This is a genomic window from Actinoplanes auranticolor, from assembly GCF_018332655.1.
Lineage (GTDB): Bacteria > Actinomycetota > Actinomycetes > Mycobacteriales > Micromonosporaceae > Actinoplanes > Actinoplanes auranticolor.
In genome coordinates this window covers 110,061-165,314 of record NZ_BOQL01000014.1, presented here as the reverse complement: position 1 = coordinate 165,314, position 55,254 = coordinate 110,061, and the positions used below count along the sequence as shown (strand labels likewise).

Below are 55,254 nucleotides of genomic sequence, written 5' to 3'. Positions count from 1 at the left end.
CACCCCGCCGGGCAGGCGGTGCTCGCCCTGCACAAAGCCGTCGCGGTCGACGCCGGCAAGGCGCACACCTGCGCGATCGACGTCCGCGGCGCCGCGCACTGCTGGGGCGACGACTCCGCCGGACAGCTCGGCGACGGCGCGCGGACCGACCGGGACGCCCCCGTGGCGGTGACCGGACCGGCCGGGCGGAACCTGGTGGAGATCACCACAGGCGCGCAGCACACCTGTGCCGTGGACGACGAGGGCGGCGCCTGGTGCTGGGGCGACGGCTCGCACGGCCAGCTCGGCGTACCGGGGCTGCGCGGGTCGGCGGTGCCGGTGCGGGTCGGCGCGGGCAGCGGTATGCGGGGCCCGGTCGTCGACATCGCCGCGGGCAGCGACACCACCTGTGCCGTGACTGCCGCCGGTGCCGCGTACTGCTGGGGCTCGGACGCCTACGGCCAGCTCGGGACCGACGGTCGCGGTGACCGCGACGAGCCGGTGGCCGTCGGGGCGGACGGGCCGATGCGGGGCCGGATCCGTGAGGTCACGGTCGGCGGGACGCAGGCCTGCGCGCTCACGGTCGAGGGGCGGGCCTCCTGCTGGGGCACCCGGGCCCTCGGGTCCGGGACCCGCAAGGCGAAGCCCGAGCCGGTCGACGTCGACCTGGCCGCCGCGCTCGGCGAGATCAGCGCGGGCGGCGAATACACCTGCGGGCTGGACCGGGCCGGCCGGGCCTTCTGCTGGGGCGCCGCGGCCGACGGGCGGCTGGGCAGCGGCCGCTCGGTGGCCCGGGCGGTGCCGGTCGGCACCGCCGGGCCCGCGCTGCGCGATCTGGACGCCGGCGCGGACCACAGCTGCGCTTTCGACACCCGGGGGTACGCGTACTGCTGGGGCGCCGGTGCCGACGGGCAGCTGGGTACGGGCCGGACGGTCGCGAGTGCTGTGCCCGTACCGGTGGCGGGTCTGCCCCGGCCGCCCGGGACCGCGACCGGCATCCGGGTGCGCGCCCTCGACGGTGGTCTGCGGGTCGACTGGCAGCCGCCGGCCGACCTGGGCTCCGGGGAGTTCGCCTACTTCTGGGCGACGACCGCCGGCTACGAGTCCGGTTGCACGCTGACCGTCGCCACCGCCGACGGCTGTGAGCTGACCGGCCTGCGCAACGACCGGGAGTACGACGTCGCCGTGGTCGTCCGCACCGGGGACGGCCTCACCGTCAGCGAGTTCGTCACGGCCACGCCCACGGCCGCGGCGCCGCTGCCCGCGGACACCCGGCAACCGCGCCGGATGAGCGTGTCGGTCCTGCCCGGGTCGGGCGCCGGCCTGCCGGTCGCCGGGCTCAGCCCGATCGCCCTCATCGCCCTCGGCACCCTGCTGCTGGGCGGGGGACTGGCCGCCAGGCTCGTCCGCCGGTCCTGACCCGCGTCAGGGGCCCGCGGTCTCCAGCGCGGCGTCGCGGAACTGCTCGGCGCCCTGCTTGAGCCGCTCGGTGTAGTACGGCCGGCTCCAGTTCACCCAGGTCGCGTGCCCGGTCGTCTGGTCGGTGCCGGTCGCCGACACGGTGACACCCACGCCCGGCGCGGCCTGCAGGGTCAGCTTGCGCCCGGCCGGTACGCCGACCATGTGCCGGGACGGGTCCGCGAAACCCAGCATCGCCCAGGGCACCCGCACCACGAGATCGTCGCCGTCGCGCTCCCACAGGGCCCGGCTGTCCGTGTCCGGGCTGCCGTACCGCAGCACGCCCGCGTTCTGCAGCTCGGCCGGCAGCTTCTGCCCGGTGCCCGGGACGGTCCGCGCCCGGTTCACGATCAGCTCGAAACGCTGCCAGCCGATGGCCGCCGGTCCGCGGGCCGCGACCGGGATCTTGATGTCCAGCGGCAGCGGGTCCAGCTGCCGGCGCAGGTACGCCTGGCCCGTCCGGGCCACCAGGTCCAGGAAGAACGCGGCGTCGGCGCTGCGGTTCGCGGTGCCGGGAGCGGGCTCGCCGGTCAGCCCGGGCAGCACGTCGAACCCGAGCGTCAGCGTGCTCGGTACGGGGTTGCCGAGCCCGACCCGCAACCGCAGGTACGCCTCGTCGACCCGCGCCGTGACCCGCCGCGCCGGCCAGCCGTTCTCGTCGTCCAGCAGATAATCGGTGCCCGCCTCCGGAGAGCCGGTCGCGTCCATCGCGATCAGGCCGAAGTGCTGCTCGTTGGTGAGCGGGTCGTGCCAGAGCTGGCGGCGCTCGGGGTCCTGATGCAGCCGGGTGTTCCAGGAGATCTTGAACCACTCGTCCACCCAGGCGAAGAGGAAACCGCCCGCCAGGCCCTCGTCGCGGATCAGCCGCAGCAGCTCCGCGTCGATCCGCAGGGCCTCGCGCTCGCTGTGGTCGCCCTGGCTGCGCCCGAGCGGGCCGTTGTGCGCCGACCCGAGAGACGACGGCACCCCGAACTCGGTGATTAGCGTCGGCAGGTCACCGTGGTGCCGCTTCAGGGCGGCGACATAACCCGCGTACGGGTCGGCGCGGCCCGCGTACCGGTGGGCCAGCAGCGCGGGCTCGTGCCGCTGGAAGTCGGGGTAGTACGGGTAGGCGTGGTAGCCGGCGAAGGTCCCGGCCGGCCAGTTCGCGGTCGCCACCACGTGGTTCGCGTCCAGCTGGGCCAGATCCTCCTCCGGTAGCGGCTCCTGGGGATGGCGTAGCGGGTCGGTGGTCGGCCAGTTGACGAAGGCGAGCGGCTGGCTCAGCCCGGCCGCCGCCTGCAGGGTCGCCAGCTCGTTGAGCCGGGCGGCCAGCCAGCGCTCGGTCGGCGTCGCCCGCGGTGCGCTCCGGATGTAGCGGCCACGCACCGGGGGAGCGGCGGCGTTGCGGGCGTCGGAACGGGCGGTCGCGACGGGGTCCAGCTCGGCGCCGATGATCCAGCCGGCCAGCCACGGGGTCACGTCGGCGGTCCAGGTGCCGTCGGCCCGGCCCGGCTGCGGCGTACGCGTGAGCCGGCCCCGTACCGCACGGTCGGCGTCCCTGATCTCCCGCTGGAACGCGGTCGTGACGGCCCGGTCGAAGAGGTTGTTCTTCTCGGCGTACGACTCGTCGGGCGGATAGACGCCCTGCATGAGATAGAGCGGCTGGTCCGGGTTCGCCCGGTTGTGGGCGGCCAGCTCGGTGTAGAAGGACGGCGGGTGGATCGTGTAGATCCGCACCACGCGCAGGCCCAGCCACGTCATCGCCGCGAACCAGGTCCGGTACTGCCCGGTGCTCACCGACAGCTCACCGGGCTGATGCCCCGGCGTGGTGCTGCCCAGGTTCACCCCGGGCAGGAAGGTGACGTCCCCGGCCGCCGTGTGCAGGGCGAACTCACCCCGGCCGGCAGTGGCCAGACTGCGCAGACCGCCGGTGTCCCGGGGTGCCGGGGCCCAGGAGCGACCGGTGGGCGGGGAGCCTATCGCGGTCATGCCGGGGATCGCGAAGGCCGCCGAGCGCAGTTCGGGCCGTGCTGTCGCGCCGGCCAGCAACAGGCACATGGCCAGCGTGAGGAGCCCGATCAGCAGCGCTTTGGCGCGCGCGTACCGGTGACGTCGCGGCGCCTGGACGAGATGGAGCGGGAAGTCCCCCACCCCGGCATTCTGTGCCGCGAGGGTTGCTGAATGGGGGGAAATGTCGGGAAGCTTGGGCCACTGGAACACTCGCCGTTCGGCAGTTGTTGTGCCAGCGTTGTCTCAGGTGCGGTTTTGCCTGGGTTTTCCGCCGCGGGAAAAATCAGTCGCTGGTGCGCGAGCGTGGGGAGCGGGGTCGTGGATCTTCTCGAGGAGTACCGCAGGGCCACATTCTTCTTCGAGTCCGGCGACCCTCTCGGGGCAGCCCGGCTGCTGGAACCGATCGTCGAGGCCGAGCCGCACAACACCGCGGTCCGCCAGCTGCTGGCCCGCGCCTACTTCAACTCGGCGCAGCTGGGCGGAGCGGAGGCGCAGCTGAGAACGCTGATCGAACATGATCCTTCCGATCACTACGCACACCACGTCCTCGGCCGGACCCTCGAAAGGGCCGGCCGCTTCCGTGAGGCCCTGCCGCACCTGCGGCTGGCCGCGGCGATGAAGAATCACGGTGACTACACCGAGGCGCTGCGGCGGGTCGAGACCTGGCTGGGCAAGAACGACGAGGGACGGGGAACGCAGACGTGAAGATCAAGCTGGACCTGCACGACATCTTCAACAAGGGCACCCAGATCGACAAGGCGCTGCGCGACGTCATCGACGAGGCCATCCAGAAGAAGGCCACGCTCGTCGAGATCATCCCGGGCAAGGGCTCGGGCGCCCTCAAGAAGAAGGTGATCCGATTCCTGGACCAGAAGGAGATCAAGCAGCTCTACCACCGGGTCGAGAAGGACGGCGACAACTGGGGACGGCTCTTCGTGCACTTCAAGTTCGAGTCGGCCCAGGGCAAGGGCCGGCGCGGACGCTAGCCGTCACAGCGTGAAGGTGTGCGCCACCGCGAGCATCTCCGAGCTGTGTGACCCCACGATGCCGACATCCGCCGGCCGGGGCCGGAAGCCGGGCAGGGCGGACAGCCCGTCGCTGGCGTCCATCACGCGCAGGCGCAGCGGGGTCCCCGCGGGGACGGTGAGCCTCACCTCGATGCCCTCCGGCGGGGGCGCATGGAAGACGAAGCCGAAGCCCCACGGTCCGCCGGCCTTCTTGTCCGTGGGCACCGGACGGCCGGAGACCGTGGCCGCGCTGACCGTCGCCTCGGCGTTGACGTGCACGGTGATCAGGCGTACCGCTCGTTGCGGGGTCAGCCGGAAGGCCACGGTGCGCAGGCCCCCGGTCGTCGTGTTGGCCGACGGGGTCAGGGTCGGGGCCGGCAGTTGCGCGGGCTGGGCGGGTCCGCTCAACACCTCCTCCGGGCCGAACGCCGGCAAGGTCTCGATGACCGGCGCCGGCTCGTCCGTGACGTACTGACCTGTCCACTCCTGCGGCCTGCTCTCCTGGCTCAGCCAGCGCGCCTGGCCGGTGTCCGTGTCCAGGGCGTACATCAGGTGGGTGGGGGAGGGGTGGGCCCGGTCGAAGCGGTCCACGGCCGACGCAGGCGACGGCGGTGAGCGCCGCCACCAGCGTCGGCAGGCCCCCGAGCCGCCGGGCCCGCAGCGCCACCATCCCGCGCTGGCCCCCGGCCTCCGGATGCAGCAGATCGACGATCGGCAGCGTGGCCAGGGCCAGCAGCGTCGCGAAGAATGCGCTGGCAGCGCCGAGCGCCAGGCCCAGGGCCGGGAAGAACATGACCACCGTGGGCAGCAGCACCACGACTGCGACGGCCGCGCCCACCGTCACCGCCAGCACCGACCACCAGCCGCGCAGCAGCACCGCGACGATGCCCGCGAGCGCACCGGCCAGGGCGGGAAGGGCCGCGAGGTAGGAGCCGCCGGGAGCGAAGGCGGCCAGCGCGAGGCCGAGCACCGCCAGCCAGCCCAGGCCACCGACGGCCAGCGCCGCCGGGCTCATCCGGCGGCGTAGCAGGGCGTACCAGGCGAACACGATCGTCGCGGTCAGCGCCAGGATCGCCAGCCTGTACCAGAACGGCCGGTACGGGTCGATGAGCTGAGCGGCGTACCCCGGCCGGATGACTTTCAACATTGCCCACAGGAGCTGGGCCGCCACCGGGGCCGCGACGAGCGGCACCAGGGCCAGCCCGAAGCCGCCCGCCAGCCGGGCCCCGGTGGCCAGCCCGCGACGCCGGGCCAGCCAGGCCAGCGCCAGCACGGCCAGCAACGCCAGCGCGGCCAGCGGCCAGGTCAGCGAACCGGGGTAGACCGCCAGCCCGCCGGGCACCGGGAAATACACCGCGTCGCCGTCGGAACGCAGCGCGGGCAGCTCGCGGCCACCGAGCTCGCGGGTCAGCGCCAGGGTGTTCGCGCCGAGGTGCTGCAGGCTGTCCCGGTCCATCGTCGCCGGGGTGTCGGTCGGCGCGTGATAGACCGCCGAGCCGTCGATGTACGCGCTGTTGAAGCCGGTGAAGCCCGCATCGAGGAACGGGGTGAAGTCGGTGTCGTTGGGCAGCAGCCGATAGACCTCGACCGCGAACGAGGTGCCCACCGGCCGCGGCGCCTCGGCGTACACCCCGGTCAGGCCCGCGTTGTCCGTCGCGGTCTCGAACATGATCGCCGGTCCGGTGCTGCCGCGGGCCTCCAGGTTGAGCACGACGCCACCGTCACGGGCCAGCGGATGCTGATCCACGAACGCCTTCGCCCCGCACAGGCAGGCCTCCTCGGCGTCCGTGAGCACGAGCACGACGTCGTTGCGCAGCCGCGGTCCGGCCGCCAGCGCCCGGGCAATCTCGAGGATCGCGGCGGTGCCCGCCCCGTCGTCGTTGCCGCCGGGTGAGACCTGGGCCGAGTCGTAGTGCGCGACCAGGAAGATCCGGCCGGTCGACGCTGTGCCGGGCAGCAGGGTCACCACGTTGCGGACCCGGGCCAGGCCGCTGCCGCCGGCGCTCGCCGACAACTCGCCGCCCTGCACCGACACCGTGTCCTGCACCTCGGGGCTCAGGCCCAGGCCGCGCAGGGTGGTCAGGAGACGCTCGCGGACCGCGTCGGCGGGCGCGCTGCCCGCCACGTGCGGCTGCGTGCCGATCGCCTGGACCTGCTGGAACGCGCGTCCGGCGCTGAACTCGGCGGCCGGGGCATCGACGGCCCGCGCCCCGGGCGGCTGCACGGACTGCTGCGCCGCCACCGCGACGAACAGCAGCAACACGACCGCGAGCAGTGCCGCGCCCACCCGGTGGGTGGGCCGGGCCAGGGCCCGGGACGCGGCCTCGATCCGCGGTACGCCCACGTGAGCCTCCTTCACGACGCCTCGGATGACATCTAAGCCGCTGTGACCCCGCCCGGGTACCCCGTGGATCTCTCGAAGCGGTGACATAACTTTGTGCGGTGACCGCCCCGCTCGACCCCCCTGCCGTGTTCGCCGAGTTCATCGACCGGGTCGCCTGCTACGACCCGGCGCCCGAGGGCGGTCCCGTCGCCGTGCTCGGCCTGCGTACCGCGCTCGGGGAGGCGACGTTCCAGGTCAGCGACCATGTCGTGCGGGCGATGTGCCGGGCGCTGGAGGCGTACCGGGACCCCGCCGACCGGGGCACGTGCACCGGCTGCGGCAGCCGGCGCCTGGACGAGAACCTGCACTGCGGCGACTGCGGCCGGCTGCACGGCATCCTCGGTCAGGTGATCGCCGAGCACGCCCGCCGGGTGGCCGAGGACCAGTCGTACGGGCCGCCGGCGTGACCCGCGCCGCTGCCGCGGGTGTCCGGTGTTGTGCGTCCGCAGCCGGTGGTGGACTATCAGCGGGTCACGCCCGAAGGAGTCGAGCCATCAAGCGTTCCCACCGCGCCGGAGCCGCCGTTGCGCGCACCCCGTCGTGCGGGGTGGCGTGGTGAGCGAACGCGCTCTCACGGTGCCGCCGGCGGGGTTGAAAGCCCCCGAACGGCTGCGCATCCTGCTGGTCGAGGACGACGAGGGCGACGCGTTCCTCGTCAAGGAGCTGCTCGCCGAGGCGGGTGCGCTGTTCGACCTGCGGGTGGCGACCAGCCTGCGCGAGGCCCGGCCGATGATGCGCGGCGTGCAGTGCGTCCTGCTGGATCTGGGGCTGCCCGACGCCGAGGGCATCGACGGCCTGCGCAAGCTGCTCGCGGTGGCCGGCAGCGCCGCGGTCTGTGTGCTGACCGGCCGCTCCGACGAGCACCTCGGGGTGGCGGCGGTCGCCGAGGGCGCCCAGGACTACCTGGTCAAGGGGCAGGTCGACGGCGTCCTGCTGGTCCGCGCCCTGCGGTACGCGGTCGAGCGCAAGCGCGCCGACGAGAACACCCAGCGGCTGCGCGAGGTGGAGCTGCGCCAGGCCGAGTCGGCCCGGCTCGAACGCGGCCTGCTGCCCCAGCCGCTGATGCAGACCACCGAGGTCGCGGTGCACACGTTCTACCGCTCCGGGCGGGCGATGGGCCTGCTCGGCGGCGACTTCTTCGACGTGGTGCAGGTCGGCCCCGACCGGCTGCACGTCATCGTCGGTGACGTCTGCGGGCACAGCGTGGACGAGGCCGCCCTCGGCGTCGAGCTCCGGGTGGCCTGGCGGGCGCTGGTGCTCGGCGGCGTGCCCGAGGACCAGATCCTGGGCGCGCTGGAGCAGGTCCTGATGAGCGAGCGGCGCGCCCGCGAGGTCTTCGCCACGGTCGCGTCGGTGGTCCTCGACCTGAGCGCCGGCCGGGCCACCGTGCGGCTGGCCGGCCATCCGCCGCCGGTGCTGCTCAGAGACGGGCGGGCCGAGCCGGTCGCCGCCCGCCGCGGCATCGTGCTGGGCGTCAAACCCACCCCCACCCCCGCGACCGACGTGGAGCTCTCCGGCGATGACTGGTCCCTGCTGATGTACACCGACGGACTGATCGAGGGGCACACCGGCGTGGGCAACGAACGGCTCGACGTGGACGGTCTGTGCGGCGTGCTCGCCGAGCCGGCCGCCAAGGACGTGCCGCTGGCCGCGCTCCCGGCGTGGCTGGTGGGCCGGGCCGAGCAGGGCAACGGCGGCCCGCTCGCCGACGACGTGGCGATGCTGCTGATCTCCCGGGGCGGCGGCCGATGAAGCTGCTCGACCTGCGCACCTGGACGTTGCGCCGCCGGGTGGTCGCCCTGTCGCTGACCGTCGCGCTGTTGCTGGCGATCCTCGGTGCCTTCGCCGCGATCACCGCCGCGGACAGCAACGAGCACATCGACAACATCCTGAACAAGACCGGCCCGATGCGGGCCTCCGGCGAGAGCCTCAACACCGCGGTGGTCAATCAGGAGACCGGCATCCGCGGGTACGCGATCAGCGGCGACCAGAACAACCTGAAGCCCTACAACGACGGCCTGGCCGCCCAGCAGCGACTGCTCGACGAGATCAACCGGCTCAACGGCCCCGACGGGGACCCGGCGGTGCGCGCCTCGCTCCAGCAGGTGCAGCTCCGTGCGGATCAGTGGCGTGCCACGGTCGCGGAGCCGGTGATCAACGCCGTTCGCGACGAGGGCCCGGCGGCCGGGCAGGCGCTGATCGACCGCGCGGACACCCGGCAGTTCGACGCGCTGCGGGCGGCGATCACCGACCTGCAGCAGGACATTCTGGTGGTCCGCAACGCCTCCGCGGCGTCGGCCAAGCGCACCGGCACCGTGCTCGTCGCCCTGGAGATCTTCGCCGCGGTGGTGGTCATCCTGGCCGGCGCGATCCTGCTCCTGCTGCTCGACCGCCTGGTCAGCCGGCCGGTGACCGAGCTGGCCGAGCAGGTCCGGGAGGTGGCCCGCGGCGACTACGACAAGCAGATCACCAGCGGCGGTTCCCCCGAGCTGCGCGTGCTGGCCGCCGACGTGGACGGGATGCGCAGACAGATCGCCAGCGAGCTGAGCGAGGTGCGCGAGGCCCGCGGGCAGATCGAGTGGGTCAACGACCAGCTCAAACAGCAGGCGGAGGAACTGACCCGGTCCAACCGCGACCTCGAGCAGTTCGCCTACGTGGCCTCGCACGACCTGCAGGAGCCGCTGCGCAAGGTGGCCAGCTTCTGCCAGCTGCTGCAGCGCCGTTACGCGGGTCAGATGGACGAGCGCGCCGACCAGTACATCGCCTTCGCGGTCGACGGCGCCCAGCGGATGCAGCGCCTGATCAACGACCTGCTGGCGTTCTCCCGGATCGGCCGGCTCACCGCGGGCTTCACCGACGTGGACCTGGACCGGGTGCTGACCGAGGTGAAGTCGCAGCTGGAGGCCCGGGCCGGCGACGACGCCGAGATCAACTGGTCCGACCTGCCCACCGTGGAGGGCGAGGAGCCGCTGCTCACCACCCTGTTCGTCAACCTGATCGGCAACTCGCTGAAGTTCCGCCGCCCGGACGTCGCCCCGGTCATCCGGGTGTCGGCCGAGCGCCTCGAGGACGAGTGGCAGATCAACGTCCGGGACAACGGCATCGGCATCGAGCCCGAGTTCGCCGACAAGGTCTTCGTGATCTTCCAGCGGCTGCACGCGCGGGACGCGTACGAGGGCACGGGCATCGGGCTGGCGATCGTCAAGAAGATCGTCGAATACCATGGCGGACGGATCTGGCTCGACCTCGAGGTGGCCGAGGGCACGTCGATCTACTTCACGTTGCCTCTGCTCGCCGGCGTGCCGGTGGCGGAGCCCCGGAAACAGGATGAGGTCGCGGCATGAGTCCGGAACGTGCTGAAGGAGGCCCAGCATGACGGGTGCGGTGCGGCAGGACGGCACACCCATCGAGGTGCTGCTCGTCGAGGACGACCCGGGCGACGTGCTCATGACGCAGGAGGCGTTCGAGGAGCACAAGGTCCGTAACCGGCTGACCGTGGTGTCAGACGGTGCCGAAGCGCTGGCCTACCTGCGCCGCGAGGGCCCGTACGAGAATGCGCTGCGGCCCGACCTGATCCTGCTCGATCTGAACCTGCCCCGCCGCGACGGCCGGGAGGTGCTCGAGGAGGTCAAGAAGGACGACGACCTCTGCCGCATCCCGGTGGTGGTGCTGACCACCTCGGCCGCCGACGAGGACATCCTGCGCAGCTACCAGCTGCACGCCAACGCCTACGTCACCAAGCCGGTCGACTTCGACCGGTTCATCTCGGTGATCCGGCAGATCGACGAGTTCTTCGTCAGCGTCGTGAAGTTGCCGCCGCGTGCGTGACGACCTGATCGACGAGGTCACCACCCTGGTCCGGGAGGTGGCGCAGACCATCGTGCTGCCCCGGTGGCGGCACCTGAGCGACGCCGAGATCCACCAGAAGTCGCCCGGCGACCTGGTCACCATCGCCGACCAGGAGTCCGAGCGGGCGCTGACCACCGGCCTGACCGCGCTGCTGCCCGGCTCGCAGGTCGTCGGCGAGGAGGCCGTGGCGGCCGATCCGGGCGTGCTGGCCCGGGTCGGTGACTCCGGCGCGGTCTGGATCGTCGACCCGGTCGACGGGACCAACAACTTCGCCGCCGGCAAGACCCCGTTCGCGGTGATGGTCGCGCTGCTGCGCGACGGGGAGCCGGCCGCGTCCTGGATCCTCGACGTGGTCGCCGACCGGATGACGGTCGCGGAGGCGGGCAGCGGCACGTTCATCGACGGGCTGCGCATCAAGACCCGCACCGACGACCCGGGTGCGTCCGGGCTGACCGGTTCGCTGTCGCGCAACTACTTCCCCGACGACCTGCGCCGGCGGATCGAGTCGCGGATCGCCACGCTGGGCACGGTGACCGGCGGCCACCACTGCGCGGGCTACGAGTATCCGGCGGTCGTCTCCGACGAGCAGCAGTTCGCCACCTTCTGGCGGATCCTGCCCTGGGATCACGTGCCGGGCTCACTGATCGTGCGCGAGGCCGGCGGCACGGTGCTGCACCTGGACGGCTCGCCGTACCGGGCGACCGACTCGGAGCGGGGTCTGCTGGTCGCGGCCAACGAGGACATCTGGCGTACGGCGCACGCCGCCCTGTTCGCCTAGGGCAGGCCCGACAGCTTCGACAGGATCATCAGCTTGTGGCCGCCGGGGTCGACGGCCCGGGCCAGCCGTTCGCCCCAGGGCTGGTCGGCCGGCTCGGCCAGGATCTCGGCGCCGGCTGAGCGCAGCCGGGCGACGGCCTCGTCGCAGTCGTCGGCGTAGACGCACAGCTCGTAGCCGGCTGTCGTGTCGGCGCCGATGCCCAGCTCGCTGGTGCCCAGCCGCAGGGTCACGAAGACCGGCTCGCCCTCGGCGGGGAACCGGTACTGCTCGGCGAAGCCCAGCCCGTCGCGGTAGAAGGCGACGGCGGCCGGCAGGTCAGTGACGGTGATGACAGGAAACGCCTCGGTGAACGCCATACTTCGGATATTAGGGTGCCCCCATGTCTGCGTACCTGTCTGAGCTTTTCGGTCTGGCCGGCCGGACCGCGGTCGTGACCGGCGGCAGTTCCGGGATCGGCCGGGCCATGGCCGGCGCGCTGGGCCGCGCCGGCGCCCGCATCGTGCTGGTCGCCCGGCGCCCGGAGCCGCTGGCCGAGACGATCGGCGAACTGACCGCCGACGGCGTCGAGGCCGGCGCGGTCCCGGCGGATCTCGCCGACCGGGCGGCGCTCGCGGCCGCGATCGACACGATCGTCACCCGGTACGGGGAACCGGACATCCTCGTCAACGCGGCGGCGGTGAACCGGCGGCCGCCGATGGACGCGCTGACCGACGACGACTGGGACGTCACGCTGGCCGCCAACCTGACCGCGCCCTTCCAGCTCGGGCAGCGTTTCGGGTCGGCGATGGCCGCCCGTGGCTGGGGCCGGATCATCAACGTCGTGTCGCAGCAGGCCTTCCGCGCGTACGGCAACAGCGGCGCCTACGGCGTCTCGAAGGCCGGTCTGGTGGCCCTGACCCGGTCGCAGGCGGAGGCGTGGTCGGCCCGTGGCGTCTGCTGCAACGCGGTAGCCCCCGGAGTGGTGCACACGCCGCTGACCGAGCCGGTCTTCGCCGATCCGGAGAAGGTCGCCGCGCATGCCCGGCGCACGATGATCGGCCGCAACGGGGTGCCGAGCGATTTCGCCGGATGCGCGGTATATCTGGCGAGTGCCGCTAGCGCTGCGGTGACCGGCCAGACACTCTTCGTCGACGGTGGATATTCGTCGACGTGAGCGCGCTGCCGTTTCGACGTGCGGCGCGGTAGAGTCACCGCGCTCACGACTTGGGAGGTAGACCGTGGCGGCGACTCTCCTGCGCCGGCTTCAGCCTGTCCTGGCCATCCTCGCTGCCCTCGCGGTGCTGCTCGTCGCCGCCCCGGCTGCGCGCGCGGAACCGGACGAGGAGGGCGGCACGAAGACCCTGCGGTCGGCGCTCGAGTCCGCGGCCAAGGGCCACATCGAAGCCAAGAACAAGCTCGAGAACTCCAAGAAGCGGCAGAAGCAGCTCACTGTCACGCTGGCCCAGTCCAAGCAGAAGACCAGCGAGCTGCAGGGCCGGGTCAGCGAGGTCGCCAACCGCGCGTACCGGCAGGGCCGCTTCAACACGATGACCCTGCTGCTCAACGCCACCTCGCCGGACACGTTCATGGAACGCGCGCTGCGCCTGGACCAGATGGCCCAGATCGACGGCAAGGTCCTGACCGGCTACCGCGAGGCGCTGGAGACCACCGAGCGGGCCAAACAGGCCATCGACCTGGAGGTCAAGGAGCAACAGAAGCAGGTCACGGTCATGGCCAAGAAGAAGCAGCAGGCCGAGCAGGCGCTGGCCATCGCCGGCGGCGGCGCGGCGCGCAGCGGCTTCATCAACGCCAACTCGCCGCTGGCCAAGCCGGCCCCGCGCAACTCCGACGGCTCCTGGCCCAGGGAGTCCTGCTCGGTCAGCGACCCCTCCCCAGGCGGCAGCGGGTGCATCACGCCGCGGACGCTGAACGCGTACCAGCAGGCCCGGGCGGCGGGCTTCAAGCGGTACACGGGTTGCTTCAGCCAGCGTTCCTCCGGTGAGCACCCCAAGGGCCGGGCCTGTGACTTCTCCGCGGCCTCCGGCGGCTTCGAGAACGTCAACGCGTCCGGCGGCGACCGTATCTACGGCGACAACCTGGCGGCGTACCTGGTGAAGAACGCCTCGCGCCTGGGCGTGCTGTACGTCATCTGGTACCGGCAGATCTGGCACCCGGGCACCGGCTGGCGCGGCTACAGCGGCTCGGGCGGACCGAACGCCACTCACACCAACCACGTGCACCTATCAGTCATCTGACAGGAGCGCGCCGGTAGCATCCGCGCGATGGAGACCTCCGCCCCTCGCGCCCTGCCCTCCGGACTGGCCACCGCACTGGTGTTCTTCGCCAGCGGCGCCGTGCTGGTCCTGGAGATCGTGGCGCTGCGGCTCGTCGGCCCCTACGTCGGGGTGACCCTGCAGGTCAGCAGCTCCGTGATCGGGATCGCGCTGGCGGCCATCGCGTACGGCACCTGGCTCGGCGGCCGGCTCGCCGACAGGTTCGACCCCCGGCTGCTGCTGGCCCCCGCTCTGCTGCTCGCCGCGATCGGCACGGCGATCACCCTGCCGCTGGTCCGCTGGGGTGGTGAGCTGCTGCGCGGCGGGTCGGCACCGGCTGTGCTGCTGCTGGCCGTGCTGGCCGTCTTCCTGCCCGCCTTCCTGCTCGCCGCGATCACCCCGCTGACGGTGAAGCTCCAGCTCGGTGACCTGCGCCGGACCGGCGAGGTGGTGGGCCGGCTGTCCAGCTTCGGCACGCTCGGCGCGATCACCGCGACGCTGGGCACCGGCTTCGTCCTCGTCGCCGCGATGCCCAGCAGCTGGATCGTGCTGACCCTGGCCGGTGTGCTCGCCGTGGCGGGCTTCGGGCTGGGCTGGTGGCTGCACCGCAACAACCCCGAGCTGAAGCTGCCGGGCAAGCCGCGGACCCGGGCCGTCGTGGTCATCATCGGACTGTTCGGCGCCGGGCTGGGCGCCACCGCACCGACCCCCTGCGACATCGAGACCGCGTACCACTGCGCGCGGGTGGACGCCGACCCCAGCACGCCCGGCGGGCGGACGCTGATCCTGAACTCGGCGCGGCACTCGTACGTCGACCTGAACGACCCCACCAACCTCGAGTTCGCGTACGTGCAGTGGATCGGTGCCGTCGTCGACGTCGTCAAGGCCGGCGGGGCCCCGATCAGTGCGCTGCACCTGGGGGGTGGCGGGTTCACCGTGCCGGCGTACGTGGCGCACGCGCGGCCCGGCAGCGACCAGCTCGTCCTGGAGCTCGACGGCGGCCTGGTCGACCTCGACCGGCGCGAGCTGGGCCTGCGGACCGGGCCGAACCTGCGGGTCCGCGTCGGCGACGCGCGGGTCGGCCTGGCCGAGCAGCGGAGCGAGGGGTACGACGTGGTGGTCGGCGACGCGTTCGGCCACCTCGTGGTCCCGTGGCACCTGGCCACCCGGGAGATGGCTGCCGACATCGCCCGCGTGCTGCGCGCCGACGGCGTGTACGCGCAGAACGTCATCGACTACCCGCCGAACCGTTTCATCCGGGCCGAGCTGGCCACCGTGGCCGACGTCTTCCCGCACGTGGCCCTGGTCGCGCCGGAGGCCGCGCTGGACGGGAAGACCGGCTCCAACTTCGTGATCGTGGCGTCGAAGTCGCCGCTGGCCCTGGACGAACTGCGCAATCATCTCGACCTGGTGAACGAGCCGGTGCAGTTGGTCTCGGGTCAGCGGCTCACCGACTTCATCGACGGCGCCCGGGTGCTGACCGACGACTTCGCACCGGTGGATCAGCTCCTGGCCGGGTGATCCCGGCGTTATTCCGGACAAAGAGCGATGTGCTGGTCAGAGCACGCCGGAGGCGTCCGTGATTTCCGCCGACCCCCGGTGAGCGGGGTGTCCCTCGGGCCACAATCGGCACATGGGTTGGCTGGCGGCCGGGGGACAGGGCAGCCTTGTCGGCGACCGGTACCGCCTGGTCGAACGGCTCGGCACCGGCGGCATGTCCGTCGTGTGGCGGGGCCACGATCAGGTGCTGGGCCGGGCCGTCGCCGTCAAGGTGCTGTCGCCGCAGCTCGCCGGTGACTCGACGTTCCGCGACCGGCTGCGGCTGGAGGCGCTGGCCGCGGCCCGGCTGTGCCACCCGCACATCACCGGCGTGTTCGACTTCGGGGAATCCCCGCTCGACGAGCACCGCACGGTCCCGTACGTGGTGATGGAACTCAACGACGGCGAGTCGGTCGCCGCCCGCCTCCGGCGGCAGGGCCCGCTGCCCTGGCGCGAAGCGGTGATCATCGCGACCGAGGTGGCCTCCGCCCTGGCCACGGCGCACGCCCGGGGCGTGGTGCACCGCGACGTCACCCCGGCGAACGTGATGCTCACCGGCGCGGGAGCGAAAGTCGTCGACTTCGGCATCTCGGCGCTGATCGGGCAGCGGGACGCGGCGCCGGACGGCAGCCTGCTGGGCACCCCGGCGTACCTGGCTCCGGAGCGACTGGGCGGCGGCCCGGTCGCGCCCGCGGCCGACGTGTACGCCCTGGGCCTGCTGCTCTACCGGACGCTCACCGGGCGGCTGCCGTGGCCGGCCGGCAACACCACGCAGGCGTTGCGGGCTCACCTGTTCGCCGATCCGGAGCCCGTACCCACGCTGCCCGGAATGCCGGAGCAGGTGGCCGACCTGTGCCTGCGCTGCCTGGCCAAGCAGCCCGGGGACCGGCCGGGCGCGGCCGACGTCGCCACGCAGCTGGCGGCCCTGGTCGGACTCCAGCCGATCATCCCGCCGGTCGGCGCGACCGCTCCCGGCCCGCGCCCGTCACCCCACCCGGTGCCGCGCCCCGCCCGCGCCCCCGGCCTGCGCGTCCGCGCCGGCCTGCGGGTGGCCCGGGCGTTGCGGCTCGGCGGCCCGCAACCGCTGGGCGGCGGACTGTTCCGCGCCGGCGGTCTGCTGCGCGACCTGGTCCCGGTCGGGCGGCTCACCGAGGCGGTGCTGACCGGACGGCACCGCCTGCAGGCCGGCGTCGCGACGATCATCCTGGCGGCGACGGTGGGTCTGGTCTGGTCCTCGACCCGCGAGCCGGTCGACGTGGGCACGGCCCAGGCCGCGGCGGCGGGCGCCGGACCGGGCGCGGTGGTCCCGCACGGTACGGGCTGCAAGGTCCGCTACCGCGTGCAGCGCGACTCCGGCTCGGACTTCGGCGCCCAGGTCACCGTGGTCAACACCGGCGAGCACGTGCTGTCGGCCTGGTCCCTGGAGTTCACCTTCGCGGGCGGCCAGCGCCTCACCGACGCGCCGAAACGGCTCACCCAGCGCGGCCGCAAGCTGGTGCTCCGGGCCAAGAACGGGGTGAAACTGCGGCCGGGCCGGTCAGCCAGCGTGACGCTGAGCGGTAGTTACCGGGTCAGCAATCCGCTGCCGGTGGCCTTCACGCTGAACGGGAAGGCGTGCAAGGCCGAGGTGCTGGGAGCGGTGGGGGCGGCCCCGGCGGCGGACGTCTCCGGGGGGACGCCGGCGTCGGACCTGCGGAAGAAGCCTTCTCCTTCTCCGCGGAAGAAAGAGAAGGCACGCACGCCGGCACCGGCGAAGAGCAGCCGGCCACCGGCCAAGGCGCCGGAGAAGAAATCCGGCTTCTCAGTCACGGTGTGACGTCAGGTCACCGCAGCGAACCGTTCCACCTTGGTGGTGTCGCCGGCGACGATCAGGATGCAGCCCCCGGGGACGATTGTTTCCGGGCGCGCGTAGGTGAAGTCCTCCCCGGGCAATTTCGTGCCGACCACCGTCACGCCCCACTTGCTGCGTAGCCCGATATCGGCCAGGGAACGGCCGATCGCGTCCTTCGGTGCCCGCACCTTCGCGATGGCGAAGCCGTCGTCGAACTCGATGTAGTCCAGCATCCGGCCGGTGATCAGATGAGCCACCCGCTCGCCCATCTCCGCTTCCGGGTAGACGACGTGCCGGGCGCCGACCGCGGAGAGGATCTTGCCGTGCTTGACGTTGATCGCCTTGGCCCAGATCTCCGGCACACCCACCTCGACGAGCGTCAGCACGGTCAGCACGCTGGCCTCGAGCTTGGTGCCGATGCCGACGACCGCACGGGAGAAGTCCTGCACCCCGAGCTGGCGCAGGGCCTCGGTGTCGGTGGCATCCGTCTCCACGACCTGGGTGAGCCGGTCGGACCAGTCCTGCACGATGTGCGGGTCGGAGTCGATGCCCAGAACCTCGTGACCGAGGTTGACCAGGGACTCGGCGACCAGCCCGCCGAAGCGGCCCAGGCCGATGACAACGACGTTGTCCGGGCTCGCGATGAACTTCTTGTCAGCCAACGAGGGGTCGCTCCTCCGGATAGCGGTAGAGCCGGCGGCGGGTGTTCAGCGCGATCGCCGTACCCACGGCGATCGTACCGATGCGGCCGACATACATCAGGACCACAAGCATGACCTGCGCGGACGGCGGGAGGTCGGCGGTGATGCCGGTACTGAGCCCGACCGTGGCGAAAGCCGAGATCACCTCGAACAGGGCGCGGTCGAACGGCACGTCGTCGGTGAGCCCGACCAGCCCGAGCGTGCCGGCGGAGACGAGGGCGACCCCGAGGAGGGCGACCGTGACCGCCTGTCGCTGGGTCTCCTCGGCGATCCGGCGCTTGCGGATCACCACGTCCGGCTCACCCCGGATCTCCGCCCAGATCACGTACGCCAGCAGCAGGAAGGTGGTGACCTTGATGCCGCCGGCGGTGCTCGCGCTGCCGCCGCCGATGAACATGAGCCCGCTCGTGACGGCGATCGTCTCGTTGCTCATGTCGCCCAGGCTGATGCTGTTCAACCCGCCTGAGCGGGTCATCATGCTCTGCATGAAAGCCGCGAGCACCTTGGTGGGTGTGCTGAGCGATCCCAGAGTCTGCGGGTTGCCCCATTCGAAAATGAGGAAGACGAGGAAACCGACGGAGCCCAGCAGCAGCGTGCCCCAGACCGTCAGACGCGTGTGGGTGGACCAGAATCCGGGGGTACGCCACTCGCGTGCCAGCTCGAAGAGCACCGGGAATCCGATGGAACCGGCCAGCACGCCGAGTGAGATCGGCATGCAGATCCACCAGTCGTCGACGAAGCGCACCAGACTGTCGGGGTAGAGCGCGAAGCCCGCGTTGTTGAAGGCCTGCACCGCATGGAAGACGGCCTCCCACACGGCGCGGCCGAACGAATAGTCGTACGCCAACCAGAACCGCAGGGTCAGCACGACGCTGATCACCGCCTCGGTCGCGAACATGACGATCGCAACCCGGATCAGCACCCCGCCGACGTTGCCGCCGAGCAGTCCCGAACTCTCGGCCTGCGCCATGAGCCGGCTACGCAGACCGAGCCGGCGCGACACCAGCAGGCTGAGCAGCGTCGCGAGCGTCATGATGCCGAAGCCGCCGATCTGCGAGAGCACCGTGATCAGGACCTCGCCGAAACCGGACCAGTAAGTGGGCGTGTCCACCACGGTCAGCCCGGTGACACAGACAGTGCTGGTGGCAGTGAACAACGCGGTCACGAAGGGCGCGTGCCCGGGCTCAGCCCGCGCGGCGGGGAGCATCATGAGCGCGGTCCCCAGGGCGATGGCGCCGAGAAACGCCAGGGGCACGATACGAGCGGGATACCGCCACGGCGAACGACCCCGCACCCGTACCTCCCCGTCTGGATCCAGATTGCCTTACCGGCCGACAGAAAGGGTGCGTGATCGAGAGCGACATGGCAACGGCTTCGCCCCGAATTGAGGACGCGCCGCCCAGTCTCTCCTGCCTGGTGGCCCCGCACCCGGGCGGGCGTCGATCATCCGGCGTGCTCGCTCCTCTAGAGTCGGGGCATGGCGAGGCTTGCGGTGGTCAGCGGGGGCGGCACGGGAATCGGCCGGGCGACAGCGGGGATGCTGGCGGGCGAGGGCTACGACGTCATCATCATCGGGCGGCGTCCCGACGTGCTGGCCGACGCGGTGAAGTGGATCGGCCCGCAGGCGTCCGCGGTCACCGCCGACCTTTCGGTTCCCGGCCAGACCGCCGCGGTGGTCGAGGCCGTCGGCGGCCGCCCGGTGGACGTGCTGGTCAACAACGCGGGCGCGTACGTGTCAGGCGACGACTCCACCCCCGAAGGACTCGCGGCTCGCTGGCGGGCGAACCTCGACTCCAACGTCCTGACCGCGGTGCTGCTCACCGACGCTCTGCTGCCGTTGCTGCGCCGGCCGGGCGGACGGATCATCCTGACCAGTTCGATCGCCGCCCAGCGTGGTGGCGGTGGCCCGTACTCGGCGGCCAAGGCAGCCCTGCACGGCTACGCCTTGGACCTGGCCACCCAGCTCGGCCCCGAGGGCATCACCGCGAATGTGATCGCCCCCGGCTACGTCACGGACAGCGAGTTCTTCACGGGCCGGATGACCGAGGAAGGCCACGCCCAGCGAGTAGCCGCGACGCTGGTCAAGCGAGCCGGCGTGCCCGACGACATCGCTGAGGCGGTGCGCTGGCTGGCCGGCCCGGGCGGCAGCTTCGTCACCGGCCAGATCATCAACGTCAACGGCGGCACGGTCCTCGGCCGCTGAATCTGCGCCCGCGCAGCTCGTTCAGACGATCTGGCCGAGCACGTCCTTGGCGACGATCAACCCGTCCCGCACGGTGTAGACGTCGACAACCCGCAGCACGGTCCCGTCGGCCGCAGCGGGATACGAGAAGTACCCGAAGCCCCTCCCCCGTACCGCGAGGGGCTCGATCGTGAGGTCCGGATCGCCGTCGAGCTGTTCCGGCGCTGTCGGACATGGCCGCGACCGTAGCCTCCGATCGCTCCCGGCAGCGATCGCATCTCGGCTCCGCGCCACCCCTACTTCGCGGCTCCACCGGTGAACCGGCCCTCACCGGGCCTGTTCGGCCGGAACCGCAGCGCCGACCAGCGTTCGTCGATCGCCACCTGGCCGTTCGGTCGCAGGTCGAAGTCCGCCACGATCGGCCAGAGCGTGTCGCGGTTGATGTCCGCCTTGTTGCCCTTCGGGTAGGCGATCCACAGCACCGCGGGCTTGGCGAGATCGTCGGCGTGCTCCTCGAGCAGCTTGCGCGCGCTCGCCGCATCGTCCGCGAACAACACTGCGGTGCTGGCCGCCGCGAGTGCGTCGCTCTCCCGTACGCCCTCGGGCATCGGCGTCAGCAGAGGCAGGTGCGCCGCATGCGAAAGCCACACCGTGGTGTGCGGCTTGATCTGCAACTTCTCGGCGATCGTCTTCGTCATGCGGCTCACGCTGCCACCGACAAATTAAGTTGTCAAGGAACGCGGGGTCAGGGCAGGTCGACCAGGCCCAGCCCGGGCAGGGACGGGCCGGCAGTGGAGCTCACCCGGAAAGCTCCGCCCACCTTGTCGGGCGTCCAGCCGGCCTCCAGCCCCCAGGAGACCAGCAGGCGCACGATGGCCGCGCTGGGGTAGGCGTACGTCGTCTCCTCCGACGTCGCCGGAACGGGCAACTCCGTCATGTCGGCTTGCAGGACGCAGCTGTTCTTGCCCGCGCCCCACACGCGGACCCGGATGTACCGGTGCCGTCGGCCGTCTGTGCCCGGCGCCGACCGGATCTCCGCCTTCCAGGCGAACTCCCGGCCGTCGACGTGCAGCTTTCGGAGCCTCTCTCGCATGCGGTCCATGGTGTCAGCGCACGAGGCCCGAGCGCTCGGGCAATCGCCGGCCTGTGGACAACGAGGCTGCGAGGCCGAGCCTGTGGATAACCCGGGTCTTGTCGGTGCCGGCTGGTAGACATGCTGGCGTGGTGGAGATGACGCGGTCAGCAGTGAGCGAAGTCGAGCGGGTGGCAGTGCGCGAGTGCGCCGAGGAGGTGTTGCGCCGGCTCGCCGGTGAGCACGCGGTGCTGCGAGAGGATCAGTGGCGGGCCATCGAGGCGCTCGTGGTCGATCGCCGGCGCGTGCTCTGTGTGCAGCGCACCGGATGGGGCAAATCGGCTGTGTACTTCGTGGCCACCGCCCTGCTGCGCGACGGCATCACCGCCGAGCCCGGCGATCCGCCGGCTGGGCCGACGGTCATCGTCTCGCCCCTGCTCGCCCTCATGCGCAACCAGGTCGAGGCGGCCGCCAGGGCCGGCATCCGCGCCCGCACGATCAACTCGGCCAATCTCGACGAGTGGAGTGAGATCACCGCCGAGATCCGCGCCGGCGAGGTCGACGTCCTGCTGATCAGCCCCGAGCGGCTCAACAACCCCGACTTCCGCGACAACGTGCTGCCCGGCCTGGCCGCGAGCACCGGCCTGCTGGTGGTGGACGAGGCGCACTGTGTCTCCGACTGGGGTCACGACTTCCGCCCCGACTACCGGCGGCTGCGCACGTTCCTGGCCGGCCTGCCCGGCCTCACCCCCGTTCTCGCGACCACCGCCACCGCGAATTCACGGGTGACCGCCGACGTCGCTGAGCAGCTCGGGGACGCGCTCGTGCTGCGCGGCTCGCTGGAGCGGGATTCGCTGCGGCTGGCCGCGCTGGAGCTGCCGAACCCGGCGCACCGGCTGGCCTGGCTCGCGGATCACCTGGACCGGCTGCCCGGCTCCGGCATCGTCTACACGCTGACGGTCGCCGCGGCCACGGAGACCGCCGAGTTCCTGCGCTCCCGGGGCTTCGCTGTCGCGTCGTACACGGGCCAGGTCGAGGACTCCGCCCGTCGCGCCGCCGAGCAGGATCTGCTGGACAACAAGATCAAGGCTCTGGTGGCCACGTCCGCGCTGGGCATGGGCTTCGACAAGCCTGACCTGGGATTCGTCGTGCACCTCGGCGCGCCGCCGTCACCGATCGCGTACTACCAGCAGGTCGGTCGCGCGGGCCGGGCGGTGGAGCACGCTGAGGTCATCCTGCTCCCGGGGCCGGAGGACGTCGCGATCTGGCGGTACTTCGCCTCTCTCGCGTTCCCGCCGGAGGAGCAGGTGCGCACAGTGCTCGACGCGCTGTCGCCCGACCGCCCACTGTCGACGCCCGCACTGGAGCCGATCGTCGACCTCCGCCGCACCCGCCTGGAGCTCATGCTCAAGGTCCTCGACGTGGACGGCGCGGTCCGCCGCACGCGCGGCGGCTGGCTCGCCACCGGCGAACCCTGGACCTACGACACGGCGCGCCTGCGCCGGGTCGCGGAGGCGAGGACCGCCGAGCAGAAAACCATGATCGAGTACGCCGGTACGACGGCTTGCCGGATGGAGTTCCTGCGCCGCTGTCTCGACGATCCCGAAGCCACGCCGTGCGGCCGCTGCGACAACTGCGCCGATCCTCTCTTCGACGCCGAGGTGTCGGCCGAGGCGCTGGCCGCGGCACAGACCTTCCTCGGCCACGCGGGTGTGGAGATCTCGCCGAAGAAGATGTGGCCCACCGGCCTCGCCACCGTCGGTGTCCCGCTGAAGGGCAAGATCGGCCCGAGCGAGCAGATCCTGCCGGGCCGTGCCGTGGGACGCCTGTCCGACCTCGGGTGGGGTGACCGGCTACGCGCCCTGGTGGGGCCGGAAGCGGCGGACAGCGCGATCCCGGAGGAGATGGTGGCTGCCGTGGTCGAGGTCTTGAAGGGCTGGGCCCACGGCCAGGACGCTTGGGCGCAGCGCCCGGCGGCGGTGGTCTCGGTGGGCTCCCACCGCCGGCCGAAGCTGGTGGACAGCCTCGCCGAGCGGATCGCGGCAGTGGGGAGGCTGCCCCTGCTCGGGACGCTGACTTCCACCCACGCGGGCGACAGCGGACCGCGGGGAAACAGCGCTCAGCGAGTTCTCGCCCTGCACGATGCTTTTGCGGTGCCGCCGGAGATGGCGGAGGCGCTCCGGGATCTGCACGGCCCGGTGCTGCTGGTGGACGACATGTCGGACTCCGGTTGGACGATGGTCCTGGCGGGCCGAGCTCTTCGCCAGGCCGGCGCGCCGGGTGTCCTTCCTCTTGCGCTGGCGGTGGCTGGCTGACCCAAGCTTGGCGGTGTGGCTGCCTCACTCTGCTGCTGGCAGTGGCCGGCTGAACTCGAGTTACTCCGGCGGTGGTCGGCTGAACCTTGCTTGGGGCCGCTGCGCCGCTGCGCCGCTGCGCCGCCGGGCGGCCTGCTTGGAGGCGCCATGCTGTGGCCGCTCTGCGTCCAAGAGGCGCGCCGCCCGTGCCGCCGCGCGCTGCCCCCGGTACCTGCGCCGCCCGTGCCGCCGCGCGCCGCCCGCGATACCTGCGCGCCGACGCCGCCGCGCCGCAGTAGCCGGCACGCCTCGCCCGCTGGTGTCCTTGTGACCCGCCCGCGTCCAGGCAGGCCGGGACGCCTGATCTGTCACCGAGGGCTTCGACCAAGCGGTCCGCCGCTGGGAGGCCGCAGGAAGGCGAGGCCGCCGCAGCCCGTGCTGAGCCGAGCGGGACAATGATCGTCAGGACGACGGAGATCTCGGTCGTCGTGCCGAAAAGAGACAAAAGCCACGCCCGGCAGCGCACCCTTGGAGATACGGGTGGGGGGTATTGTGGGTGGCATGACCACCGACCACGAGGAACATCCCGGACCGCACGGGTACTCCGGCGACAAGGCTGCCCTGCTCGGCCGCCTTCGCCGCATCGAGGGCCAGATCCGCGGCCTGCAGCGGATGGTCGACGAGGACACGTACTGCATCGATGTCCTGACCCAGATCTCCGCGGCGAAGAGTGCGCTGCACGCCGTCGCGGTCGGTCTGCTCGAGGATCACCTCGCCCACTGCGTTGTCGACGCTGCCCGCGCCGGTGACCCGAGTGCCAAGGTCAAAGAGGCGTCGGACGCCATCGCCCGGCTGGTTCGCTCCTGACCTGAGTTTGATGGCACCGGAGCGGCTCAGGGCACCGCACGGGTGACCGCGGAAGAGAGTTGGGCCGAGGTGGCCCGAGGAAGGAAGACCATGTCTGTCACCAGCACCTACACCGTGACCGGGATGACCTGTGCCCACTGCGTGCAGGCCGTGACCAGCGAGATCTCCGAGCTCCCCGGCGTCGACGCCGTGCAGGTCGACCTCGCCTCCGGCGCCGTCACTGTGACCAGTGCGGCTCCGCTCGCCGCCGACGAGGTCCGCGCTGCCGTCGATGAGGCCGGCTACGAGCTTGCCGATGCCTGACGAGCAGGCCGACAGGCAGGCTCCTGACCGCTCCGGACACTCCGGCCGGGAGCGGGAGGGTGTGCAAACCGACGGGCGGGCCGGAGACCCGGGCTCGAAGCTGGCGGACGGGCAGGCCGGAGGAACGGTCCCTGAGCAGGACGGCGAGCTGGCGGACGCGCAGGCCGGAGGAACGGTCCGTGAGCAGGACGGCGAGCTGGCGGACGGGCAGGCCGGCGAGCCGAAGCCCGATCAGGCCAGTTTCCGGCTCGCTGCCTCTGCTGCGGTCCTCATCCTTGTCCTCTTCGCGGGCTACGGCATCGGCCGCCTGAACACCTCCGCCGAGCGCGTGCAAGCAACGCCGGCCGCGACCTCCGACGCCAAGGCCCAGAGCGCGGCCGAGGCAGCCGCGCCGCACGACGACACCGGGACCGTGCCGCACCAGCACAGCACTGACGGCACGGTCGCCCAGGTGGCCGCGCCCGGAGCGGCAGCAGCAGGAGGCGTCGGCGGACTGGCAGTCACAAGCGCCGGGCTCACCCTCGTGCCCGAGGGCACCTCGCTCAAGGCCGGCCCGTCGCAGCCGTACCGGTTCCGGATCACCGGGCCCGGTGGCGCGCCGATCACCACCTACGCCGTCGTGCACGACAAGCCGTTGCACTTCGTTCTCGTCCGGCGGGACCTCACCGGCTTCCAGCACCTGCACCCCACGATGGCGCCGGACGGCACCTGGAGTGTCGATCTCGCCCTCGCCGCCCCCGGCAGTTACCGGGCGATCGCCGACTTCACCGCGGTCGTCGGCGGCCGACCGACGCCCGTCACGCTCGGCGTCGACCTGACGGTCGCCGGCGACTACCGGCCGGTTGCTCTTCCCGCGCCGGTCACCCGGGCCGCTGCGGACGGCTTCGTCGTCTCGTACGCCGGTACGCCCCAGACGACCGCAACCCAGCCGCTGCTGATGACAGTCACCGGCCCGGACGGCAAGCCGGCGACGCTGGAGCCGTACCTGGGCGCCTTCGGTCATCTGGTCGTGCTGCGCGAGGGTGATGTCGGCTACGTGCACGTCCACCCGGAGCCGCAGCCTGTCGACGGGGCCGTCAAGTTCTGGCTCGCCGCGCCCGGCCCCGGCCGCTACCGGATGTTCTTCGACTTCCAGGTCGCCGGCAAGGTGCACACCGTCGCCTACACCACGATCGTCAGGTGAGCAGCTTCTCCAACGCCGGCGTCACGCCCCACTGGCTGGTCAGCGCGTCGTACTCGGCCCGCTGATCGTCGGTCGGGGCAGCGCCGGTCAGCCGGGCCCGCAGCAGCAGGTTGCGGGGCGTATGGGCCGAGTCCACGAACTCGACGACCTCCACCTTGTACCCGTGCAGCCGCAGCAGGGCCGAACGCAGCGAGTCGGTCAGCACGTCCGCGAAGCGCTCCCGCAGGATCGCGTGCCGGGTCACCTCCCCGTACGGGGCCGGGGCGGGGTGGCCCTTGAGCTGGGCCGCGATGTCGTGGTGGCAGCACGGCGCGGCCAGCACCCACTTCGCGTCCCAGCGCACCGCCCGGGCCAGCGCCTGATCCGTCGCCGTGTCGCACGCGTGCAGGGCCAGCACCAGGTCGGGCGCCTCGGCCACGACCGCGTCCTCGATCGTGCCGGCCACGAAGGTCACCGCGTCGGCGCAGCCCAGCTGCTCGGCGACGGCGCTGTTGCGTACCCTCTGGTCCTCGCGGACGTCGACCCCCACGACCCGGACCTTGACGCCGCGGTCGGCCAGGAATCGGTAGGCCGCGAAGGTCAGATACGCGTTGCCGCAGCCCAGGTCGACCACACGCAGCTCGGTGGGCAACTCGTCGGGCAGGGTCGCGGCCAGGGCGCGCAGGAACGCGTCGACCTGCCGGCGCTTCGCGGCCGTGCCGCCGACCACCCGGAACAGCGGGTCGCCCGGATCGAGCAGCCATTGCTTCGCCCGGTCATGACCGTGCGTGACGGCCGGCTCGATCGCCGCGGCCCGGTGGACCTGGGCGTCGCCCTTCTTCGTCACGCGGACCTGCACGGTGGTCGCTGCCGTCTCCACGTGCCAGTTTCCGAAGGGCTCGGCCAGCAGGGCGTCGACCGCCGCCGCGGCCTCCGGGCCGGGTTCGACATTACGGGTGTACGGCCGGGAGCCGTCATCGGTCACGATCTGCAACCGGGGTCCACCCTTGAGGGCGACCGGCCGGAACTCGGCGCGGGTAACCGAAGGGGTGGCACCGCGGCGCTTGCCGGCTGCGACCGCACGCGTGAGCGCGGGGTCGAGCAGCAGGTCACGCACCTCGGCGAGGACGGCGTCCAGTGGTTGGGGCATCAGACCATTCTGCCCCGCCGATTTTGCTGATCTTCGGAGCCTATCTGTTTGTTAGGCTCACCTAACCAATCATGGAGGTGCTGCGATGACCCTGGCCGACCCTCCCACCGAAAGGCTGTCCGTCCGGCTCCGCAGCGGCACGCGGCAGGACCACGACGCGGCCCAGGGCAGCGGGTTCCTCGACGCGCTCGCCGCCGGCACGCTGCCCCGGCAGGCCTACGCCGACCTGGCGGCGCAGCACTGGTTCATCTACGAGACGCTGGAACAGGCCGCCGAGGCGATGGCCGCCGACCCGGTCGCCGGCGACTTCGTCTTTCCCGAGCTGACCCGGCTGCCCGCGCTGAGCCACGACCTGGCCACCCTGCTCGGCCCGGAGCCCCAGCTCAGCGCCCTGCCCGCCACCGGTGAGTACCGTGCCCGGCTGCGCGCGGTGGCGTTCGACCACCCGTGGGCCTTCATCGCCCATCACTACACCCGCTACCTGGGTGACCTGTCCGGCGGTCAGTACCTGGGCCCGGCGATCGCCAAGGCGTACGGCCTGGACGGCGCGGGGCACCGGTTCTTCGTCTTCGAGGGCGTGTCGCCACCGGCTTTCCGCACCCGCTACCGGGAATTGCTCGACGGGCTCGCCTTCTCCCCGGCGGACGAGCAGAATTTCCTCGCCGAGGTGGGGGAGGCGTACCGGCTCAACATCGCTGTGCTGCGCGAGCTGAAGGAGCGCTGGGTATGACCTTCACCCCGGAAGTGGTGGCACAGATCGCCCGCCACATGAACGACGACCACGCCGACGACAACGTGCTGATCGTGCGCGGGCTCGGCGGCATCGGCACGGCCAGCGCGGCCCGGATGTCCGGGCTGGACCCGGACGGGATGGACTTCGAGGCCACGGTGGACGGCATCGCGGTGCCGGTCCGGATCCCGTTCAGCGAACGGCTGACCGAACGCCGCCAGGTCCGCGGCGAAGCGGTCCGGATGTACCAGCAGGCCTGCGCGGCGCTGGGCGTCACCCCGACCCACTGACCCGGCCCGCAGCAGAATGGGTGCCCTGCCAGTCGGCGGGGCACCCATTCCGGGTTGTCGCGGTGGGTCAGTCCTGAGCGCCGGTGCCGACCCCGGCGTCAGAGCCGCCGGTCATCTCGGCCGGAGCCGATTCCGTCCCGGCAGCGGCCGGAGCCGATTCCGATGCGGCCGACTCGGTGGCCGGAGCTGCCTCGCCGTCCTCCGAGGTCGTCTCGGCGCCGCTGGCACTGCGGGTGCCCCGGCCGCCGCGACGCCGGCGGCGGCGAGGACGACCTGCGGCGTCGTTGTCACCGTCGTCGGACTGCGCGTCGGAGTCGCCCTCGGCGGCCGGAGTCAACTCCGGGGCCGCCTCGGAGCCGTCCGAGAACAGCGGGGTCGAGGACGGCGCTGTGGCCGTACCCTCGTCGGTTGTCGTCAGGGGGTCGCCCGCCCGGCGGCGGCGACGCTGGCGACGCGGCCGGTCCTCGGCGTCCTCCGCCGCGGGAGCCGGGGCCGTGGGGGCCGCGTCCTCGCGACGGGGCCCGCGGGCCGGCCGGTCGCTGCCGCGGCCGTCACGGCCGCCGCGGCCACCACCGCTGCGGCTCGAGTCACGGCCACCGTCGCGGCTGCCCCGGCGGCGGGTGCCGCCCAGGTCTTCCTCGACCTCGGCCGACAGGCCCACCCGGGTGCGCCCGGCGGTCGGCAGCGTGCCCGAGATGCCTTCCGGGATGTCCAGGTCGGAGAAGAGCGCCGGGGACGTGTGGTACGTCTCCGGGGGCTGCGGCATGTTGAGCCCCATCGACTTGTCGATGAGGACCCAGCGCGGCATGTCCTCCCAGTCCACGAAGGTCACCGCGACGCCCGTCGCGCCCGCGCGGCCGGTGCGGCCGATGCGGTGGGTGTAGGTGTCCGGGTCTTCCGGGCAGTCGTAGTTGATGACGTGGGTGACGCCGGAGACGTCCAAACCGCGGGCCGCGACGTCGGTGGCCACCAGCACGTCGATCTTCCCGGTGCGGAACGCGCGCAGGGCCCGCTCGCGGGCGCCCTGGCCCAGGTCACCGTGGACGGCGGCGACCGCGAAGCCGCGGAAGTCGAGGTCCTCGGCCACCCGGTCGGCGGCGCGCTTGGTGCGGGTGAAGATCATGGTCAAGCCACGCTCGCGGGCCTGCAGGATGCGGGCCACCATCTCCAGCTTGTTCAGCGGGTGGCTGCGGTAGACGACCTGCTTGGTCAGCGGGGACATACCGCTGTCGGCGGTGTGGCCCGCGTGGATGGTCACCGGGTGGTGCAGGAAGCGGCGCGACAGCGCGACGATCGGGTCCGGCATGGTCGCCGAGAAGAGCATGGTCTGGCGCTCGCTCGGGAGCATGGCCAGGATCTTCTCGACGTCCTCGAGGAAGCCCAGGTCGAGCATGCGGTCGGCCTCGTCGAGCACCAGCGCCTTGATCGAGCCCAGCTTCAGCTGCTTCTGCTTGGCCAGGTCGAGCAGGCGGCCGGGGGTGCCGACCAGGATCTCGACGCCCTTCTTCAGGGTGTCGACCTGCGGCTCGTACGCCACGCCGCCGTAGATCGGCAGCACGCGCACGCCGCGGGTGCTGCCCGCGGCGGCGATGTCGCGGGCGACCTGCAGGCCCAGCTCGCGGGTCGGGACGACGACGAGCGCCTGGGGCTGGCCGTCGGCGCCCTCGCTCGGGGCGAGCACCCGCTCCAGCAGGGGCAGGCCGAACCCGAGGGTCTTGCCGGTGCCGGTGGGGGCCTGGCCGATGAGGTCGGTGCCGCGCAGGGCGATGGGGAGCGCGTACTCCTGGATGGCGAACGCGCGGGTGATGCCGGCCGCTGCGAGCGCCTCCACGGTCTCCGCGCGGACGCCCAGCTCAGCGAAGGTGGGGCTGTCCGGGCGGACGGGCGCGCGGGTGAGGACGGGGACCAGGGCTGGTTCTGTCTCGGTGTTCTCGATGTCGGTCATGGAGTTCTGCGGGTGCCTCTCGTGGTGCGCCCGTCGAAGTCCTGGGGCGCGGTCTGGGTAGGGCGCGGGCCACACGCGAGGTGCTCGCGGGCCGCACGCGCGTCGCCGCGGCGACTCGAAATATCGAGCCGACGTCGACGGCGACAACGGCAAGTCTACCCGACAGAGAGATTCCGCACCTCAGCGCGAAGGTGACGGTGCTGTATAGAAACCGCAGGGAGCCCCAGCTGGGACTCCCTGCGGTGCTGTCGTGCCGTGCCGGTTATCGCGTGGTGAAGCCGAACGGCCGCTCGGACTTCTCGGCGATCTCCACGTAGGCCACTTTGGCGATCGGGACGATCACCTTGCGGCCCTTCTCGTCGGTCAGGGTCAGAACGCCGTCCTTGGCCATCGCCTCGGTCACGGCCTGCTCGACCTCGGCCTGAGTCTGCGCGCTCTCCAGCACCAGCTCGCGCTGGGCGTACTGCACGCCGATCTTGACCTCCACGGGGTCCTCCTCCTCAGATGTCTTCCGACATGAAGGCTAGCCGATTTCCCCGGACGTACCGGGCGTTGACTCACCCTGCAGCGGGAAGCTGGCGATACCCCGCCAGATCAGCGCCGCGACCAGGGCTTCCGCCTCGGGTTTAGGGGTCTGCCGGCCGCTCGCCAGCCAGTACTGGGCCGCCTGGCCGGCCGCGCCGACCAGTCCGGAGGCGAGCAGCTCGGCGTTCGCCTGGTTCTGGCCCGTGTCGGAGACGACCGTGTCCGTGACCGCGGCGATGCAGCCCTGCTCGACGCGTTCGACCCGCTCGCGGACCTGGGGGTCGTTGCGCAGGTCGGACTCGAAGACCAGGCGGAACGCCTCGCTCTCGTGGTCCATGAAGTCGAAATACGCCCGAACGGCGCCCTTGACCCGCTCCTTGTTGTCCGGAGTCGCCAGCATCGCACCACGCACCTTGGCGATTATCGCGTCGCAGTGCGTGTCCAGCAGGGCCAGGTAGAGCTCGAGTTTGCCGGGAAAGTGCTGGTAGAGCACAGGCTTGGAAACGCCGGCCTGCTCGGCGATCTCGTCCATGGCGGCGGCGTGATAGCCCTGTGCCACGAAGATCTGCTGCGCGGCGGCAAGCAGCTGCTTACGGCGCGCGGAGCGCGGCAGACGCGTGGGGCGCCCCGCCGTCTGTGCCCCGCCGGACGCAGCGGTCATGTGTACCTCCGAGATGTGTTCCCCCGCGGTAGGGCGCGGATTGCCCGGTTCGCCGTCTGTCGCTTGCCGGGCGGGCAATTGTCGCGACGCTGCAACTTATCGCCACTGCAAGCACACGGTAGCCTCAGCGGGGGCAAGCGAGGAGCGCACGGTGGACGAAACAGGGCATTCCGGGGACGCCGGTGCAGCGGACGGCGGCACCGGTGCTGAGTCGCGCGACCGCACCCTGTTGAACGGCTGGGCGGCACGCGAGAGTCCGTGGTCCAACGCGGGATCGGCGCTGGATCCGGAGACCGAGGTGCCGGCCTGGCGCCGGCCCGCCACCGAGATCCGCCCGTTCACTCAGGAACGGCCCCCTCCGGCCGAGCCTCCCTCGGGAGAGATCCGGCCGTTCACGATGCCGCCGCCTCCGCCGTCCTTCTCCCCGGCGCCGGAGCCCCAGGGCCGGCCGTCCCCGCTGGAGAATGCCGCCGCTCCCCGCTGGTCGGACAGCCGCTCCCGCTACGAGGACCTGCTCGCCCACCTGTCACCCAACGGCGGCGAGCCCCGGGACGACGACCCCCGGCAGAACGAGTCGCCGCGGGCCGGGCTGCCCCGGCCCGATCCGCTCGCGCCCGAGCTGCTGCGGCCCGACGAGGGGGAGACCACCGAGTTGCGTGCCGTGAACGGGAACCTGCCGGCCAGCGCGCCGCCGTACCCGTACGAGGGCGATCTGGACGACGCGCGCCAGGAGCCGCCACGTCCGCAGGCGGGCCAGCAGCGTGCGGCCGTGCCGGCCGAGCGGCCCTTCCCGGCGGTACGCCCGGCGGCTCCCGGCGGCCGGCGGGCCGACTGGGCGACGAGCGAGTCCGCCCGGCACGCGCTGGACCCGCCGACACCCCTGGAAGGCCTGCCCAGAGTGGCCCAGCCGATGGCTACCGACGAGTCGCGTTCCGGTGATCAAGGCACGGTTCGGCCGTCGTACGATCCCTCCAGCTTTCCCCGCCGGCTGCCGTACGAGCCCACCGACACCCCCGCGGGCTACGCCCAGCCTCCGGCGTTTCCCGGCGAACCCGGTCCGGGCAGCACGGGGGAGCAGTCCTTCCCCGCGTTGCCGCAGCGCGTCCCGGCCCAGCCGGACGTGCCCACCGTCCCGGAGCCGCCGTCCGTGGAGCCACCCGCCGAGACCCCCGCGCTGGCCCGCACCGCGACGCACCTGCGCCGCGGTGACGTGCTGTCGGCGCAGGAGCGGCAGGAGGGCTTCGACGTGAACGCCATCCTGGCGGCGGTCCGCGAGGTCGACGGGGTACGCGACGCGTCGCTGCGTTCCACCCCGGCCGGCGCGCACAGCCTGCGGCTGGACCTGTCCGAGGGCGCCGACCCGGCCGAGGTGAGCCGCCAGGTCGCACGGCTGCTGCAGGACAGGATGGGCCTGGACGCCGCGATGAAGGGCGCCTCGCCGCTCTCCGGCCCGGCGGAGGCCCCGTCGGCTGCCCGGCCGGCCGCACCGGCTCCGCGGTCGGCCCCGCCGGCCTATTCGGGGTCCGCTCCGGCGTCGGCGCCCCCGGTGGCGCCTGCTTCCGCGCCGCCGTCGGCCCAGGCGTCCGCGCCGCCGATCACGCCGTTCGTGCCGAGCCAGCCCAACCCGACCGGCCGGCCGGTCCCGGCCCCCGGCAGCTACACGTCCGCCTCCCGGCAGGCGCCGGACGAGCTCACGCGTCCCGCCTCCCGGCCGGACCCCGACGAGCGGCGGCCCTTTGATGAGCTGACGCGTCCGGATGAGCGGCGGCCCTCTGATGAGCTGACGCGCCCCAGCGAGCGGCGGCCTGCTGATGAGTTGACGTATCCCGGGGAGCGGCAGGCTTCCGATGAGCTGACGCGTCCGGGCGAACGGCAGGCGTCTGACGAACTGACGCGCCCCGGCGAGCGCAGCACGGCTGGTCAGCGGCCATACCGCAGCGACCGGCAGACCGCTGAGGAGCGCCGGTCCCCGACCGAGCGTTCCCGTCTGAGTGAGCGCCAGGGCGAGCGCCAGGGCCTGAGTGACCGCCAGGGCGTGAGCGACAGGCAGGGTCTGGGCGAGCGCCAGGGCCTGGGCGATCGGCCGGCCGCGCGGCAGGGCGCGGGAAACCGGCAGATCTCGGACGAGAGGCCGGCGTCGAACGAGCGACCGGTCCCGAGTGAGGCGCCGACCAGCGTCGAGCCCGCCCCGCCGCGCCCGCTCGACATCGGGGAGCGGCCCGGCCCGCGGGTGATGATCGAGAACGTCCGGGTCAACACCTTCGGCACCGAGGCCACCGTCGAGGTGCGGCTCACCGTCAACGGCCAGATCGCCGCCGGCGAGGCCACCGGGCCCGCTGTCGACGGCTACCTGCTGCGGCTGTGCGCGATGGCCACCGCCCGGGCCGTCGACGAGCTGCTCACCACCTCCGACCACGCGGACGGGCCGGCGAAGTGTTTCGTCGAGCACGCCGCGGCCGTGCCGTTCGGCTCGATGCAGGTTGCCGTGGTGGTCATGCTGCTCTCGGTCGGCGGCTGGGTGGAACAGCTCTCCGGCTCCGCGGTGATCACCGGTGACGACCGGCACGCCATGGTGCGCGCCACACTCAATGCGGTCAACCGTCGTCTTGAGGCACTGTTGTCCTGATGAAGGGTGCGATCCTCGCCGGCGACGATGCCCTGCCCCCGGACGGTGCCGTGCCGCCACCGTGGCCGGCCCGCCGGGTCATGATCGACGGGGCGATGCTGCACGTCCGCGACACCCCCGGCACCACGCCCGAGGCCGAGCCCGCGGTCTACGTGCACGGCCTGGGCGGCTCCTCGCAGAACTGGACCGATTTCGCCGCCCTGCTCGCGGACCGGCTCGACGGCCAGGCCGTGGACCTGCCCGGTTTCGGCTACAGCGATCCCAGCCCGCGCTACTCGATCGCGGCGTTCGCCGACAAGCTGATCGGCTACCTGGAATACGCCGATCGCGGCCCGGTCCACCTGGTCGGCAACTCGCTCGGCGGTTCCATCTGCGTCCGCGTGGCGGCCCTGCGTCCCGACCTGATCCGGACCCTGACGCTGATCTCGCCGGCCATGCCGTTCCTCGACCCCCGGCGCACCGCCCAGGGCCCGGTGCTGCCGCTGCTGGCGCTGCCGCGGGCCGACCGGCTCCTCGCCTGGGGGATGGCCCGGCTGACGCCCGAGCAGATGGCTCAGCAGGTGCTGCTCGCCTGTTTCGGTGACACCACGAAGGTCAGCCCGCAGCGCCGCGCCGAGGCCATCGAGGAGATCAAGCTGCGGTACACGGTCGAGCACTACTCGAAGGCGTACCTCGGGACTTTGCGCGGGCTGGTGTCGAGCTTCCTGCGGGCGTACCTGCCGGGGGTGAATTCGCAGTGGCGGCTGGCCGCGCGGATCACCGCGCCCACCCTGGTGATCGGCGGCCTGAAGGACGAGCTGGTCGACCCGCGGGTGCCGGCGCAGGTGGCGAAGGCGATCCCGGACAGCCGGCTGCTCATGCTGCCGGGTGTCGGCCACGTCGCCCAGATGGAGGTTCCGCGCCTGGTCGCACGGGCTGTGGTGGGCATGCTCGCGGACGTCGGATCCCCGGTCGGCCGGGGCGGCGGACGCCGGGTGTCGCCCCCGGCGTGAGCAAGGTCGCGTCGAGCAACGGCCGGGCGGACAGCGCCGGTGGGGTGTGGCACGCTAGCTGACGATGATCGAGCCACGCCTCCCCGTAGTGGCCGCCGGACGGGGCGCACACCGGCGCCGCTGGTGGCTGGTGGTCCTGGTGATCCTGGGTCTGCTCGGCGCGGCCTGGCTGGTGCGGCCGTCCGATCCGCCGGTTCCGTCCGCTGCGTCCTCGTCCGCGGCCTCTCCGTCCGCGGCCGCGCCCTCGGCTGTCGTCTCGTCGTCGGCGCCTTCGGCCGCGGCCACCTCGGTGACAGTGCCGCAGGACCTGCTGGCCCTGGCCGGCGCGGTGCCCACCAGAGGCACGGGCAAGTTCACGTACGCGGCCGGGCGGGGCAGGGTGCTGGGCGCCAAGGGTGAGCTGCGACGCTTCCGGGTGGCGGTCGAGAAGGGCAGCACCGAGGACGTGGCGGCCTTCGCGGCGCAGGTGGAGGCGACGCTGGGCGACAGGCGCAGCTGGATCGGGGACGGCCGGCTGCGGCTGCAACGCGTCTCCGGGAGCGAGAAGGCGACTTTCACGGTCTACCTCGCGACCCGGGACACCGCCGGCCGGATGTGCCGGGTCGGCGGGGTCAACATCACGGTGAACGGGCGGCCGTACACCTCGTGCCGGTCCACCGGGCGCGTGATCATCAATCTGGACCGCTGGCGGCTGTCGGCCAAGCCGTACCGCGACGCGAAGGTGCCGATCACGGTCTACCGGCAGTACGTGATCAACCACGAGACCGGGCACGAGCTGGGCCACAGCCACGAGGGCTGCCCGAGGCGCGGCGGGCCGGCGCCGGTCATGGTGCAGCAGAGCCTGACGGTACGGGGCTGCGTGCCGTACGCCTGGCCACGCCGCAACGGCAAACGCTTCGCCGGCCCGTCCCTCTGAAGAGTCGCGCCAAACGCCGGTAACCGGCCACTGCCTCTGGCAACGTGGCACTTGTCATGCCCACAGCGCCTCGCTACTCCACCCCGGCCGCCAGGATGCTGGCGCGCCGCCGCCGTGCCGTGGTCCTGTTCTTCCTGCTCCTCACCGTCATCGTCCTCGTGTTAGGCCAGGCCATGCGTGACGAGACCGCCGATGCCGACGCCGTACCGGCTCCCTCGCGGCCGCCCACCCAGCCGGAACCGGCAGCTGCCGCGGTGACCACTCCCGCGCGGGCCGCCGTGCCGCCCGGCGCCGCTGACAAGGCGCTGACCAAGTCCACCGCGACCGGCCGGTTCGTCTTCGCCGGTGGCTACGGGCCCGTGCTCGGCAGCTCCGGGACGTTGCGGCGGTTCAAGGTCGCGGTGGAGCAGCGGCTCGCGTCCGGCGACGGCGGGAATTTCGCCGAGGAGATCGATCGGATATTGGGTGATCCGCGGAGCTGGATCGCCGGGCGGCAGTTCCGGTTGCAGCGGGTGCCGGCCCCGGCTGCTGCCGAGTTCACCGTCTACCTGGCCTCGGCCGCCACCTCCGAGAAGATCTGCGCCGACGGCGGCCTGCGCACCGAGGGCTTCACCTCGTGCCGGCTGGCCGGCCGGGTGGTCATCAACAACGACCGCTGGCAGGCCGCGGTGCCTGGTTACGGTGCACCGCTGGCGGCCTACCGGGCGTACGCGATCAACCATGAGGTCGGCCACCAGCTCGGCCACGGCCATGAGGTCTGTCCCGGCGAGGGGAAGCTCGCGCCGGTCATGATGCAGCAGACCTACGGGCTGCAGGGCTGCGTCGCCAACCCCTGGCCGTACGTGGACGGCGAGCGGTACGCCGGTAACCCCGTCGACTGATCCCGCATTCCCCCGTCCCGCATGTCGGGCCGGTGTTCCACGTCATGTCCAATCCGGCGACCGACGAGCAACAATGGGGTCCACAAACCGTCGATCCCGGGGAGTTCACCGTGTCACTGCCCCCGCTCGTCGAGCCGGCCGCCGAGCTGAGCATCGACGAGATCCGCCGCTACTCGCGTCACCTGATCATCCCCGACGTCGGGATGGACGGGCAGAAGCGGCTGAAGAACGCCAAGGTTCTGGCCGTCGGCGCGGGTGGTCTCGGCTCTCCCGCCCTGCTCTACCTGGCCGCCGCCGGGGTGGGCACGCTGGGCATCATCGATTTCGACACCGTCGACGAGTCCAATCTCCAGCGCCAGGTCATCCACGGCGTATCCGACGTGGGCCGGCCCAAGGCCGAGTCCGCCGCGGACAGCATCCGGGAGATCAACCCGCTGGTGAACGTGATCATTCACAACACCGCGCTGGACCGCGACAACGTCAAGGAGATCTTCAGCCAGTACGACCTGATCGTCGACGGCACCGACAACTTCGCGACCCGCTACATGGTCAACGACGCGGCGGTCCTGCTCGGCAAGCCGTACGTCTGGGGCTCGATCTACCGCTTCGACGGCCAGGCGTCGGTGTTCTGGGAGGAGCACGGTCCCTGCTACCGCTGCCTCTACCCGGAGCCGCCCCCGCCCGGCATGGTCCCGTCCTGTGCCGAGGGCGGCGTCCTGGGCGTGCTGTGCGCGTCGATCGGTTCCATCCAGGTCAACGAGGCGATCAAGCTGATCACCGGCATCGGCGAGCCGCTGGTCGGCAGGCTGATGGTCTACGACGCCCTGGAGATGGAATACCGCAAGATCAAGGTGCGCAAGGACCCGAACTGCGCGCTCTGCGGGGAGAACCCGACGGTCACCGATCTGCTCGAGGACTACGACGACTTCTGCGGCGCCGTCTCCGAGGAAGCGCAGGAGGCCACCCTGAACGCGACGATCACGGCGCGCGAGCTCAAGGAATGGCAGGACTCCGGCAAGGACATGTTCCTGGTCGACGTCCGCGAGCCCGCCGAGTACGAGATCGTCAGCATCCCGGGGGCGACCCTGATCCCCAAGGGCGACATCCTGTCCGGTGAGGCGCTGGCGCGCTTCCCGCAGGACCGGCAGATCGTGCTGCACTGCAAGTCGGGTGTCCGCTCGGCCGAGGCGCTCGCCGCGCTCAAGGCGGCCGGCTTCAAGGACGCCGTGCACGTCCAGGGCGGCGTCGTGTCCTGGGTCAACACGGTGGACCCGTCGCTCCCCTCGTACTGAGTCATCCGTCAGCGTGACGGCCGTCGATCCCACTCAGGGTCGGCGGCCGTCGCTCTGTATACGCCGCGTTACCGACGCCAGTCCGCCTCCCGCGTAGCTCCTCCTGGTGATTACGCTGCGTTGATCGTGCGTGACCAAGGCGGACGGAGCGGACCTATTAGACAGTTACCGAGACACCGCAGCGGAACGGTGGACCGGGCGGTAGCGTCACGGTCGTGGTCGACATCGATGCGGCGATCGGATACGTCGTAGCGCACGGCGACCCGGTGGAACGGGCCCGGTTGTCCTACCTGCGTACGGGCACGTCGCCGCCGGCCTCGGCGCTGGAACGGATCGAGATCGAGCAGACCCCGGCGGGCGGCTGGCCCGCGGCCGGGGACGGTTCCGTGCCCTCGGTCGACGCCACCTGCTTCCGCCTGGCCGAGCTCGACGACCTCGGCGGGCTGCACGGCCCCGCGGTCGAGCGCGCGCTGGCCTGGCTGGTCTCGGTGCAGCGCCAGGACGGCACCTGGCAGGAGGACGAGTCACTGGCCGCCGAGGCGCCGGCCTGGGCGATGCCCGGTGACCCGGAGGCGACCCTCTACCTGACGGCGGTGGCCGGCTTCTGGCTCACCGTCGCGGAGGTCGAGGCGCACCCGCACCACGAGGCGCCGGCCCGCTATGCCGCGACCCTGCAGGCCGCCGCCCGGTTCGTGGTCGACCGGCTGCGCCCGGACGGCACCTGGCCGTCGTTCCTGGCGACCGGCTGGCACGCCGCCGGACTCCTGCACGAGCAGCAGTTCTTCTACGAGTCGGCGCGGGTGCAGCTGGTGCTGGGCGACCGGCTGCCCGACATGTCCCCGGCGGACGCGGCCAACATGGCGGCCGCCCTGCGCCGGGTCAATCTCGGTGACGACTGGCTGCTGCAGAGCGCCCGGAAGCGCCTGAGCGAGACCCAGCGCACGGACGGCGGCTGGGACAGCGACGAGGGGCCGCTGTTCGACGTCAACACGACGCTGACCGCCATCCGCGCGTGCCGGACGTGGACCACCGCCCGGCACTGAGCCGGCCCGGCGTCAGCGGGTGTGGCCGTTGCCCGTGACGATGTACTTGGTCGAGGTGAGCTCCGGCAGGCCCATCGGGCCCCGGGCGTGCAGCTTCTGGGTGCTGATGCCGATCTCCGCGCCGAAGCCGAACTCGCCGCCGTCGGTGAAGCGGGTCGAGGCGTTGATCATCACGGCGGCCGCGTCCACCCGGGCCGCGAAGCGCCGGGCCGCGACCAGGCTCTCCGTCACGATCGCCTCGGTGTGCCCGGTGCCGTAGCGGCGGATGTGGTCGAGCGCGTCGTCCAGGGAGTCGACCACCGCGACGGCGATGTCCGCCGACAGGTACTCCTTGCCCCAGTCCTCGTCAGTCGCCGGCACCACGCCCTCGAAGCCCGCCACCCGGGGGTCGCCGTGCACGGTCACGCCGGCCGACACCAGCTCCTCGATCACCAGCGGCAGGAACGACTCGGCCAGCGCCGAATGCACCAGCAGCGACTCCGCCGTGTTGCAGGTGGACAGTCGCTGGGTCTTGGAGTTGAGCACCACGCCGAGGGCCTTCTCCAGGTCGGCGCCCTCGTCGACGTACACGTGGCAGTTGCCCACGCCGGTCTCGATCACCGGCACCGTCGACTCCTCGACCACCGTCTTGATCAGCGAGGCGCCGCCGCGCGGGATCAGCACGTCGACCAGGCCGCGGGCCCGCATCAGCTCCTTGACCGAGTCGCGGGTCGTGGCGTCGAGCAGCTGGATGGTGTTGGCCGGCAGGTGCGAGTCGGCGACGGCCTTGCGCAGCACCGAGACGATCGCCGCGTTCGAGCTCTGGGCCGAGCCGGAACCGCGCAGCAGCACCGCGTTGCCCGACTTCAGGCAGATGCCCGCCGCGTCCGCCGTCACGTTGGGCCGGCCCTCGTAGATGATGCCGACCACGCCGAACGGCACCCGGACCTGACGCAGCTCGAGGCCGTTGGCCAGGGTCGCGCCGCGCACCACGTCGCCGACCGGGTCGGGCAGGGCGGCCAGCTGCCGCAGGCCGTCGGCCATCGCGGCGACCCGCCCGGCGGTCAGCGTCAGCCGGTCGATCATGGCCTCGGACAGCCCACCGGTACGGCCGTTCTCGACGTCCACGGCGTTGGCGGCGACGATGTCGTCGGTGCGCTCGACCAGCCGGTCCGCCATCAGCAGCAGCGCGGCGTCCTTCTCGGCGCGGGTGGCGGCGGCCAGGTCGATGCCGGCGACCCGGGCCTCGGCGGCCTGCTGAAGCACAGTCATGAAGACTCCTCGTTCGTTGCGCCGTGACGGACGGCGACGGCTCAATCCTGCACCGTCGGGCCCGCTAAGTCATGTCCCCTGCGCGCGGCTCACAGCAGCACCAGGTCGTCGCGGTGGACGACCTCGCGCTCGTAGCCGGGACCGAGCGCCGCCGCCAGCTCCGGCGTCGAGCGGCCCAGCAGTGCCGGCAGTTCGACCGCGTCGTAGTTCACCAGACCGCGGGCCACCGATGTGCCCGAGCCCGCGTCGACCAGATCCACCGGGTCGCCGGAGACGAAGGAGCCGTCCACCGCGGTGATCCCGGCCGGCAGCAGCGACTTGCGCCGGGCGACGACCGCCGCGACCGCACCCGGATCCAGGTGCAGGCGTCCGCGCGGCGAGGTCGCGTGGGCCAGCCAGAAGAGCCGGGCCGCCGGGCGGTGCTCGACCGCGTGGAACAGGGTGCCGACGTCGTCACCGGCCAGGGCGGCGGCGGCCAGCGGGGCCGCGGTCAGCACCACCGGGATGCCGAAGCCGGTCGCGATCCGGACCGCCTCGACCTTGGTGACCATGCCGCCGGTCCCCACGCCGGACTTGCCGGCCGTGCCGACCGAGACGTCCGCGAGGTCGGCCTCGTCGCGGACCACCGTGATGCGGCGCGCGGCCGGCGACGACGGGTCGCCGGTGTAGAGCGCGTCCACGTCGGAGAGCAGGACCAGCAGGTCGGCCTGGACCAGGGCGGCCACCAGGGCGGCGAGCCGGTCGTTGTCGCCGAACCGGATCTCCTCGGTGGCCACCGTGTCGTTCTCGTTGACGATCGGCAGGGCCCCGAGGTCGAGCAGCTTGCGCAGCGTCCGGTACGCGTTGCGGTAGTGCGCGCGCCGGGTGACGTCGTCCACGGTGAGCAGGATCTGCCCCACGGTCACCCCGTGCCGGGCGAAACCGGCCGCGTACCGCCCGATCAGCAGGCCCTGGCCCACGGAGGCCGCGGCCTGCTGGGTGGCCAGGTCGCGCGGACGCCGGGGGAGTTTCAGCGGGGCCAGGCCGGCGGCGATGGCGCCGCTGGAGACCAGCACCATTTCCCGGCCCTGCGCGGCGAGTCCGCCGATGGCGTCGACGAGGGCGTCCACCCGCCGCTCGTCTATCCCACCGGCCGCGGTGGTCAGGGAGGACGAGCCCACCTTCACCACGATCCGTCGCGCACCCGTCACCTGTTCCCGCACCCGCCCATTCTGCGCGCCGGGCCGTGCGGGGCCGAGCGGAGATCCCATATCGTGGCGTCGGTGACACCGCAGGAGTACGTCGAAGAGGTCCTCCGGCTCGTGGAGAGCATCCCGGAGGGCCGCGTCATGTCTTACGGGGCAGTCGCCGACGCGCTCGCGGACCTCTCCGGCCGCAACTCGGCGCGGCAGGTCGGCACGATCATGGCCCGGCACGGCGGCGGCGTCCCCTGGCACCGGGTCGTCACCAGCGCCGGCCGGACGCCGCCCGGGCACGAGCAGGAGGCACGGCAACGGCTGCTCAGCGAGGGCGTGCCGATCAAGGGGGAGTACGTGGACATGGCCAGGGCGAGCTGGACGCCCTGATGGAGACCGGACAGCCCAGCCGCACCGCGTTCAGCGCGGCCCGTTACCGGGCGGCCCACCAGCTCATCGAGGGCGGCGCGATCTTCACCGACCCGCTGGCCGTACGCATCCTCGGGGTGCCGCCGGACGCCGAGGAGGCACCGGGCCGCCGGGCCATGCGCCTGTTCATCGCCGCCCGCACCCGGTTCGCCGAGGATGCCCTGGCTGCGGCGGTGCGCCACGGCACCCGTCAGGTCGTCGTGCTGGGCGCAGGGCTGGACACGTTCGCGTACCGCAATCCGTGGCCGGAGCTGCGGGTCGTCGAGGTCGACCACCCGGACACCCAGGCGTTCAAGCGGGAACGGCTGGCCGCGGCGGGCATCGCGGTGCCGGAGTCGCTGACGTACCTGCCGGTGGACTTCGAACGGCAGTCGCTCGCCGACCGGCTCGTGCCCGAGGAGGCGGCGTTCTTCCTGTGGCTGGGCGTGGTGCCGTACCTGAGCCGGGCCGGCTTCGACGAGACGCTCTCGCTGATCGCGGCCACGCCGGGAGCGCAGGTCGTCTTCGACTACGCGATGCCGCCGTCGTCGATGTCACCCGAGCGGCGGGCTGCCCTGGAGGCGCGCGCGGCCCGGGTGGCGAGCATCGGTGAGCCCTGGCGGACGTACTTCCTGCCGGACGAGCTGGCCGCCGAGCTGCGCGGACGGGGCTTCGACGAGCTGGAGGACCTGGGGCCGGCCCAGCTGGCGGCCCGCTGGTTCGGCCGTCCCGACGTGCCCCCGGACACCCCGGGCGGGCACGTGATCCACGCCCGGCGGCGTTAGAGCGGGCGGCTGATCATGGCCGCGGCGCCGCGCATCTGTAGTTCGAAGAACTCGCGGCGGGCCTCGATCGTGTTGTTGAGCTGGCCGAAGAGCTCCGCGCTGACCGCGCCGCAGAGGTGGATCCAGGCTCCCATGGCCCGGGCGATCAGCTGGGGTGGCGTGCCCGGTGCGGTCTGCTCGGCCACGAACGCCAGGTCGTCACCGAGCTTGCCACCGATCGGCTCGCCGGCGGCGGCCTCGCCCGCGGCTGACGCCTCGCCGACGATCCGGCCGATCACCAGGATCACCCGGACGGCCGGGCCGACCGTGTCCCGGGGCGCCTGGTAGCCCGGGACCGGGCTGCCGTAGATGAGCGCCCACTCGTGCGGATGGGCCAGCGCCCAGTCACGGACCGAGTGGCACACGCTCAGGAACCGGTCGGTGAATCCGGTGCCGCCCACCGCGGCCTCGGCGGTGCTGCCCAGGGCGTCGTACGCGTCGATGATCATGGCGGTGAGCAGCTCGTCCCGGCTGGCGAAGTACCGGTAGACGGCGGACGAGGCCATGCCGAGGTCGCGGGCGACCGCGCGCAGCGACAGGTTCGCGCCGTCGGTGGCGAGGTGGCGCCGGGCCACGGCTTTGATCTCGTCGGTCATCTCGGCGCGTACGCGGGCCCGGATCGATGCGGCGGTCATGCCGGCAAGTCTGCCACAAAAGAGAGCACTGCTCTTGCCAAGGGGGCGAAGGGGTGAGATTGTTGTTCTCAACGGAGAGCAGTGCTCACAAAGGAGATCGCAATGTCGAAGCACGTGATCGTCGGTTCCGGTCCGGTCGGATCCTCGGTGGCCCGCCTGCTCGCCGAGCGTGGCGAGTCCGTGCGCATCGTGACCCGCAGCGGCACCGGCCCGGAGCACCCGCTGATCGAGCGGATCTCCGCCGACGCCACCGACGCGGACCGCCTCACGGGCCTCACCCGCGACGCGGCCACCCTCTACAACTGCGCCAACCCGAAGTACACCCAGTGGGAGGCGCTCTGGCCGCCGCTGGCCGGGGCCATGCTGACCGCCGCGCAGCGCACCGGCGCGGTCCTGGCCATCACCGGCAACCTGTACGTCTACGGCCCGGTCCCCGGCGGCCGGATGACCGAGGACAGCCCGCTGGCCGCCACCGGTCGTAAGGGCCGGGTGCGGATCAAGATGTGGCAGGACGCCCTGGCCAGTGGGGTGCGTACGGTCGAGGTCCGCGGATCCGACTACATCGGGGCGGGCGCGGCGTCCCTGTTCTCCCAGGTGCTGCTGCCGGCGATCGCCAAAGGCCGGGCGGCATGGATGCCAGGCGACGTCGACGCGCCGCACACCTTCACCTATACCGGTGACATGGCGCGGGCCCTGGTGACGCTGGCAGCGGACGAGCGCGCCCTGGGCCGGGCGTGGCACGTGCCGTCCGTCCCGGCGATCAGCGTCCGGGCCCTGGCCGACCGCTACTTCGCCCTGACCGGTACCAAGCCCGTCCCGATCCGGCAGCTGCCGCGCTTCGTGATGCGTACCGCCGGCACGGTGGTGCCGATGGCCCGCGAGCTGGCCGAGATGGACTACCAGTTCTACGCGCCGTTCTTCATGGACAGCTCGCTGACCGAGCGCACGTTCGGGCTCACCGCCACCGACCTGGACGTGTCGCTGGCCGAGGTCGCGGCCGACGCGCAGGCGACCCTGGCCCGCACGATGTGACGCCGGTCAGAGCAGCAGGCCGACGCCGTCGCGGCGGGGGTCACCGGCGGCACCGCCGACGCCCACCGCCGTGACGCCGCCGAAGTAATGGTTGAGCTCGGGCCACTCGGTGATCCGCCAGCCCGCCTCGGCCAGCGCGGCCAGCTCGTCGCGGGGGTAGCCCGGCTCGGCGTGCACCGTGTCGTCCACGACGTGGAAGCGCGGCCGGGCGATCGCGGTGGGCATGTCCACCCCGTCGACCAGCACCCCGAGCAGCGTGTCGACCAGCGCGGTACGGATCCGCGAGGCACCCGCCGAGCCGGCGGCGACCGCCAGCGCCCCCTCGTCGTCGATGACCACCAGCGGGCACATGTTGGACGACATCCGGACGCCGGGCCCGAGGTCCTCGGTGATGAGTTCGCCCTCACCGAGCATGGAGTTGAGGTTGACCCCGAGGCCGGGCAGCCAGACCGCGGCACCCAGACCCATCGTCGTGGTGATCACGCAGGCGTTGCCGTCGCGGTCGACCACCGAGACGTTGGTGGTGTCGCCGATCTTCTGCCGGCCCCGGTCCCGCAGGGCCGCGGCCACCGCCACGGCCCGGGCCGGCCGGGACAGCATGGCCAGGTCGCGGGGCAGGGCCGCGATGGTGTCGACCGTCCGGTTGAGGTCGTGCCGGGCCCGGACCTGGTGGGCGGCGAGCGTGGCCCGGTCGACCGGGGTCTCCAGCACCCGGTAGTCGGCCAGGTCGCGCGGGCCGAGCGCCCCGCCGGCCGCGCGGACGGTCCCGACCAGCAGCGGTGCGTACGAGCCGGTGTGGAACAGCGCGGGTCCCTCGGCGGCGAGCGCCGCCAGAGCCGTCGCCAGCCCGGGGTGGAAGAGCCGGTCGCCGCCCTGCAGCAGCTTGCCCTGCGGGGCGTAGATGGCGGCACCCTCGCCGTGGGCCAGCGCCGGGGCGCAGGACTCGAGGGTCCGGGCGTGCGCGGCCGGCAGGGCCACCCCGGCCCGGGCCAGCTCCAGCGCCGGCGCGACCAGCTCGGCCCAGGGCAGCCGGCCCCAGCGCCGGTGCACCTCGCCGCATCCGACCGGCACCCCGGGCACGGCCACGCTGGCGCCGCCGATCGAGTACACCTGCGGTACTCCGCCGAAGAAGACGTCGACGGCGAGCATCGGCCCGGCCAGCCGGTCGCCGTCCGTGCCCGGCACCGAGACGAAGAAGTCCAGGCAGGTGACCGAGCCGGTGGCGGCGTCGAAGTAGGTGGCGAAACCGCCCCCGCCCAGCCCGGTGTAGACGGTCTCGGCGACGCAGGTGGCGAGCACTGCGGCGACGGCGGCGTCGGCGGCCGTACCTCCGGCCCGCAGCACCCGCAGGCCGGCCTCGGCCGTCGCGGGATGGCTCGCCGCGACCCCGGCGGCGACCCGGGACGGCGGTGCGGAAATCTCCATTCGGCGAAGCGTAGGCGCAGCGGCCCACCGATGGTTACCATCCGCGTCCATGACGGTCGCCGGTCCCTCGCACGACGTACGGCTGTCCCGCCGCGTCGTCGCCGGATATTCGCTGGGCTCGCTGGTGACCGGACCTTTCGGGACAGTGCCCGGTCTGCTCCTGCTGCCGTACCTGACCGACACGCTCGGCGTCGCCGCCGGTGTCGCGGGACTGCTCGTGCTCCTGCCGAAGGCCTGGGACGTCCTGGTCAACCCGGTCGCGGGCCGGATCTCCGACCGTAGCGGGGACCGGCGTGGCTTCCTGCTCGGCGCGGGCCTGGCGCTGGGTGTGCTCTTCGCGGCCATCTTCGCCGGGCCGTTCGCCGCCGGTGCCGCGGCGGGCGCCTACGTCGCGGTCGCCTTCCTGGCCGCGGCCACCGCGTTCGCGTTCTTCCAGGTGCCCTACGTCGCGATGCCGGCCGAGCTGACCTCCGGCCGGGCCGAGCGGACCCGCCTGATGACCTGGCGGGTCGCGGTCCTGGCCCTGGCCATCCTGATCTCCGGCGCGCTCGCCCCGCTCGTCGTCGACCTGGGCGGCGGCGGCCTGACCGGCCACCGGTGGTCCGGCGCGTTCGTCGGCGCGCTCATCGTCGTGGGCACCCTGGGTGCCTTTTTCGGTACGCGCACAGCGGAGTCCCGCAGCGCAGCCGGCCAGGAACCGAGCCTGCGCGCCCAGTTGCGGATCGCGGCGGCCAACGCGTCGTTCCGTTCCCTGCTGCTCTGCTACGTGATCCAGGCAGCCGGTATCGGCACGATGCTCGCCGGCGTCCAGTACTTCGCCGACCACGTCATCGGCCAGAAGTCCGGCGCGACCTTCCTGTTCGCCGCCTTCGTCGGCCCGGCGCTGCTGGTCATGCCGCTGTGGAGCCGGGTCGGCGCCCGCCACGGCAAACTCCGCGGCCTGATCGCCGCCTCCCTGCTCTTCGCGGCCGGCGCCCTGGTCCTGCTGGCCGCACCGGCCCTGCCCGCGGCGGTGATCTACCTGGTCGTGGCCCTGATCGGCTGCGGGTACGCCGGCCAGCAGGTCTTCGCGCTGGCGATGCTGCCCGACCTGATCGAGCGCGACACCGTGCGCACCGGCCGCCGCCAGGCCGGCGTGTTCACCGGTCTGTGGACCGCCGGGGAGACCCTGGGCCTGGCCCTGGGCCCGGGCATCTACGCGCTGGTCCTGCAGCTCTTCGGCTACGCGTCGTCGTCGACCGGCGAGGCGGCGGCCCAGGACGCGACGGCCCGCTTCGGCGTCCTGCTGGGCTTCACCGTGGTCCCGGCCCTGCTGGTCGGGGCGGCGGTCGCCCTGCTGCGCCGCTACGAGGACTGACGGTTCGAAAGACACTCGTTGATGCGGCGGCCAACCGGGGCATGCCCCGGGCATGGACGCACTCATCTTCGGCGCCATCGCCTCCAGTGCAGCGAGAAGCTCGACCCGGACGCCGCTGCCCAGGACCGTGCGCCGTCGACCGCGTCGACCTCCGGAGCCGCCGGGCTCGCTCTGCTCGGCGCCGTCACCCTCGACGGGGTACCGGAGAACGTCGCCCTCGGGGTGTCGCTGGGCGGAGGAACCGGCGGACTGGCCCTGCTGGCCGCGATCTTCGTGTCGAACTTCCCGGAGGCGCTGGTCGGCAGCGCGTCCATGCGCGAGCAGGGACGCTCCCAGCGGTTCATCCTCGGCACCTGGTTCGCCTGTGCGGCGGTGCTGACTTTGGCAGTGGTCGTGGGCGCGGGCCCCTGTCCACCGCGGGCCCGCTCGTCGCCCTCAGCACCACCGCGGGTTTCGTGCTCTCCTTCGTCCTCGCGACCGTCTAGTTTGGGGCCATGATCGAGGCGTTGCCGGGCACCGGCGTTCCGGGTGAGCAGGTGCTCGCCGAGTTGCGTGAGCTGCGGGCCGCCGACCTGCCCACGCACGGCGGGCGGTTGTTCGCCTATGTCTACGACCCCGCCGTCGCCGGGCTCGACGAGCTGGCCCGGGCCGCGTACGCGATCTCCGCGCACGTCAACGGCCTGGACCCGACCGCCTTCCCGTCGCTGCTGGCGATGGAGAACGCGCTGGTGGCGGCGGCCGGCAGGCTGCTCGGCGGTGGCCCCGGCACGGCCGCTCCGGAGGTGGTCGGCAGCGTCACTAGCGGCGGCACCGAGTCGCTGATCCTGGCGGTGAAGGCCGCCCGTGACGCGCACCCGGAGATCGAGCGGCCCCGGCTGGTGGTCCCGTCCACCGCGCACGCCGCGTTCGCCAAGGCGGCGCACTACCTGCGGGTCGCCCTCGACGTCGTGCCGGTCGGCCCGGACCTGCGCGCCGACCCCGCCGCCATGGCCGCGGCGATCGGCCCGGAGACGGTGCTGGTGGCCGCCTCGGCGCCGAGCTACGCGCACGGTGTCGTCGACCCGATCACCGAGCTCGCCGCCCGGGCCGCCGAGCGGGGGGTGCGGTTCCACGTCGACGCGTGCTTCGGCGGCTGGGTGCTGCCCTACCTGCGGCGGCTCGGCGCCGGCCTGCCGGCCTTCGACTTCACCGTGCCCGGCGTCACCAGCATCTCGGTCGACCTGCACAAATACGCGTACGCGCCGAAGGGCGTCTCCGTGCTGCTGCACCGGGACGCGGGGCTGCGGCTGCCGCAGTTCTTCGCGTACGCGGACTGGCCCGGCTACACGATGGTCAACCCGGTGATCTCGTCCACCCGGTCCGGCGGCCCGATCGCGGCGGCCCTGGCCACGCTGCGGCACCTCGGCGACGACGGTTACCTGCGGCTGGCCGGGCACACCCGGGACGCGGTCGCCGTGCTCGCGGCCGCCGTCGAGGCCACCGGCGGCGTACGCCTGTTCGCCCCGCCCGAGACCAGTGTCGTGTGCCTGGCGGCCGAGCCGGACGTCGACCTGTTCGTGCTCGCCGACGAGCTGGCGGGGCGCGGCTGGCACACCCAGCCTCAGCTCGCGTACGCGGAGCTGCCCGCGACCATCCACCTGACGGTGACCGCCGCGGTCGCCGGGACCGCCGCCGAGTTCGGCCCCGACCTCGCCGCCGCCGTGGCCGCGACCCGCGCCCGCGGCCCGGTCCAGCTGCCGCCCGCGTTGCTTGAGGCCGCCGGGGCGCTGACCCCGCAGATGGTGACGCCGGAGCTGATCGAGGGGCTGGCGGCCAGCCTCGGACTGGGCGAGGACGTCGGCAAAAGCATGGCGGCGGTCAACTCGCTGCTCAACGTGGCCCCGCCCGCCCTGCGCGAGGCTCTGCTGGCCGGCTTCCTGAGCCAGCTCCAGCGACCCGCGTGGTGAGGGGTAGGTTGACAGCTGTGTCCGGTCTGCCAGGAGTCCTCGGGGATCCCATCAAGTTCGTGCTGAACTGGGGTCGCCGCTACTCGCTGTGGGTCTTCAACTTCGGCCTGGCCTGCTGCGCGATCGAGTTCATCGCGACCAGCATGGGTCGGCACGACTTCATGCGGCTCGGTGTGATCCCGTTCGCGCACGGCCCCCGCCAGGCCGACCTGATGGTGGTCTCCGGCACGGTCACCGACAAGATGGCCCCGGCGATCCGCCGGCTGTACGACCAGATGCCGGAGCCCAAGTACGTGATCTCGTTCGGCTCCTGCTCCAACTGCGGTGGGCCGTACTGGGACTCGTACTCGGTGACCAAGGGCGTCGACCAGCTCATCCCGGTCGACGTCTATGTGCCCGGCTGCCCGCCGCGGCCCGAGGCGCTGCTGCACGGCATCCTGCGCCTGCAGGAGCAGATCGCCGCCGAGCAGTCCGGTCCCGGCGGGGTCTCCCGGCCCGACCCGCTGATCCCCGGCCCGCCCGCGGCTCAGCCCCGGGACGCGGCCTCGCTGACGGCGCCGGTGGTCAAACGGCCCGGGTGATGGTGCGATGCGGCTAGTCTGCCCAGCATGAGCGAGCAGTCCCGGGCGGACTTCATCATCGACGTGTTGACCAGGGAGTTCGGCGACTTCATGGCGCTGGACCCGGCCGCTTTCCGGCGCAAGTTCCGCAAGATGGCCGCGTCGCCGTTCGCTTTCTACCGGGGCAGCGCCTCGCTCTTCTACGCCGACCAGACCGGCGCGTACCGTGACGACGCCTTCCTCGACGAGCGGACCAGCCGGGTGTGGATCCACGGCGACCTGCACGCGGAGAACTTCGGCACGTACATGAACTCGTCCGGCCAGCTGGTCTTCAACGTCAACGACTTCGACGAGGCGTACGTCGGCCCGTTCATCTGGGACCTCAAGCGCTTCGCCGCCAGCCTGGCCCTGATCGGCTACAGCAAGGCCCTGTCCGACCAGGTCATCAGCGACCTCGTCGGCGCCTTCGCCCGGGGCTACCTGACCGAGTTGCGGGCCCTGGCCGCCGGCGGGGACGACGCGATCGGCTCGATCACCCTGGACAACTCCGACGGGGTGCTGCGCCGGGTGCTGCAGCAGGCCCGGCTCAACACCCGGGTCGACATGCTCGCCGGCCAGACCGTGATCGACGACTACGAGCGCCGGTTCGCCGTCGGCGACGGGGTCTACGACGTCGACGAGGCCACCTCCGCCACGGTGCTGGCCGCCTTCCAGGACTACCTGCAGACGATGCCCTCGCACGGCAACGCGGTGTCCACCACGATCAAGGACATCAAGCTGCGCAAGGGAGTCGGCATCGGGTCGGCCGGGCTGCCGTCGTACAACCTGCTGCTGGAGGGGCACACCCAGGCGCTCGAGAACGACGTGATCATCTACATGAAGCAGGCCCAGGTGCCGGCAGTCGCCCGGTGGATCGACGACGAGCGGGTGCGGTCCTACTTCCGGCACCAGGGGCACCGGACGGCCGAGTCGCAGCGGGCCCTGCAGGCGTACGCCGATCCCTGGCTGGGCTACACCGAGTTCGAGGGGGTCGGCCAGCTCGTCGCCGAGGTGTCGCCGTACGCGGCCGACCTCGACTGGGCGGACGTCAACGAGCCCGAGGACCTGGCCGGTGTCGTCGCCGACCTGGGCCGCGCGGTGGCCCGGATGCACTCGGTCGCCGACGACGAGTCCAGTCACGACCTGGTCGACTTCTCCACCGAGGAGGCCATCGTGGCCGCGGTCGACAAGGACGAGGCGGGCTTCCTCCGGCTGCTGGTCGACTTCGCCCACCGGTACGGCGACCAGGCCCGCGAGGACCACCAGGACTTCGTCGACCTCTTCCGCAACGGCCGTCTGCCCGGTCTCTGATCAGCGCGGCAGGAACTGGTAGGCGGCGTCTCCGGGCGCCGGTGACGTGCTCTCGTAGGTCAGCGACAGATCGACCTGCCGGTTGCTGATGACACCGACGACGAGGTCCTGCCGCCGCGGCGGATATTGACACGGCGCCGTCCAGGTCTTCGTCGCGAACACCGTGCCGTCCGGATCGGCGGCGCTGCGGGCCTGCCGGAGCCGGATCCGCAACGTGCCGGTCCCGGCGCAGGCCACGGCCAGCCGGAAGTCTCCGTTCAGCGGCTCCCAGCCGGCGTAGAGGCGCCGGTTCCCCACCTCGCCACCGCCGCCCCAGCCCGAGCCCGGCGGCAGATCCTGGGGCAGGACGCCGCTCGGATCGTTCGCCTCGCTCCGGGCCGCGGGCTTGCCGGTGTCGCTGGTCGCCCGGTAGGCGAAGCCCGCCCGGCCGCACGCGCTCCCGGCGTCCACCAGCTCGACCGTGATGTCGAGGAACTGGCCGAGCACGAAGGTGGCGCCGGCGGGCACCGGCGTGGCCGAGCACCGGGCGGTGATCCGGGCCACCTCCACTGGTGCGGTCGAACCGCTCTCGCTGCCGGGCCTGCCCCGCACCAGCAGGGTCACCGATCCGGTGCCCGCGCAGGCGATCTGCAGGTCGATCCGGCCCAGGTAGATCTGCTCGGTGGCGGACAGGTTGCCGGTCACCGGGCCCCGGCGGGAGAACACGGCGGGCCCGGGGTTGCCGGCCGTCACCGCCCGGTCGGCCAGGCCGGTGAGGCGGTCCAGCTCGGCCTGGGTCAGCGAGTCGCGGTTGGCGGGGGTGGTGGGCCGGGACGGGAAGCCGAGCAGGACCACGGTGCCGCTGAGCGCCAGCAGCAGGACACCGGCGAAGGCCGCGGTCGCGGTCCGGCGGCGGCGCACGGTACGGCGTACCCGGTCCGCCCCGGGCGGGCGGACCTCCCAGACGGTGTCGGCCCGGAACTCCGCGAAGAGATCCTTGAGATCCTCAGCCACCGTGCACCTCCGTCGAGTCGGCGCCCAGCTCGGCGGCGAGCGCGGCGCGGCCCCGGTGCAGCCACGATTTCACGGTGCCCTCCGCGACACCCTCCCGGTCGGCGATCTCGGCGATGCTCAGGTCGGCCAGGTGCCGCAGCACCACCGCGCGGCGATGCGTGGGCGGCAGAGTGGCCAGCGCGGCGACCAGCGCCACCCGGTCCGGGCCGGGCCCGTCGAGCTGCGCCTCGACGCGCCGCTGCTTGCGCAGGAAGTTCATCGCCGTACGGGTACGCCGCCAGCGGCTGACGGCCAGATTCCAGGCCACCCGCCGGATCCAGGCCACCGGGTCGTCGTAGCGGCTCAGCGTCTTCCAGCGGCTGTACGCGCGGCAGAAAGCCTCCTGGACAACGTCCTGGGCCTCCTGGCGGTCACCGAAGTAGGCGTAGAGCTGGACGGTCAGATCCCCGAAGTGCACGGCGTACACCTCGTCGAAGGTCGGCGGGTCGTCGGGCACGGCTGCTGGCGTCTCCGGTCGGGATCTGGCGCCCAGGGGGGTTGCCTGCGCTGTCACGGGCACTACACGTGCCACCGGCGTCGTCGGTTGCGGCGCACCCTGCCACAGATCGGCGCGCGTCGTTGTACCGGGTAATCCGCGTTCGCCGGCGCACCGACACGCCCCGGACGGGGCGTCGGGTCGCGGCGGCCCCGGGCCGGCCGGGGCCGGATCATAGGATGTGCGGCATGACCCCCGAAGAGGTCGGCGAGCGGCTGATCGCCCTGCTGACGGCAGACGCGGACGACGCCCCCGCCGAGGGCACGATCGTCGCCGGAGTCTCCGGCGGCGGCCCCGGACACGAGCGGGCCGTGATCGACGTGCCGGCCGCGCTGTGGTGGGCGGCGGTCGCCGCCGCCCGCGATCCCGGCGCGCTGGGCTGCGACTTCTTCGACTGGCTGTCGGCCGTCGACGAGCTGGAGGAGGGGTTCACGGTCGTCGCGCACCTGTGGTCCACCCGCCGCAAGCACGGGCTGCTGCTGCGGGCCCGGGTGACGCGGGAGCACCCGGTGGTCGAGTCGGTGATCGACCTGTTCCCGGGCGCGGCGTGGCACGAGCGCGAGACCCACGAGATGTTCGGCATCGGCTTCTCCCGCCACCCGGACCTGCGGCCGCTGCTGTTGCCGCCGGGCTTCGAGGGCAACCCGCTGCGCAAGGAGTTCGTGCTGGCCTCGCGGGTCGCCAAGGCCTGGCCGGGCGCGAAGGAGCCGGGAGAGTCCGAGGCGGGCACGGCCAAGCGCGCCCCGATGCGGCCGCCGGGCGTGCCCGATCCGAACGAGTGGGGCCCGATGAAGGGCAAGATCCCGCCGCCGGAGACCCCGGCCCGCCGCGCCCCGGGCGACCGGCCCACCCGCGCGGGCGGAGCCGTCCCCGGCGGAGAGCGCCCGGCCCGCCCGGCCGGAGAGCGCCCGGCCCGCCCGGCCGGAGAGCGCCCGGCCCGCCCGGCCGGAGAGCGCCCGGCCCGTCCAGCGGGGGAGCGCCCGGCCCGCCCGGCCGGCGATCGTCCGGCCCGCCCGGAACGTCGGGCAGCCCCGGCGGCCGAGCCCACAACGGGCCCACCGGCGCCCGAGCCGGCAGCGGGTCCGCAGGCGGCTGAGCCCGGATCGAGCCCGCAGACGGTCCAGCCCGGTACCGGGGAGCAGCCACCGCCCGGACCCGGCGGGCAGGCCGCGCCCGGACATGCGGCACCGCCCACCGTGGATCCCGCGGCGGCCGGGACGGCCGAGACGATCGGTGCCGGTCAGGCCGAGGCAGCCGAGGCCGCCGACCAGGCGGGTGCGGAAAAGGACGCGGCGGACGCCACTCCGGCGCCGGAGACCCCCGGCACGCCGCCGGAGACGGGAACCACGCCGGAGACCAGCGACGGGAAGGAAGCCTGATGCCGCTCTGGCTCGAGCTGGGCGTCCGGGTCGTCGCCGTGGTCGCCGCGTTCCTGGTGGTGCCGCTGATCGTCGGCCAGATGGAACACAAGGTCATGGCCCACATGCAGAGCCGGCTGGGCCCGATGTACGCGGGCGGCTTCCACGGCTGGGCGCAACTGGTCGCCGACGGCGTCAAGTTCGTGCAGAAGGAGGACATCACCCCGCGCGACGCCGACCGCCGGGTGTTCCAGCTGGCGCCGATCGTGGCGCTGTTCCCGTACCTCATCGTGCTGCTGGCCATCCCGCTCGGGCCCGGCGGCCTGGTCGCCCAGCCGATGGACATCGGGTTGTTCTTCGTTCTCGCCGTGCTCGGCGTCGGTGTCGTCGCGGTGCTGATGTCGGCGTGGGCGTCGGCGAACAAGTACAGCCTGCTCGGCGGCCTGCGGGGCGCGGCCCAGCTGCTCGGCTACGAGCTGCCGCTGGTGCTGTCGGCCGCGAGCGTGGCGATGGCCGCGGGCACGTTGAGCCTGCCGGGCATCGTCGAGGCGTGGTCGCCGTGGTGGTTGCTCTGGCAGGCGCCGGCCGCGCTGGTCTTCTTCATCTCCGGGCTCGCCGAGATCCGCCGCCCGCCGTTCGACATGCCGATCGCGGACTCGGAGCTGGTCTTCGGCTACATGACCGAGTATTCCGGGCTGCGGTTCGCGTTCTTCCTGCTCGCCGAGTACGTCGGCATCGTCGTCATCGCGGCCCTGACCACCGTGCTGTTCCTGGGCGGCTGGCACGGCCCGGACCCGGCCCACTTCGGCTGGCTGTGGACTCTGGTGAAGGTGTTCGCGGTGTCCTTCGTGGTCATCTGGCTGCGGGTCAGTTATCCGCGGCTGCGCGAGGACCAGCTGCAGCGGCTGTGCTGGCTGGTGCTCGTGCCGGTGGCGCTGGCCCAGTTGGTGCTGACCGCCGCGGTGAAGCTCGCGCTGTAGGGGGTGGGGCTGGCCCTACCCCCGGTTGGGTGGCTGGCGGGCTCGTTTCACCCGGCCGGCTCCGAAAGGCTTGGGGGGTCCCGACAACCCCGGCCGAGGAGCTCTCACCGATGTCCCTGCGTCATGTCGCCGCCGCCGTCCTGACCACCGGTGCCCTGGTCGCCGGCGTCGCCCAGCCGGTCAGTGCCGCCCCGCGTGATCCGGTCCGCCAGCAGTTGCAGCAGCTCGTCGGCCCGGGCGGCGCCCCGGGCGCGCTGGCCACGGTCAAGGGCCGGGACGGGCGTACCCGTGACCTCACCGCCGGAGTGGGTGATCTGCGCACCGGCGCCCGCGTGCCGGCCGGCGGCCAGGTCCGGATCGGCAGCAACACCAAGACCTTCGTGGCCGTGGCGGTCCTACAGCTCGTGGCCGACAAGAAGGTCGCCCTGGACACGCCGGTCGACACCTACCTGCCGGGGCTGGTGCGGGGTGAGCGGATCGACGGCCGGCACATCACCGTGCGGCAGTTGCTGCAGCACACCAGCGGTCTGCCCAACTACACGGACCATCTCGACGTGGACGGCTCGTTCGCGTTGCAGCACACCTACATGGAGCCGCGCGAGCTGCTCGATCTGGCGCTGGCGCATCCGGCCGACTTCGCGCCGGGGGCCAAGTGGGCGTACAGCAACACCAACTACGTGGTGGCCGGCCTGCTGATCCAGAAGGTGACCGGGCGCCCGCTGGCC

General features: G+C 72.5%; 53 protein-coding genes and 1 pseudogene (2 of these 54 running past the window's edge). 36 read left to right on the top strand and 18 right to left on the bottom strand.

Annotated elements, in window-relative coordinates; translation table 11 throughout:
* A protein-coding gene (locus Aau02nite_RS06675; protein ID WP_212987413.1) for an RCC1 domain-containing protein crosses the window boundary here: on the top strand, window positions 1–1,398 show its 3' portion. It extends 246 nt beyond the left edge of the window; 1,398 of the gene's 1,644 nt are visible here — the last part of the coding sequence; the start codon falls outside the window, past its left edge; its stop codon occupies window positions 1,396–1,398.
* A 6-nt stretch (window positions 1,399–1,404) separates the two neighbouring features.
* Here the strand turns inward: Aau02nite_RS06675 and Aau02nite_RS06670 are convergent, their stop codons facing one another.
* The gene (locus Aau02nite_RS06670) at window positions 1,405–3,570 is read right to left on the bottom strand and encodes a hypothetical protein (protein WP_212987412.1); all 2,166 of its coding nucleotides are present in this window, start codon (window positions 3,568–3,570) and stop codon (window positions 1,405–1,407) included.
* Between the two features lie 177 nt (window positions 3,571–3,747).
* Between Aau02nite_RS06670 and Aau02nite_RS06665 the strand changes: the two genes are divergently transcribed.
* Together Aau02nite_RS06665 and Aau02nite_RS06660 are read left to right on the top strand one after the other, a co-directional pair.
* Entirely contained in the window at window positions 3,748–4,134 is a 387-nt protein-coding gene (locus tag Aau02nite_RS06665; protein ID WP_212987411.1) for a tetratricopeptide repeat protein, read from the top strand.
* A complete protein-coding gene (locus tag Aau02nite_RS06660) occupies window positions 4,131–4,415 on the top strand; it encodes a Smr/MutS family protein (protein WP_212987410.1) in 285 nt (94 codons plus the stop codon). The genes Aau02nite_RS06665 and Aau02nite_RS06660 overlap by 4 nt, the downstream gene beginning before the upstream one ends.
* Here the strand turns inward: Aau02nite_RS06660 and Aau02nite_RS06655 are convergent.
* Complete coding sequence (locus Aau02nite_RS06655) at window positions 4,372–6,780, bottom strand: M28 family peptidase (protein ID WP_307857850.1); 2,409 nt, start codon at window positions 6,778–6,780, stop codon at window positions 4,372–4,374. The genes Aau02nite_RS06660 and Aau02nite_RS06655 overlap by 44 nt on opposite strands.
* Before the next feature lie 98 nt (window positions 6,781–6,878).
* On the opposite strand from Aau02nite_RS06655, the gene Aau02nite_RS06650 reads away from it, so the two are divergent.
* The 5 genes from Aau02nite_RS06650 (at window position 6,879) to Aau02nite_RS06630 (ending at window position 11,446) form a co-directional block, all read left to right on the top strand.
* Entirely contained in the window at window positions 6,879–7,226 is a 348-nt protein-coding gene (locus Aau02nite_RS06650; RefSeq protein WP_212987409.1) for a hypothetical protein, read from the top strand.
* A gap of 148 nt (window positions 7,227–7,374) precedes the next feature.
* Window positions 7,375–8,571 carry a PP2C family protein-serine/threonine phosphatase gene (locus Aau02nite_RS06645; RefSeq protein ID WP_246594948.1) on the top strand — a complete coding sequence of 399 codons (1,197 nt, stop codon included), beginning with the start codon at window positions 7,375–7,377 and terminating at the stop codon, window positions 8,569–8,571.
* The gene (locus tag Aau02nite_RS06640) at window positions 8,568–10,163 is read left to right on the top strand and encodes a sensor histidine kinase (protein ID WP_212987408.1); all 1,596 of its coding nucleotides are present in this window, start codon (window positions 8,568–8,570) and stop codon (window positions 10,161–10,163) included. The genes Aau02nite_RS06645 and Aau02nite_RS06640 overlap by 4 nt, the downstream gene beginning before the upstream one ends.
* Window positions 10,164–10,191: 28 nt before the next feature.
* Window positions 10,192–10,647, top strand: a complete 456-nt coding sequence (locus Aau02nite_RS06635; protein WP_212987407.1) for a response regulator — start codon at window positions 10,192–10,194, stop codon at window positions 10,645–10,647.
* Entirely contained in the window at window positions 10,640–11,446 is an 807-nt protein-coding gene (locus tag Aau02nite_RS06630) for an inositol monophosphatase family protein (RefSeq protein WP_212987406.1), read from the top strand. Before Aau02nite_RS06635 ends, Aau02nite_RS06630 begins: the two co-directional genes overlap by 8 nt.
* Here Aau02nite_RS06630 and Aau02nite_RS06625 read toward each other — a convergent pair.
* Window positions 11,443–11,802 carry a VOC family protein gene (locus Aau02nite_RS06625; RefSeq protein WP_212987405.1) on the bottom strand — a complete coding sequence of 120 codons (360 nt, stop codon included), beginning with the start codon at window positions 11,800–11,802 and terminating at the stop codon, window positions 11,443–11,445. The genes Aau02nite_RS06630 and Aau02nite_RS06625 overlap by 4 nt on opposite strands.
* 23 nt (window positions 11,803–11,825) lie before the next feature.
* Between Aau02nite_RS06625 and Aau02nite_RS06620 the strand changes: the two genes are divergently transcribed.
* From Aau02nite_RS06620 to Aau02nite_RS06605, 4 genes are all read left to right on the top strand, one after another.
* Window positions 11,826–12,599 carry an SDR family NAD(P)-dependent oxidoreductase gene (locus Aau02nite_RS06620; protein ID WP_212987404.1) on the top strand — a complete coding sequence of 258 codons (774 nt, stop codon included), beginning with the start codon at window positions 11,826–11,828 and terminating at the stop codon, window positions 12,597–12,599.
* Window positions 12,600–12,663: 64 nt separating this feature from the next.
* Window positions 12,664–13,680, top strand: a complete 1,017-nt coding sequence (locus Aau02nite_RS06615; RefSeq protein WP_246594947.1) for a coiled-coil domain-containing protein — start codon at window positions 12,664–12,666, stop codon at window positions 13,678–13,680.
* Between the two features lie 27 nt (window positions 13,681–13,707).
* Window positions 13,708–15,219 (top strand): fused MFS/spermidine synthase, encoded by a 1,512-nt coding sequence (locus Aau02nite_RS06610; RefSeq protein WP_212987403.1) that lies wholly within the window; start codon window positions 13,708–13,710, stop codon window positions 15,217–15,219.
* Window positions 15,220–15,331: 112 nt separating this feature from the next.
* Window positions 15,332–17,053, top strand: a complete 1,722-nt coding sequence (locus Aau02nite_RS06605; RefSeq protein WP_212987402.1) for a serine/threonine-protein kinase — start codon at window positions 15,332–15,334, stop codon at window positions 17,051–17,053.
* 2 nt (window positions 17,054–17,055) lie between these two features.
* Here Aau02nite_RS06605 and Aau02nite_RS06600 read toward each other — a convergent pair whose 3' ends face one another.
* Both Aau02nite_RS06600 and Aau02nite_RS06595 read right to left on the bottom strand, forming a co-directional pair.
* Entirely contained in the window at window positions 17,056–17,730 is a 675-nt protein-coding gene (locus Aau02nite_RS06600; RefSeq protein WP_212987401.1) for a potassium channel family protein, read from the bottom strand.
* A complete protein-coding gene (locus tag Aau02nite_RS06595) occupies window positions 17,723–19,024 on the bottom strand; it encodes a TrkH family potassium uptake protein (protein ID WP_212987400.1) in 1,302 nt (433 codons plus the stop codon). Before Aau02nite_RS06595 ends, Aau02nite_RS06600 begins: the two co-directional genes overlap by 8 nt.
* Window positions 19,025–19,246: 222 nt before the next feature.
* Here Aau02nite_RS06595 and Aau02nite_RS06590 point away from each other — a divergent pair, with 222 nt between their 5' ends.
* Entirely contained in the window at window positions 19,247–19,972 is a 726-nt protein-coding gene (locus Aau02nite_RS06590) for an SDR family NAD(P)-dependent oxidoreductase (protein WP_212987399.1), read from the top strand.
* Between the two features lie 21 nt (window positions 19,973–19,993).
* On the opposite strand, the gene Aau02nite_RS06585 is transcribed toward Aau02nite_RS06590, so the two are convergent.
* The 3 genes from Aau02nite_RS06585 to Aau02nite_RS06575 are packed head-to-tail and all read right to left on the bottom strand — an operon-like array spanning window position 19,994 to window position 21,044.
* The gene (locus Aau02nite_RS06585; protein ID WP_212987398.1) at window positions 19,994–20,245 is read right to left on the bottom strand and encodes a hypothetical protein; all 252 of its coding nucleotides are present in this window, start codon (window positions 20,243–20,245) and stop codon (window positions 19,994–19,996) included.
* A 2-nt stretch (window positions 20,246–20,247) separates the two neighbouring features.
* Window positions 20,248–20,649 carry a hypothetical protein gene (locus Aau02nite_RS06580; RefSeq protein WP_212987397.1) on the bottom strand — a complete coding sequence of 134 codons (402 nt, stop codon included), beginning with the start codon at window positions 20,647–20,649 and terminating at the stop codon, window positions 20,248–20,250.
* Window positions 20,650–20,696: 47 nt separating this feature from the next.
* Window positions 20,697–21,044: an integrase gene (locus Aau02nite_RS06575; RefSeq protein ID WP_212987396.1), complete on the bottom strand. Its 348-nt coding sequence runs from the start codon at window positions 21,042–21,044 to the stop codon at window positions 20,697–20,699.
* A gap of 137 nt (window positions 21,045–21,181) precedes the next feature.
* On the opposite strand from Aau02nite_RS06575, the gene Aau02nite_RS06570 reads away from it, so the two are divergent.
* The 4 genes from Aau02nite_RS06570 to Aau02nite_RS06555 all read left to right on the top strand — a co-directional run bounded on the left by Aau02nite_RS06570 (window position 21,182) and on the right by Aau02nite_RS06555 (window position 25,670).
* Window positions 21,182–23,338: a RecQ family ATP-dependent DNA helicase gene (locus tag Aau02nite_RS06570; RefSeq protein ID WP_212987395.1), complete on the top strand. Its 2,157-nt coding sequence runs from the start codon at window positions 21,182–21,184 to the stop codon at window positions 23,336–23,338.
* A gap of 540 nt (window positions 23,339–23,878) precedes the next feature.
* Window positions 23,879–24,184 (top strand): metal-sensitive transcriptional regulator, encoded by a 306-nt coding sequence (locus tag Aau02nite_RS06565; protein WP_212987394.1) that lies wholly within the window; start codon window positions 23,879–23,881, stop codon window positions 24,182–24,184.
* Window positions 24,185–24,274: 90 nt separating this feature from the next.
* Window positions 24,275–24,487 (top strand): heavy-metal-associated domain-containing protein, encoded by a 213-nt coding sequence (locus Aau02nite_RS06560; RefSeq protein WP_212987393.1) that lies wholly within the window; start codon window positions 24,275–24,277, stop codon window positions 24,485–24,487.
* Window positions 24,480–25,670, top strand: coding sequence for a DUF8832 domain-containing protein (locus tag Aau02nite_RS06555; RefSeq protein ID WP_246594946.1), 1,191 nt, complete (start codon window positions 24,480–24,482; stop codon window positions 25,668–25,670). Before Aau02nite_RS06560 ends, Aau02nite_RS06555 begins: the two co-directional genes overlap by 8 nt.
* Here the strand turns inward: Aau02nite_RS06555 and Aau02nite_RS06550 are convergent.
* Entirely contained in the window at window positions 25,663–26,799 is a 1,137-nt protein-coding gene (locus Aau02nite_RS06550) for a class I SAM-dependent methyltransferase (RefSeq protein WP_212987392.1), read from the bottom strand. The two genes, Aau02nite_RS06555 and Aau02nite_RS06550, sit on opposite strands and share 8 nt — an antisense overlap.
* Window positions 26,800–26,884: 85 nt before the next feature.
* On the opposite strand from Aau02nite_RS06550, the gene Aau02nite_RS06545 reads away from it, so the two are divergent.
* Both Aau02nite_RS06545 and Aau02nite_RS06540 read left to right on the top strand, forming a co-directional pair.
* Window positions 26,885–27,529, top strand: a complete 645-nt coding sequence (locus Aau02nite_RS06545) for a biliverdin-producing heme oxygenase (protein WP_212987391.1) — start codon at window positions 26,885–26,887, stop codon at window positions 27,527–27,529.
* Window positions 27,526–27,819 (top strand): DUF2470 domain-containing protein, encoded by a 294-nt coding sequence (locus tag Aau02nite_RS06540; RefSeq protein ID WP_212987390.1) that lies wholly within the window; start codon window positions 27,526–27,528, stop codon window positions 27,817–27,819. The genes Aau02nite_RS06545 and Aau02nite_RS06540 overlap by 4 nt, the downstream gene beginning before the upstream one ends.
* Before the next feature lie 67 nt (window positions 27,820–27,886).
* Here the strand turns inward: Aau02nite_RS06540 and Aau02nite_RS06535 are convergent, their stop codons facing one another.
* From Aau02nite_RS06535 to Aau02nite_RS06525, 3 genes are all read right to left on the bottom strand, one after another.
* A complete protein-coding gene (locus tag Aau02nite_RS06535) occupies window positions 27,887–29,764 on the bottom strand; it encodes a DEAD/DEAH box helicase (protein WP_212987389.1) in 1,878 nt (625 codons plus the stop codon).
* A gap of 262 nt (window positions 29,765–30,026) precedes the next feature.
* The gene (locus Aau02nite_RS06530) at window positions 30,027–30,251 is read right to left on the bottom strand and encodes a DUF3107 domain-containing protein (RefSeq protein WP_023358056.1); all 225 of its coding nucleotides are present in this window, start codon (window positions 30,249–30,251) and stop codon (window positions 30,027–30,029) included.
* A 36-nt stretch (window positions 30,252–30,287) separates the two neighbouring features.
* Entirely contained in the window at window positions 30,288–30,950 is a 663-nt protein-coding gene (locus Aau02nite_RS06525) for a TetR/AcrR family transcriptional regulator (protein WP_212987388.1), read from the bottom strand.
* Between the two features lie 151 nt (window positions 30,951–31,101).
* On the opposite strand from Aau02nite_RS06525, the gene Aau02nite_RS46245 reads away from it, so the two are divergent.
* The 6 genes from Aau02nite_RS46245 (at window position 31,102) to Aau02nite_RS06495 (ending at window position 38,700) form a co-directional block, all read left to right on the top strand.
* Entirely contained in the window at window positions 31,102–33,576 is a 2,475-nt protein-coding gene (locus Aau02nite_RS46245) for a hypothetical protein (RefSeq protein WP_246594945.1), read from the top strand.
* Window positions 33,576–34,568: an alpha/beta fold hydrolase gene (locus tag Aau02nite_RS06515; RefSeq protein WP_212987387.1), complete on the top strand. Its 993-nt coding sequence runs from the start codon at window positions 33,576–33,578 to the stop codon at window positions 34,566–34,568. The genes Aau02nite_RS46245 and Aau02nite_RS06515 overlap by 1 nt, the downstream gene beginning before the upstream one ends.
* Window positions 34,569–34,632: 64 nt before the next feature.
* The gene (locus tag Aau02nite_RS06510; RefSeq protein WP_212987386.1) at window positions 34,633–35,484 is read left to right on the top strand and encodes a DUF3152 domain-containing protein; all 852 of its coding nucleotides are present in this window, start codon (window positions 34,633–34,635) and stop codon (window positions 35,482–35,484) included.
* A 56-nt stretch (window positions 35,485–35,540) separates the two neighbouring features.
* The gene (locus tag Aau02nite_RS06505; RefSeq protein ID WP_212987385.1) at window positions 35,541–36,365 is read left to right on the top strand and encodes a DUF3152 domain-containing protein; all 825 of its coding nucleotides are present in this window, start codon (window positions 35,541–35,543) and stop codon (window positions 36,363–36,365) included.
* A 44-nt stretch (window positions 36,366–36,409) separates the two neighbouring features.
* Window positions 36,410–37,657, top strand: coding sequence for an adenylyltransferase/sulfurtransferase MoeZ (gene moeZ, locus Aau02nite_RS06500; RefSeq protein ID WP_246594944.1), 1,248 nt, complete (start codon window positions 36,410–36,412; stop codon window positions 37,655–37,657).
* Between the two features lie 215 nt (window positions 37,658–37,872).
* The gene (locus Aau02nite_RS06495) at window positions 37,873–38,700 is read left to right on the top strand and encodes a prenyltransferase/squalene oxidase repeat-containing protein (RefSeq protein WP_212987384.1); all 828 of its coding nucleotides are present in this window, start codon (window positions 37,873–37,875) and stop codon (window positions 38,698–38,700) included.
* 12 nt (window positions 38,701–38,712) lie between these two features.
* Here Aau02nite_RS06495 and Aau02nite_RS06490 read toward each other — a convergent pair whose 3' ends face one another.
* Entirely contained in the window at window positions 38,713–39,951 is a 1,239-nt protein-coding gene (locus tag Aau02nite_RS06490; protein WP_212987383.1) for a glutamate-5-semialdehyde dehydrogenase, read from the bottom strand.
* Between the two features lie 89 nt (window positions 39,952–40,040).
* Window positions 40,041–41,153, bottom strand: coding sequence for a glutamate 5-kinase (gene proB / locus Aau02nite_RS06485; protein WP_438841104.1), 1,113 nt, complete (start codon window positions 41,151–41,153; stop codon window positions 40,041–40,043).
* Window positions 41,154–41,213: 60 nt separating this feature from the next.
* Between proB and Aau02nite_RS06480 the strand changes: the two genes are divergently transcribed.
* Both Aau02nite_RS06480 and Aau02nite_RS06475 read left to right on the top strand, forming a co-directional pair.
* Window positions 41,214–41,516, top strand: a complete 303-nt coding sequence (locus Aau02nite_RS06480) for an MGMT family protein (RefSeq protein WP_212987381.1) — start codon at window positions 41,214–41,216, stop codon at window positions 41,514–41,516.
* Window positions 41,516–42,319: a class I SAM-dependent methyltransferase gene (locus Aau02nite_RS06475; RefSeq protein WP_212987380.1), complete on the top strand. Its 804-nt coding sequence runs from the start codon at window positions 41,516–41,518 to the stop codon at window positions 42,317–42,319. The genes Aau02nite_RS06480 and Aau02nite_RS06475 overlap by 1 nt, the downstream gene beginning before the upstream one ends.
* Here the strand turns inward: Aau02nite_RS06475 and Aau02nite_RS06470 are convergent.
* Window positions 42,316–42,993 carry a TetR/AcrR family transcriptional regulator gene (locus tag Aau02nite_RS06470; RefSeq protein WP_212987379.1) on the bottom strand — a complete coding sequence of 226 codons (678 nt, stop codon included), beginning with the start codon at window positions 42,991–42,993 and terminating at the stop codon, window positions 42,316–42,318. The genes Aau02nite_RS06475 and Aau02nite_RS06470 overlap by 4 nt on opposite strands.
* A gap of 102 nt (window positions 42,994–43,095) precedes the next feature.
* On the opposite strand from Aau02nite_RS06470, the gene Aau02nite_RS06465 reads away from it, so the two are divergent.
* The gene (locus Aau02nite_RS06465; protein ID WP_212987378.1) at window positions 43,096–44,025 is read left to right on the top strand and encodes an NAD-dependent epimerase/dehydratase family protein; all 930 of its coding nucleotides are present in this window, start codon (window positions 43,096–43,098) and stop codon (window positions 44,023–44,025) included.
* A gap of 6 nt (window positions 44,026–44,031) precedes the next feature.
* On the opposite strand, the gene Aau02nite_RS06460 is transcribed toward Aau02nite_RS06465, so the two are convergent.
* Complete coding sequence (locus Aau02nite_RS06460; RefSeq protein WP_212987377.1) at window positions 44,032–45,450, bottom strand: gamma-glutamyltransferase; 1,419 nt, start codon at window positions 45,448–45,450, stop codon at window positions 44,032–44,034.
* A 49-nt stretch (window positions 45,451–45,499) separates the two neighbouring features.
* Here Aau02nite_RS06460 and Aau02nite_RS06455 point away from each other — a divergent pair, with 49 nt between their 5' ends.
* Genes Aau02nite_RS06455 through Aau02nite_RS06435 form a run of 5 tightly spaced genes read left to right on the top strand, consistent with a single transcriptional unit; the run spans window position 45,500 to window position 50,663 of the window.
* Window positions 45,500–46,807 carry an MFS transporter gene (locus Aau02nite_RS06455; RefSeq protein WP_212987376.1) on the top strand — a complete coding sequence of 436 codons (1,308 nt, stop codon included), beginning with the start codon at window positions 45,500–45,502 and terminating at the stop codon, window positions 46,805–46,807.
* 21 nt (window positions 46,808–46,828) lie between these two features.
* On the top strand, window positions 46,829–47,305 hold the full coding sequence (locus Aau02nite_RS06450; RefSeq protein ID WP_212987375.1) for a hypothetical protein: 477 nt from the start codon (window positions 46,829–46,831) through the stop codon (window positions 47,303–47,305).
* Window positions 47,302–48,753, top strand: coding sequence for a pyridoxal phosphate-dependent decarboxylase family protein (locus Aau02nite_RS06445; RefSeq protein ID WP_212987374.1), 1,452 nt, complete (start codon window positions 47,302–47,304; stop codon window positions 48,751–48,753). The genes Aau02nite_RS06450 and Aau02nite_RS06445 overlap by 4 nt, the downstream gene beginning before the upstream one ends.
* Window positions 48,754–48,770: 17 nt before the next feature.
* A complete protein-coding gene (locus Aau02nite_RS06440; RefSeq protein ID WP_212987373.1) occupies window positions 48,771–49,334 on the top strand; it encodes an NADH-quinone oxidoreductase subunit B in 564 nt (187 codons plus the stop codon).
* Window positions 49,335–49,361: 27 nt separating this feature from the next.
* Window positions 49,362–50,663: a DUF2252 domain-containing protein gene (locus Aau02nite_RS06435; protein WP_212987372.1), complete on the top strand. Its 1,302-nt coding sequence runs from the start codon at window positions 49,362–49,364 to the stop codon at window positions 50,661–50,663.
* Here the strand turns inward: Aau02nite_RS06435 and Aau02nite_RS06430 are convergent, their stop codons facing one another.
* Together Aau02nite_RS06430 and Aau02nite_RS06425 are read right to left on the bottom strand one after the other, a co-directional pair.
* The gene (locus Aau02nite_RS06430) at window positions 50,664–51,656 is read right to left on the bottom strand and encodes a hypothetical protein (protein WP_212987371.1); all 993 of its coding nucleotides are present in this window, start codon (window positions 51,654–51,656) and stop codon (window positions 50,664–50,666) included.
* Complete coding sequence (locus tag Aau02nite_RS06425; RefSeq protein ID WP_212987370.1) at window positions 51,649–52,152, bottom strand: RNA polymerase sigma factor; 504 nt, start codon at window positions 52,150–52,152, stop codon at window positions 51,649–51,651. Before Aau02nite_RS06425 ends, Aau02nite_RS06430 begins: the two co-directional genes overlap by 8 nt.
* Window positions 52,153–52,379: 227 nt before the next feature.
* Between Aau02nite_RS06425 and Aau02nite_RS47650 the strand changes: the two are divergent.
* The 3 genes and pseudogenes from Aau02nite_RS47650 to Aau02nite_RS06410 all read left to right on the top strand — a co-directional run.
* Window positions 52,380–53,006, top strand: a pseudogene (locus tag Aau02nite_RS47650) (NADH-quinone oxidoreductase subunit C); the annotation flags it as partial.
* 563 nt (window positions 53,007–53,569) lie between these two features.
* Window positions 53,570–54,529, top strand: coding sequence for an NADH-quinone oxidoreductase subunit NuoH (gene nuoH / locus Aau02nite_RS06415; RefSeq protein ID WP_212987369.1), 960 nt, complete (start codon window positions 53,570–53,572; stop codon window positions 54,527–54,529).
* 110 nt (window positions 54,530–54,639) lie between these two features.
* Window positions 54,640–55,254, top strand: partial view of a serine hydrolase domain-containing protein gene (locus Aau02nite_RS06410; RefSeq protein ID WP_212987368.1) — the 5' portion only. Its footprint extends 501 nt past the window's final position; 615 of the gene's 1,116 nt are visible here — the first part of the coding sequence; its start codon is at window positions 54,640–54,642; its stop codon lies beyond the right edge, outside the window.

What these genes read in the sequence shown, in the direction of transcription:
- Aau02nite_RS06640 (WP_212987408.1), top strand. Translation starts at nt 8,568, where the DNA reads ATGAAGCTGCTCGACCTGCGCACCTGGACGTTGCGCCGCCGGGTGGTC.
- Aau02nite_RS06635 (WP_212987407.1), top strand. Translation starts at nt 10,192, where the DNA reads ATGACGGGTGCGGTGCGGCAGGACGGCACACCCATCGAGGTGCTGCTC.
- Aau02nite_RS06625 (WP_212987405.1), bottom strand. Translation starts at nt 11,802, where the DNA reads ATGGCGTTCACCGAGGCGTTTCCTGTCATCACCGTCACTGACCTGCCG.
- Aau02nite_RS06620 (WP_212987404.1), top strand. Translation starts at nt 11,826, where the DNA reads ATGTCTGCGTACCTGTCTGAGCTTTTCGGTCTGGCCGGCCGGACCGCG.
- Aau02nite_RS06610 (WP_212987403.1), top strand. Translation starts at nt 13,708, where the DNA reads ATGGAGACCTCCGCCCCTCGCGCCCTGCCCTCCGGACTGGCCACCGCA.
- Aau02nite_RS06605 (WP_212987402.1), top strand. Translation starts at nt 15,332, where the DNA reads ATGGGTTGGCTGGCGGCCGGGGGACAGGGCAGCCTTGTCGGCGACCGG.
- Aau02nite_RS06590 (WP_212987399.1), top strand. Translation starts at nt 19,247, where the DNA reads ATGGCGAGGCTTGCGGTGGTCAGCGGGGGCGGCACGGGAATCGGCCGG.
- Aau02nite_RS06580 (WP_212987397.1), bottom strand. Translation starts at nt 20,649, where the DNA reads ATGACGAAGACGATCGCCGAGAAGTTGCAGATCAAGCCGCACACCACG.
- Aau02nite_RS06575 (WP_212987396.1), bottom strand. Translation starts at nt 21,044, where the DNA reads ATGCGAGAGAGGCTCCGAAAGCTGCACGTCGACGGCCGGGAGTTCGCC.
- Aau02nite_RS06570 (WP_212987395.1), top strand. Translation starts at nt 21,182, where the DNA reads ATGACGCGGTCAGCAGTGAGCGAAGTCGAGCGGGTGGCAGTGCGCGAG.
- Aau02nite_RS06565 (WP_212987394.1), top strand. Translation starts at nt 23,879, where the DNA reads ATGACCACCGACCACGAGGAACATCCCGGACCGCACGGGTACTCCGGC.
- Aau02nite_RS06560 (WP_212987393.1), top strand. Translation starts at nt 24,275, where the DNA reads ATGTCTGTCACCAGCACCTACACCGTGACCGGGATGACCTGTGCCCAC.
- Aau02nite_RS06555 (WP_246594946.1), top strand. Translation starts at nt 24,480, where the DNA reads ATGCCTGACGAGCAGGCCGACAGGCAGGCTCCTGACCGCTCCGGACAC.
- Aau02nite_RS06550 (WP_212987392.1), bottom strand. Translation starts at nt 26,799, where the DNA reads ATGCCCCAACCACTGGACGCCGTCCTCGCCGAGGTGCGTGACCTGCTG.
- Aau02nite_RS06545 (WP_212987391.1), top strand. Translation starts at nt 26,885, where the DNA reads ATGACCCTGGCCGACCCTCCCACCGAAAGGCTGTCCGTCCGGCTCCGC.
- Aau02nite_RS06540 (WP_212987390.1), top strand. Translation starts at nt 27,526, where the DNA reads ATGACCTTCACCCCGGAAGTGGTGGCACAGATCGCCCGCCACATGAAC.
- Aau02nite_RS06535 (WP_212987389.1), bottom strand. Translation starts at nt 29,764, where the DNA reads ATGACCGACATCGAGAACACCGAGACAGAACCAGCCCTGGTCCCCGTC.
- Aau02nite_RS06525 (WP_212987388.1), bottom strand. Translation starts at nt 30,950, where the DNA reads ATGACCGCTGCGTCCGGCGGGGCACAGACGGCGGGGCGCCCCACGCGT.
- Aau02nite_RS06515 (WP_212987387.1), top strand. Translation starts at nt 33,576, where the DNA reads ATGAAGGGTGCGATCCTCGCCGGCGACGATGCCCTGCCCCCGGACGGT.
- Aau02nite_RS06510 (WP_212987386.1), top strand. Translation starts at nt 34,633, where the DNA reads ATGATCGAGCCACGCCTCCCCGTAGTGGCCGCCGGACGGGGCGCACAC.
- Aau02nite_RS06505 (WP_212987385.1), top strand. Translation starts at nt 35,541, where the DNA reads ATGCCCACAGCGCCTCGCTACTCCACCCCGGCCGCCAGGATGCTGGCG.
- moeZ (WP_246594944.1), top strand. Translation starts at nt 36,410, where the DNA reads ATGTCCAATCCGGCGACCGACGAGCAACAATGGGGTCCACAAACCGTC.
- Aau02nite_RS06490 (WP_212987383.1), bottom strand. Translation starts at nt 39,951, where the DNA reads ATGACTGTGCTTCAGCAGGCCGCCGAGGCCCGGGTCGCCGGCATCGAC.
- Aau02nite_RS06475 (WP_212987380.1), top strand. Translation starts at nt 41,516, where the DNA reads ATGGAGACCGGACAGCCCAGCCGCACCGCGTTCAGCGCGGCCCGTTAC.
- Aau02nite_RS06470 (WP_212987379.1), bottom strand. Translation starts at nt 42,993, where the DNA reads ATGACCGCCGCATCGATCCGGGCCCGCGTACGCGCCGAGATGACCGAC.
- Aau02nite_RS06465 (WP_212987378.1), top strand. Translation starts at nt 43,096, where the DNA reads ATGTCGAAGCACGTGATCGTCGGTTCCGGTCCGGTCGGATCCTCGGTG.
- Aau02nite_RS06460 (WP_212987377.1), bottom strand. Translation starts at nt 45,450, where the DNA reads ATGGAGATTTCCGCACCGCCGTCCCGGGTCGCCGCCGGGGTCGCGGCG.
- Aau02nite_RS06455 (WP_212987376.1), top strand. Translation starts at nt 45,500, where the DNA reads ATGACGGTCGCCGGTCCCTCGCACGACGTACGGCTGTCCCGCCGCGTC.
- Aau02nite_RS06450 (WP_212987375.1), top strand. Translation starts at nt 46,829, where the DNA reads ATGCGGCGGCCAACCGGGGCATGCCCCGGGCATGGACGCACTCATCTT.
- Aau02nite_RS06445 (WP_212987374.1), top strand. Translation starts at nt 47,302, where the DNA reads ATGATCGAGGCGTTGCCGGGCACCGGCGTTCCGGGTGAGCAGGTGCTC.
- Aau02nite_RS06435 (WP_212987372.1), top strand. Translation starts at nt 49,362, where the DNA reads ATGAGCGAGCAGTCCCGGGCGGACTTCATCATCGACGTGTTGACCAGG.
- nuoH (WP_212987369.1), top strand. Translation starts at nt 53,570, where the DNA reads ATGCCGCTCTGGCTCGAGCTGGGCGTCCGGGTCGTCGCCGTGGTCGCC.